General features: G+C 37.4%; 38 protein-coding genes, 1 pseudogene, 3 riboswitches and 1 other annotated feature. Of the genes and pseudogenes, 33 read left to right on the top strand and 6 right to left on the bottom strand.

Going from position 1 to position 42,175, the window contains the following annotated elements; translation table 11 throughout:
• Positions 1 to 140: 140 nt before the first annotated feature.
• Positions 141 to 250, top strand: a riboswitch (TPP riboswitch).
• A gap of 70 nt (positions 251 to 320) precedes the next feature.
• The 13 genes and pseudogenes from thiM to V7024_RS07780 all read left to right on the top strand — a co-directional run bounded on the left by thiM (position 321) and on the right by V7024_RS07780 (position 11,582).
• Positions 321 to 1,130: a hydroxyethylthiazole kinase gene (thiM, locus tag V7024_RS07840; RefSeq protein WP_335517958.1), complete on the top strand. Its 810-nt coding sequence runs from the start codon at positions 321 to 323 to the stop codon at positions 1,128 to 1,130.
• Positions 1,131 to 1,145: 15 nt separating this feature from the next.
• A complete protein-coding gene (gene thiE, locus V7024_RS07835; protein WP_335517955.1) occupies positions 1,146 to 1,799 on the top strand; it encodes a thiamine phosphate synthase in 654 nt (217 codons plus the stop codon).
• Between the two features lie 117 nt (positions 1,800 to 1,916).
• Complete coding sequence (gene ilvA, locus V7024_RS07830; RefSeq protein ID WP_335517952.1) at positions 1,917 to 3,125, top strand: threonine ammonia-lyase; 1,209 nt, start codon at positions 1,917 to 1,919, stop codon at positions 3,123 to 3,125.
• Between the two features lie 235 nt (positions 3,126 to 3,360).
• Positions 3,361 to 3,447, top strand: a riboswitch (cyclic di-GMP riboswitch).
• A 146-nt stretch (positions 3,448 to 3,593) separates the two neighbouring features.
• A riboswitch (TPP riboswitch) is annotated at positions 3,594 to 3,696 on the top strand.
• Between the two features lie 97 nt (positions 3,697 to 3,793).
• Complete coding sequence (locus V7024_RS07825) at positions 3,794 to 4,114, top strand: MTH1187 family thiamine-binding protein (protein ID WP_335517949.1); 321 nt, start codon at positions 3,794 to 3,796, stop codon at positions 4,112 to 4,114.
• Positions 4,062 to 4,862: an ABC transporter permease gene (locus V7024_RS07820; RefSeq protein ID WP_335517946.1), complete on the top strand. Its 801-nt coding sequence runs from the start codon at positions 4,062 to 4,064 to the stop codon at positions 4,860 to 4,862. Before V7024_RS07825 ends, V7024_RS07820 begins: the two co-directional genes overlap by 53 nt.
• Positions 4,859 to 5,851, top strand: a complete 993-nt coding sequence (locus tag V7024_RS07815) for an ABC transporter substrate-binding protein (RefSeq protein ID WP_335517943.1) — start codon at positions 4,859 to 4,861, stop codon at positions 5,849 to 5,851. The genes V7024_RS07820 and V7024_RS07815 overlap by 4 nt, the downstream gene beginning before the upstream one ends.
• On the top strand, positions 5,848 to 6,597 hold the full coding sequence (locus tag V7024_RS07810) for an ABC transporter ATP-binding protein (protein ID WP_335517940.1): 750 nt from the start codon (positions 5,848 to 5,850) through the stop codon (positions 6,595 to 6,597). The genes V7024_RS07815 and V7024_RS07810 overlap by 4 nt, the downstream gene beginning before the upstream one ends.
• A 582-nt stretch (positions 6,598 to 7,179) precedes the next feature.
• Complete coding sequence (locus V7024_RS07805; RefSeq protein WP_335517938.1) at positions 7,180 to 8,718, top strand: ABC-F family ATP-binding cassette domain-containing protein; 1,539 nt, start codon at positions 7,180 to 7,182, stop codon at positions 8,716 to 8,718.
• A gap of 42 nt (positions 8,719 to 8,760) precedes the next feature.
• Positions 8,761 to 8,892, top strand: a pseudogene (locus V7024_RS07800) (DUF1992 domain-containing protein); the annotation flags it as partial.
• A gap of 200 nt (positions 8,893 to 9,092) precedes the next feature.
• Positions 9,093 to 9,314, top strand: a complete 222-nt coding sequence (locus tag V7024_RS07795) for a hypothetical protein (RefSeq protein WP_335517934.1) — start codon at positions 9,093 to 9,095, stop codon at positions 9,312 to 9,314.
• A gap of 183 nt (positions 9,315 to 9,497) precedes the next feature.
• The gene (locus tag V7024_RS07790) at positions 9,498 to 9,641 is read left to right on the top strand and encodes a histidine kinase (protein ID WP_335517931.1); all 144 of its coding nucleotides are present in this window, start codon (positions 9,498 to 9,500) and stop codon (positions 9,639 to 9,641) included.
• Positions 9,642 to 9,720: 79 nt separating this feature from the next.
• The gene (locus tag V7024_RS07785; protein WP_335517928.1) at positions 9,721 to 10,305 is read left to right on the top strand and encodes a TetR family transcriptional regulator C-terminal domain-containing protein; all 585 of its coding nucleotides are present in this window, start codon (positions 9,721 to 9,723) and stop codon (positions 10,303 to 10,305) included.
• Between the two features lie 65 nt (positions 10,306 to 10,370).
• Positions 10,371 to 11,582 carry an MFS transporter gene (locus V7024_RS07780; protein ID WP_335517925.1) on the top strand — a complete coding sequence of 404 codons (1,212 nt, stop codon included), beginning with the start codon at positions 10,371 to 10,373 and terminating at the stop codon, positions 11,580 to 11,582.
• Between the two features lie 38 nt (positions 11,583 to 11,620).
• On the opposite strand, the gene V7024_RS07775 is transcribed toward V7024_RS07780, so the two are convergent.
• Together V7024_RS07775 and V7024_RS07770 are read right to left on the bottom strand one after the other, a co-directional pair.
• Positions 11,621 to 12,907 (bottom strand): MFS transporter, encoded by a 1,287-nt coding sequence (locus V7024_RS07775; protein ID WP_335517922.1) that lies wholly within the window; start codon positions 12,905 to 12,907, stop codon positions 11,621 to 11,623.
• Between the two features lie 96 nt (positions 12,908 to 13,003).
• Entirely contained in the window at positions 13,004 to 14,317 is a 1,314-nt protein-coding gene (locus V7024_RS07770) for an alkaline phosphatase family protein (protein WP_335517919.1), read from the bottom strand.
• Between the two features lie 141 nt (positions 14,318 to 14,458).
• Between V7024_RS07770 and V7024_RS07765 the strand changes: the two genes are divergently transcribed.
• The 9 genes from V7024_RS07765 to V7024_RS07725 all read left to right on the top strand — a co-directional run bounded on the left by V7024_RS07765 (position 14,459) and on the right by V7024_RS07725 (position 24,980).
• A complete protein-coding gene (locus V7024_RS07765) occupies positions 14,459 to 14,734 on the top strand; it encodes a YesK-like family protein (RefSeq protein ID WP_335517916.1) in 276 nt (91 codons plus the stop codon).
• Positions 14,735 to 14,838: 104 nt separating this feature from the next.
• Positions 14,839 to 15,043: a binding site (T-box leader), on the top strand.
• A 44-nt stretch (positions 15,044 to 15,087) separates the two neighbouring features.
• Positions 15,088 to 16,515 (top strand): proline--tRNA ligase, encoded by a 1,428-nt coding sequence (gene proS / locus V7024_RS07760; RefSeq protein WP_335517913.1) that lies wholly within the window; start codon positions 15,088 to 15,090, stop codon positions 16,513 to 16,515.
• 360 nt (positions 16,516 to 16,875) lie between these two features.
• Positions 16,876 to 19,086, top strand: a complete 2,211-nt coding sequence (locus V7024_RS07755; RefSeq protein WP_335517912.1) for an SH3 domain-containing protein — start codon at positions 16,876 to 16,878, stop codon at positions 19,084 to 19,086.
• A gap of 266 nt (positions 19,087 to 19,352) precedes the next feature.
• A complete protein-coding gene (locus V7024_RS07750) occupies positions 19,353 to 19,949 on the top strand; it encodes a TerD family protein (protein ID WP_335517909.1) in 597 nt (198 codons plus the stop codon).
• 20 nt (positions 19,950 to 19,969) lie between these two features.
• The gene (locus tag V7024_RS07745; RefSeq protein ID WP_098917670.1) at positions 19,970 to 20,554 is read left to right on the top strand and encodes a TerD family protein; all 585 of its coding nucleotides are present in this window, start codon (positions 19,970 to 19,972) and stop codon (positions 20,552 to 20,554) included.
• A 181-nt stretch (positions 20,555 to 20,735) separates the two neighbouring features.
• Positions 20,736 to 21,314 (top strand): TerD family protein, encoded by a 579-nt coding sequence (locus V7024_RS07740; protein ID WP_335517905.1) that lies wholly within the window; start codon positions 20,736 to 20,738, stop codon positions 21,312 to 21,314.
• A gap of 73 nt (positions 21,315 to 21,387) precedes the next feature.
• Positions 21,388 to 22,176, top strand: coding sequence for a TerC family protein (locus V7024_RS07735; protein WP_335517902.1), 789 nt, complete (start codon positions 21,388 to 21,390; stop codon positions 22,174 to 22,176).
• A 71-nt stretch (positions 22,177 to 22,247) separates the two neighbouring features.
• Positions 22,248 to 23,879 (top strand): YceG family protein, encoded by a 1,632-nt coding sequence (locus V7024_RS07730; RefSeq protein ID WP_335517899.1) that lies wholly within the window; start codon positions 22,248 to 22,250, stop codon positions 23,877 to 23,879.
• 18 nt (positions 23,880 to 23,897) lie between these two features.
• Entirely contained in the window at positions 23,898 to 24,980 is a 1,083-nt protein-coding gene (locus V7024_RS07725) for a toxic anion resistance protein (protein WP_335517897.1), read from the top strand.
• Between the two features lie 27 nt (positions 24,981 to 25,007).
• Here the strand turns inward: V7024_RS07725 and V7024_RS07720 are convergent, their stop codons facing one another.
• Positions 25,008 to 27,674, bottom strand: coding sequence for a cation-translocating P-type ATPase (locus V7024_RS07720; RefSeq protein ID WP_335517894.1), 2,667 nt, complete (start codon positions 27,672 to 27,674; stop codon positions 25,008 to 25,010).
• A gap of 560 nt (positions 27,675 to 28,234) precedes the next feature.
• Here V7024_RS07720 and hutP point away from each other — a divergent pair.
• The 6 genes from hutP (at position 28,235) to V7024_RS07690 (ending at position 34,925) form a co-directional block, all read left to right on the top strand.
• On the top strand, positions 28,235 to 28,675 hold the full coding sequence (hutP, locus tag V7024_RS07715; RefSeq protein ID WP_098918137.1) for a hut operon transcriptional regulator HutP: 441 nt from the start codon (positions 28,235 to 28,237) through the stop codon (positions 28,673 to 28,675).
• A gap of 108 nt (positions 28,676 to 28,783) precedes the next feature.
• Positions 28,784 to 30,301 carry a histidine ammonia-lyase gene (gene hutH / locus V7024_RS07710; protein ID WP_335517888.1) on the top strand — a complete coding sequence of 506 codons (1,518 nt, stop codon included), beginning with the start codon at positions 28,784 to 28,786 and terminating at the stop codon, positions 30,299 to 30,301.
• Positions 30,302 to 30,317: 16 nt separating this feature from the next.
• On the top strand, positions 30,318 to 31,976 hold the full coding sequence (gene hutU, locus V7024_RS07705) for a urocanate hydratase (protein ID WP_335517885.1): 1,659 nt from the start codon (positions 30,318 to 30,320) through the stop codon (positions 31,974 to 31,976).
• 12 nt (positions 31,977 to 31,988) lie between these two features.
• Complete coding sequence (gene hutI / locus V7024_RS07700) at positions 31,989 to 33,260, top strand: imidazolonepropionase (RefSeq protein WP_335517882.1); 1,272 nt, start codon at positions 31,989 to 31,991, stop codon at positions 33,258 to 33,260.
• Positions 33,239 to 34,210 carry a formimidoylglutamase gene (hutG, locus tag V7024_RS07695; RefSeq protein ID WP_335517879.1) on the top strand — a complete coding sequence of 324 codons (972 nt, stop codon included), beginning with the start codon at positions 33,239 to 33,241 and terminating at the stop codon, positions 34,208 to 34,210. The genes hutI and hutG overlap by 22 nt, the downstream gene beginning before the upstream one ends.
• Positions 34,211 to 34,364: 154 nt before the next feature.
• On the top strand, positions 34,365 to 34,925 hold the full coding sequence (locus tag V7024_RS07690) for a phosphatase PAP2 family protein (RefSeq protein ID WP_335517876.1): 561 nt from the start codon (positions 34,365 to 34,367) through the stop codon (positions 34,923 to 34,925).
• A 116-nt stretch (positions 34,926 to 35,041) separates the two neighbouring features.
• On the opposite strand, the gene V7024_RS07685 is transcribed toward V7024_RS07690, so the two are convergent.
• The gene (locus tag V7024_RS07685; protein WP_335517874.1) at positions 35,042 to 36,601 is read right to left on the bottom strand and encodes a PAS domain-containing sensor histidine kinase; all 1,560 of its coding nucleotides are present in this window, start codon (positions 36,599 to 36,601) and stop codon (positions 35,042 to 35,044) included.
• Positions 36,602 to 36,904: 303 nt separating this feature from the next.
• Between V7024_RS07685 and V7024_RS07680 the strand changes: the two genes are divergently transcribed.
• On the top strand, positions 36,905 to 37,279 hold the full coding sequence (locus V7024_RS07680; RefSeq protein WP_335517871.1) for a VOC family protein: 375 nt from the start codon (positions 36,905 to 36,907) through the stop codon (positions 37,277 to 37,279).
• 35 nt (positions 37,280 to 37,314) lie between these two features.
• On the opposite strand, the gene V7024_RS07675 is transcribed toward V7024_RS07680, so the two are convergent.
• A complete protein-coding gene (locus V7024_RS07675; protein ID WP_438824449.1) occupies positions 37,315 to 38,124 on the bottom strand; it encodes a YitT family protein in 810 nt (269 codons plus the stop codon).
• Positions 38,125 to 38,276: 152 nt separating this feature from the next.
• On the opposite strand from V7024_RS07675, the gene V7024_RS07670 reads away from it, so the two are divergent.
• The 4 genes from V7024_RS07670 (at position 38,277) to V7024_RS07655 (ending at position 41,466) form a co-directional block, all read left to right on the top strand.
• Complete coding sequence (locus V7024_RS07670; protein WP_335517868.1) at positions 38,277 to 39,080, top strand: protein phosphatase 2C domain-containing protein; 804 nt, start codon at positions 38,277 to 38,279, stop codon at positions 39,078 to 39,080.
• Between the two features lie 11 nt (positions 39,081 to 39,091).
• Positions 39,092 to 39,565, top strand: coding sequence for a peptidoglycan recognition protein family protein (locus V7024_RS07665; RefSeq protein WP_335517865.1), 474 nt, complete (start codon positions 39,092 to 39,094; stop codon positions 39,563 to 39,565).
• Position 39,566: 1 nt separating this feature from the next.
• Positions 39,567 to 39,812, top strand: a complete 246-nt coding sequence (locus tag V7024_RS07660) for a DUF2164 domain-containing protein (RefSeq protein WP_335517862.1) — start codon at positions 39,567 to 39,569, stop codon at positions 39,810 to 39,812.
• A gap of 612 nt (positions 39,813 to 40,424) precedes the next feature.
• Positions 40,425 to 41,466, top strand: a protein-coding gene (locus tag V7024_RS07655; RefSeq protein ID WP_335517858.1) for an IS630 family transposase whose coding sequence is annotated in 2 segments (ribosomal slippage) — positions 40,425 to 40,925 and positions 40,927 to 41,466 — 1,041 coding nt in all. Because the reading frame shifts where the segments join, the coding sequence is not laid out codon by codon here.
• A 214-nt stretch (positions 41,467 to 41,680) separates the two neighbouring features.
• Here V7024_RS07655 and V7024_RS07650 read toward each other — a convergent pair.
• The gene (locus V7024_RS07650; RefSeq protein WP_242221436.1) at positions 41,681 to 41,887 is read right to left on the bottom strand and encodes a hypothetical protein; all 207 of its coding nucleotides are present in this window, start codon (positions 41,885 to 41,887) and stop codon (positions 41,681 to 41,683) included.
• Between the last annotated feature and the right edge of the window lie 288 nt (positions 41,888 to 42,175).

Genomic DNA, 42,175 nt, shown 5'->3' with positions numbered 1-42,175 from the left:
CCTGACCGCTACTATGCATGGTCAGTTGCTCTCGTCCACCTAAAAAAAGAGCTTTTTTTATTTTTTTTCAGTTTGTATTTACATCTTTTTTTCAACTTGTTATTTCAATAGAATCAGAGTAGACTCTGAAGTAAATGAATAAGAAAATACATGGGAGTTTGCGGATGCAAACTGAGAGTACGGCTAATCCGTCGTTGACCATTTGAACCTGTTGGGTAATGCCAGCGTAGGGAGAGTGTAAGAGCACATTATGAAGACACTTTGCATGCGCAAAAGTGTCTTTTTTGCTATATCTCCCATGAAAAAAAGGAGAGATACATATGAAAATGAAAGAAATTGCACAAGTAGTTGAGACAGTACGAGAAAGAAATCCGCTCGTTCATAATATTACAAATGTCGTTGTGACAAATTTTACTGCCAATGGATTACTGGCATTAGGTGCTTCGCCAGTGATGGCATATGCGAAAGAAGAAGTAGCTGAAATGGCAAGTATTGCGGGAGCGCTCGTGTTAAATATGGGAACACTTCGCCAAGAAGAAGTAGAGGCGATGCTTATTGCTGGAAAGTCAGCAAATATGCACAATGTACCAGTTGTATTTGATCCTGTCGGTGCTGGGGCCACTTCGTATCGAACAGAAGTGGCAAGTTATATTCCAAGTGAAGTAAAGCTAGCAATTATCCGTGGCAATGCAGCAGAAATAGCAAATGTGATTGATGAGAAATGGGAGATTAAAGGCGTTGATGCAGGGGAAGGAAATGGTGATGTTGTGTCAGTTGCGAAACACGCATCTAAGCAGCTCAATACTGTTATTGTTATTACAGGAAAAGAAGACGTGATAACAGACGGAGAAAGAACGTTCATTCTTCGTAACGGTCATCCGATTTTAACGAAAGTAACAGGAACGGGTTGTTTGTTAACATCTGTTATCGGAGCATTTACAGCAGTTGAAAAAGATTATGTAAAAGCAGCTGTTGCGGCGGTAACATTTTACGGTGTAGCGGCAGAAATTGCGGCAAGTAAAACAGTTGAACAAGGACCCGGAAGTTTCCAAATTGAATTTCTAAATCAGTTAGCAAATGTTACTGCAGAAGACGTTGAACAATATGGAAATGTTGAAGAAGTTCGTTAAGAAGAGGTGAGAGAAATGGCACGTATCGATAAGCAACACATGTCTGAGTTATTAAAAGTGTATTTTATTATGGGCAGCAACAATTGCCATAAAGATCCATTACAAGTTATGAAAGAAGCGCTTGATGGCGGAGTTACACTTTTTCAGTATCGTGAAAAAGGTGACGGAGCGTTAACAGGGGGAAACCGATATGCATTTGCAAGACAGTTGCAATCTTTGTGCAAAGAATACAATGTTCCGTTTATCGTAAATGATGATGTGGAATTCGCACTAGCGTTAGATGCAGATGGTATTCATGTTGGGCAAGATGATGAAAACATTCAGATCGTACGTGAAAAAATGGGTGATAAAATCATTGGTGTATCCGCTCATACAATAGAAGAAGCTCGTTTTGCGATTGAAAATGGTGCGGATTATTTAGGAGTAGGACCGATTTTTCAAACAAACACGAAAAAAGATGCAAAAGCAGTACAAGGAACGGCAGGATTACGTGTTTTTCGTGAAAGTGGTATTGAAATTCCGATTGTCGGTATTGGTGGTATTACAATTGAAAATGCTGCTTCTGTCGTGGAAGCAGGGGCAGATGGTGTTTCCGTGATTTCAGCGATAAGTTTAGCGGATTCTCCTTATGAGAGTACGAAAAAATTAGCGGAGTTAGTAAAAAAATAATGAGTTGATAGATGAAAAGAACGATTTCTTATGTGTAGAAATTGTTCTTTTTTGTATAAAACAAATTGCGCCGTTTGAAACTAAAGTGTATGAATATACTGTTTCGGAGGCGACAACATGATTACGTTACAAACGATTATAGCCGCTCATGAAAAAATGAAAGGCATTGTCCATACGACACCGTTAGATTATTCTAGTACATTTAGTGAGCTCGCTCATAATGAAATCTATTTAAAGCTTGAGAATTTGCAAAAGACGGGTTCCTTTAAGGTGCGTGGTTCTTATAATAAAATGACTTCACTTAGTAAAGAAGAATTGCAAAAAGGAGTTGTGGCAGCATCGGCTGGTAATCATGCGCAAGGTGTTGCTTATTCTAGTAATATGCTCGGGATTCCATGTACCATTGTTATGCCAAAAGGAGCGCCGCTTAGTAAGGTGCTTGCAACAAAGCGTTACGGAGCGAATATCGAATTGCAAGGAAATGTATTTGATGAAGCACTGGCTTATGCGCTTGATTTAAGAGAGCGAACTGGAGCGACATTTGTCCATCCATTTGATGATGAGCATGTGATTGCTGGACAAGGAACAGTTGGATTAGAAATTTTGCATCAGCTTGATGATGTTGACGCGGTCATTTGTCCGATTGGAGGCGGTGGCTTAATTGCGGGCGTTGCGATGGCGATTAAAGAACAAAAGCCATCAGTGAAAATATATGGTGTCCAGGCGCTAGCATGTCCGAGTATGAAACAATCTTTACAGGAAAAACAAAGGGTGACAGTACAATCAACGCCTACAATGGCCGATGGAATTGCGGTGAAAAGACCAGGTGATCTCACCTTTCAGCTTGTGCAGCGTTATGTAGATGATATTTTCTGTGTGGATGAGATGGAGATTGCGCGGACAATGCTTATGTTATTAGAACGTAATAAATTACTTGTAGAAGGATCGGGTGCTACTTCATTAGCAGCGCTGTTATATGGAAAAGTGCCTGAGCAAGGGAAAAAGATTGTCTCTGTAATAAGTGGCGGTAATGTTGATGTTAATTTTATTTCTCGTATTATTGAACACGGGATGGTGGAAGCAGGACGATTTGTCCATATTTCAACTATGATTAAAGATAAGCCAGGACAATTGCAGCAAGTATTGCAAATTATCACCGATTTAGAAGCAAATGTTCTTCACATTCACTTAGAGAGAATTGGATCGAAAGTATTCCCAGGTTATGCACAGCTTCATCTTTCTCTTGAGACGAAAGATAATGAGCATATTGAGCAAGTGCTAATGGGAATGCGGAAGAAAGGATATAGTATTGAAATCATTGAATAAATATTTAAACAAACGTTTGATTAAAAAGAGCTAGCCCTTATAAAGGCTAGCTCTTTTGTAATTATAACACATTAAAAACGTGATTTACTCTGTTTGTTAACATTATGTTACAAGAGGGTTATTTTGAAATTTTATATTTATATGTACAAATAAGTGGACAAACTAATCTAGATGGTGTAATCTGTGGACAGAGAATTGTTTAATTCTCATAAAACTCCCATATCGTTCAACTCGTTCTCGAGAAAGGCAAACTTGTGGAAACACAAGGTCGCAAAGCTATAGGAGCTAAGGTCAAATAAGACTATGCTAGCCAGTTACCGGACTGATAGGGTTGGTTTAGGCCAATGTTTTTATAACATTGGTCCCTTTTTTTGTGTAAAAATATGAAGAGTAACTTGAGACAGTATTTTTGAGAAGAAAAAAATAAATTTGTTTGTTCATAAAAATAATACGTGCTACAATGAAGACGAATTGAAACAGGGGAGCCGGTATGGCTGAGAGGATGTAACAATACATCGACCCTTAACCTGATCTGGATAATGCCAGCGTAGGGAGTTGTATCAAGAATCGTAGCGACTGTTATTCTATGATAACTTGTATATAAGGCTTTCCTGCTTTTGGGCAGGAAAGCCTTTTCTTTTTATATGAAATTAAAGGAGGAACTTAGTATGTCACAGCAAGTTACAGTTTCATTTTCTGTTGTACCACAAGCAAAACATAAAGATGTATATGCGGTTGTAGATAAAGCGATTGAGGTTGTTCAGCAATCAGGCGTGCGCTATGAAGTTGGCGCGATGGAAACGACGATGGAGGGGGAATTAGACGAGCTTCTTAATATTATTAAACGTGCGCAGCAAGCTTGCATAGATGATGGGGCAGAAGAAGTCATTACTTCTATTAAAATTCACTATCGTCCAAGCACAGGCGTAACGATTGATGAAAAAGTGTGGAAGTATCGTGAAGAGCATGAAAAAACAGAAGAGATCTAACATAGCGATTACGACAATTTGGCTTTTCCTTCTCATCGCAATATGGGAAGGCGCTGTTTCCATATTCCATATTGAACCGTGGATTTTGCCGAAGCCTTCTGCAATTGTACATGAACTGATAGAAATGAAAGATTTATTACTTCCCAATATGGTGCAGACCTTACAAGAAGTTTTCATAGGATTATTTTTTGCAATTATACTTGGAACGAGCATTGCAATAATTATGGATGTAATTCCATTATTCCGTGTGTTAATTAATCCATTATTAGTGATTTCACAAACCGTTCCGATTGTTGTACTCGCACCGTTATTTATTATTTGGTTTGGCTACGGAATGCTGCCAAAAGTAATGGTTGTGATTCTCGTATGCTTCTTTCCGATTACACTTAGTATTTTAGAAGGTTTTCAAACGGTAGATAAAGCGATGCTAAAGTTGCTGCAAACAATGCGGGCAAGCAAGTGGCAAGTCTATCAAAAAGTGAAATTTCCAGCAGTACTGCCATACTTTTTTTCAGGATTAAAAATTGCCGTTACATATAGCGTAATGGGAGCCATTATTGGGGAATGGCTTGGGGCAAGTGAAGGATTAGGCGTTATGCTGACAAGAGCGACGAAATCTTTTTTAACAGCTCGTGTGTTTGGAATCGCTGCTGTTATTGCCTGTGTGACGCTACTCTTGTATTTTATTGTTGAATTTATGGCAAGACTAACAGCACCATGGGTTTACAGAAAGGACGGAGAAAAATGAAAAAAGGGTTAAAAGCGTTATTAGCAGCTTCTTTATTATTTACATTTGCAGGCTGCTCAGCAGGGAAGAAAGAAGAGAGTAAAGAGGAGAAAGTAAAAGTAGTATTGGATTGGTTTCCGAATACAAACCATACTGGTTTATATGTAGCAAAGACGAAAGACTATTATAAAAAACAAGGGCTAGATGTAGAAATTATTCAGCCAGGTGAAAATACGTCTGCTGAACAAATGGTTGCATCAGGAAAAGCTGATTTTGGTGTAAGTTATCAAGAGAACGTAACAACAGCGCGAGTGGAAGACATTCCAGTCGTATCTATCGGTGCTGTTATTCAACATAATACATCGGCATTTGCATCTTTAAAAAAGGATAACATCACATCTCCAAAAGCATTTGAAGGAAAACGATATGGCGGTTGGGGAGCACCAGCTGAAGAAGCTACTTTAAAAACAATTATGGATAAGCATCAAGCAGACTATAATAAAGTGCAAAAGGTTGTACTTGGACAAACGGATTTCTTTAAATCTATTGGCCGTGACGCTGATTTTGAGTGGATCTATTATGGCTGGGATGGTATTGAAGCAAAAAGAAAAGGCATTGAGCTGAATACGATTATGTTAAAAGATTTAGATCCAGCGCTAGATTATTATAGTCCTGTTATTATTACTAGTGAAAAACATGCAAAACAAGATAAAGATTTTGTGAAGAAGTTTATGAAAGCAACAACAGATGGCTATAACTTTGCAATTAAAGAACCGCAAGCATCAGCGGATATTTTAATTAAAAATGTACCAGACATTAATAAAGAGTTAGTACAAGAAAGCCAAAAATGGTTAAGTACGAAATACCAAGATGATGCGAAAGCGTGGGGAGTACAGAAGGAAGAAGTATGGACGAATTATATGAATTTCTTATATGACAATAAAGTCATTAAAAAGAAAATTGATGTGAAAGCGGCCTTTACGAACGAATTCCTTCCAAGTGAAAAATGAACGGACTACAAGTAAAAGACGTTACGAAAACATTTGATGGGAAAACCGTGCTAGAGCATATGAATGTCTCAGTTCAAGAAGGTGAATTTGTTTCGTTTGTTGGACCAAGTGGTTGCGGAAAAAGTACGTTATTGAACATTATTGCTGGCATTGAACAAGCAAATGATGGAGATGTACTTTATGAAGACCAATCCGTTATGAAGCGGGATCTTGTTAGCTACATGCCGCAGCAAGATCTTCTGCTTCCATGGCGTTCTGCTCTTCATAATATTGTATTGCCTTTAGAAATTGAAGGACAATCCAAAAGAAAACGATTAGAAATTGGTATGGAAGCATTAAGGCAATTTGGACTTGATGAATATGCAGACCATTATCCAGATGCGTTATCAGGTGGAATGCGGCAGCGTGTTAGCTTCTTACGTACGTATTTATGTGATAAACCAATTATGTTGCTTGATGAGCCCTTTGGAAAATTAGATGCATTTACAAAAATGGAAGTGCATAGCTGGTTATTAGAATCATGGCAAAAAGGGAAACAAACGATCATTATGGTTACGCATGACTTAGATGAAGCCATTTTGTTATCAGATCGTGTCTTCATTTTGTCGCAGCAACCATCAACAATTGTTGGAGAAGTGAAAGTGAACTTGCCGCGTCCTAGAACGATGGATATGTTAACGTCAGAAGAGTTAAAAGAAGATAAAACAGCGATCTTAAAAATATTAGCTCCTTATATGAGGAAATAAAATATTGCTCCTTAACGGTTTTTGATACAATTACTGTTAAGGATTTTTTTGTTAAGCAAATGTTGACTCAGGAAGAAAATGAAATTGCCGCCAGGTAGACAAAAAGGAGCCTGCTACTTACTTTCTCCTTTTGTTTAAGCTTCGCGTGTGGCAGAAAAAGGCCCTGACCGCTTCTATGCATGGCCAGATGCTCTCGCCCCCCTAAAAAGAAAGGGGTTTTTACAGATTCTAAGCAGGAATTTTAACAAATTTGCAGAATGTAGCATATGATAGAATAAATGTATGATTTTTGTTTATTCTATATACAAATAATAATTTATAAAGAGGTGAAAGGATAAGATGACTTTATCAACTGTTCTTCAAATGGTTTTGGCTTGATAAGGGGGAAGTCTGCCCAATTTTTGAGTAAAAGCCAACCGAAAGACAGTAGATAAAGAACCTTATTCCTTTTTTACGATAATAATTTGTAATGGATAAGGTGTGTTTGCCTTATCCATTTTTGCGTTCAGCGAATTGAATATTGTTTTTATTGTACTGTTCTCTCGTTTGGCTTTAGATGTAAAGCGAAAAGGAGAGAGTAAAATGAGTATGTTATCAGTTGAAAATCTTACCCATATGTATGGTGATAAAATAATCTTTCAAAATATTGGCTTTCGATTACTGCGAGGTGAGCATGTTGGTCTTGTAGGGAGCAACGGAGCAGGGAAATCGACATTACTGCGTATATTAGCTGGAGAATTGCTTCCTGATGGGGGGACGATTGAATGGTTTTCGCAGGTGAAAATCGGCTTTTTACAGCAACATATAGATTTACAGTCCGGAACAACGATTATGCAGTATTTACAAAGCGCCTTTGCCCACTTGTATGATACCGAGAATAAGATGCTGCAAATCGCAGAGAAAATGGCAGCAGGCGATAATCTTGAACAATTGTTAGTGCAATATGGAGAGCTGCAAAGTGTACTAGAGCATTCTGATTTTTATCATATTGAAGAAAAAATCGAAATGGTCGCTGCGGGATTAGGAATTTTAGAACTTGGTATGGATCGTGATGTGGAGCAACTAAGCGGTGGCCAACGAACAAAACTGTTATTAGGAAAATTATTATTAGAAGAGCCGCATGTTTTATTACTTGATGAACCAACAAACTATCTTGATAGCGTGCATATTGAATGGCTTATGGGGTATTTGAAAAATTACGAACATGCTTATATTATCGTTTCGCATGATGAAAGGTTTTTAAATGAAATTACGAATGTCATTTATCATTTAGAACATAAAGGAATGAAACGCTATATAGGTAATTATCAAACATTCCTAACAAACTATGAGCAAAATAAACAGCAATTACAAGTAGCGTATGATAGGCAGCAAAAAGAAATGGAAAGACTAAAGAATTTTATTCAAAAGAATAAAGTTCGTAAAGCAAAACAGGCAAAAAGTCGTGAAAAAGTGTTAGCAAAAATTAATCAAATCGGAAAACCATCTTCTGCGCTGCAACTGCGTTTTACGTTTCAGGTGCATTTTGATCCTGTTAGCCGAATTTTAGAGACGAAAAATATGCAGATTGGTTATAAAGAGCCTTTATTCAGTCCAATTGATTTACAAATAAAGCGCGGTGAAAAAATTGCAATCGTCGGCTATAACGGGATTGGGAAAACAACAATGTTAAAAACATTGCTTGGGTATTTGCAGCCTTTAAGCGGCACCGTGCAAATAGGAGAGCGAGTAAATCCAGCTTATTTTGCACAAGAGGAATTTGCCACGGAGCAAACACCGCTTGAGGAAGTATGGTCACTGCGGCCGGATATGACGCAAAAACAAATTCGGCAAGCATTAGCAAGGTGCGGTTTAACAGAAGAGCATATTTTGCAACCGCTTTGCTCATTAAGCGGCGGGGAACAAACGAAAGTACGTTTATGTGAATTAATGTTAACAGAAAGTAATGTACTTGTTTTAGATGAACCGACGAATCATTTAGATGTTCGGGCAAAAGAAGCGCTGAAGCAAGCTCTTATGGAATATGAAGGCACGATTCTGCTCGTTTCCCATGAACCAGATTTTTATGAAGAATGGGTGACACAAGTATGGGCAGTGCAGGACTGGTGTAAACGCGTTTAATCGTGAGGGAAGTGTTTCTGGTTAAGAGCATAAGCTATGGCAGAGAGACGGGGATTACAAGAGGAATTAACGGCAAAATCACTTCGTTTTCAGCAATTGATCGAAAGACGTAAATTAAAAGAAACAGCTTCATTTGGTATATATCGCGATAAGATATTTCGAAAATTCCTGTAAGGGAGTTCGTATAATTTTGAAGTAAATAAGAGCTAACAATTGCTATCTGTACTATTAGTTTGAAATTCATCCTAATATAGGTGAAAATGTAATTTTATTAGAGGATATGGAGGGAGTTTTGGCGAAATATATAGTTGTGATTGCTTTCCCTGAAAAATATAAATCGCACTCTAGTTGAAGAGTGAAAGGGGGATTTTAGAATGGAAATGTTAGTAGGGGCTGTGTTTTTTATTATACTGTTTGCCATTATTGTAAAAGTAACTGCGTCTAGTGAAAGAAAGCGAGGACGAAAACGATATAATTCCGATTCAACGGATAGTACAGGATATAGTGCACCAATATTTTTTGCAGGATCTAGTGACAGCTCGGGGGATTGCGGAAGTTCTTTTGGCGGAGATGGTGGCAGCTGCGGCGGAGATTAACATAGAAATGCGCCTGAAAAGGCGCATTTTTTATTGCTTTGAAATTTAAACAAACGTTTGATTAGTTGGGGGAAAGTCTTGTGAAATGTATTAAACAAACGTTTGATTAATAAAGAGAAAAAGAGAAAAAGAGAAAAAGAGAAAAAGAGAAAAAGAGAAAAAGAGAAAAAGAGGGAACATAGAATGGAGAAAAAGCTGAAAGTAAAAAACAAAGGGAAAATGATTGCATTTGCTGTAGTAGCAGGTGGCGTTGTTTTATTTAAGGTTGCGTTAAAAATAGGGAAATTGTATGCGATTCATAATTGGATTGACAAGATGTTTTCTTAAATGAGAAAAATGCCTCTTGTAAGGAAGAGGCATTTTTTGTTAAAATTAGACTGAACGGTCGGTTTAATGAGGTGCAATGATGAGAAAAAGTGCTGAAGAAATTAAAAGAGAAATTGCTTATAAAGCAGAACAATTATTTTCAAAAACAGGGTATGCAGCAACATCTATGGAAGACATTTGTGAAATTACTGAGCGGAGTAAAGGTAGTATTTATTACCACTTTAAAAGTAAAGAAGAATTGTTTTTATTTGTAGTGAAGCAGCATACGTACGATTGGCTGGAAAAATGGGCAGAAAAAGAAAAGCAGTACCAGACAAGTACAGAAAAGCTATATGGTCTTGCGGAATATTATGTGGAAGATGTACAAAATCCAATTTCTAGTACAATTGAAGAATTTCTAACGAGTCAAGTTGTAAGGAAAGATATCATGGATGAAATGATCGCCTTAACTCGTGAATCGTATAGCATTTTTAAGAAGCTAGCCGAAGAAGGGATGGCATCCGGTGAATTTCGTCAAGATGATGTAAATGATCTCATGTACGTTGTGAACGGTTTGTTAGCTGGGCTTGGACCGTTATATTATGAAATGAATGCAGAAGAAATGAAACGTATTTATAAAAAGGCAATTGATGTTTTATTACAGGGAATGGCAGCTGGATCGTAACGTCAGCAGCTTTTCTTTTGAAATAAATTAGACTGAACGGTCGGTTTAGAAAAGGGGGAGATACGATGAATGCTTTGTTAAAAAATCGAGTGTTTCTGCTTGTAATTGCTTCTGATATTTTACAACAATTTGCAATTTGGATCCGAAATATGGCGCTTTTGTTTTTTGTTATGGAACAGACAAATAATGATCCCGTTGCTGTTTCTATATTGTCCGTTATGGAATACGCACCTATATTTATCTTTTCGTTTGTTGGAGGTGCCTTGGCTGACCGGTGGAATCCAAATCGCACGATGATTACAGGGGATATATTAAGTGCACTATCTATCGTTATGATCGTTTTCTTGTTGAATATTGGGTATTGGCAAGCGTTATTTGCTGCAACATTTGTATCAGCGGTCGTCAGCCAATTTTCACAGCCAGCAACTTCACGCGTTTTTAAACATCATGTCGAAGAGGAACATGTGAGTGCAGCCATTGCTATATCTCAAAGTTTACAAGCGTTGTTCCTTATCTTTGGTCCAGTTGTAGGAACATTCGTATATACACAGCTCGGTTTATTTGCATCACTCTACAGCTTAATCATTATTTTTGCTTTATCAGCTCTTTGTCTTTCATTTCTGCCAGGGTGGATGAAAGAAGTAGAGGCGCGGCAATCTTCATTATGGAATGATATAAAAGAAGGTTGGTTGTATGTGTTACGTTTGAATCCCCTGCGAATGTTGGCTATTGCTTTTTCGATCATTGGCTTAGCAGCAGGTTTAGTACAACCGCTTGAAGTCTTTCTCGTTGTGGAGCGATTAGGAATGGAGAAAGAAGCTGTCCAATATTTAACTGCAGCCGATGGCATTGGGATGTTAATTGGGGGCGTTGTGGCAGCTGTTGTTTCTAAAAAAGTAAAGCAGAAACATTTACTCGTTTTTGGAATGATTATTTTAGCTGTTTCATTTGTTGTAGAAGGATTTTCGACTTCGTTTTGGATCACAGTATGCATGCGTTTTATAACAGGAATTTGTTTAGCTTGTGTAAATATCGTAATCGGAACGTTTATGATTCAACTTGTAGATGACAACATGATTGGCCGGGTAAATGGAACGATACTACCATTATTTATGAGTACGATATTAATAGGTGTTTCTTTAGGGGGAGTATTGAAGGAAGCGACCTCACTTATTATGGTATTTAGTGTAGCGGCTATACTTGGCTTAGCTGCTGTCTTGCCGATATTTAAAATGAAGATGACACCAAAGCAAGAGATGCAGAAAGTAAATCCATAATAAAAACGCTCTCTCGTATAAGTTGGGAGAGCGTTTTATTATAATGTTTCTGGTTTTTGAGAAGGTTCTGTTACAGAAGCCGAAGAACCCTCTGGTACACGTGTTAACAGAAATCCTCCTATGATAAATAGAATGATAATACTTAACACACCAGCGTTTGTTTTACCGGTTAACTGCGTTGTGACACCGACGAGAACCGGGCCCATAATGGCTGCGAATTTACCAAATATGTTATAAAATCCAAAGAATTCGTTTGCGGATTCTTTCGGAATAAGCTTTGCAAAATAGGAGCGGCTTAACGCTTGAATACCACCTTGTGAAGTAGCAACGAGCATTGCCAAAATCCAGAAATCTAACGTTGTTTTTAGGAAATAAGCGTATGTACAAATAATAATATACATAATAATTCCAACATATAGCATTTTCTTGCCGGTAAATGTTTCAGATAACTTGCCATATAACAAGGCAAACGGACCGGCGACGATCTGCGTGACGAATAAAATAATTATTAAATTTGTTGCACTAATTCCAAGGTCTGTTCCGTATGCTGTTGACATTGTAATGATTGTGTCGACTCCATCAATATAAAAGAAATAGGCAAGGAGGAAGAAGAACACTGTTCGGTATTGACGGATATTTTTAAATGTATGAACAAGACGTTTAAAGCTTGTTACAACAGGATTTGGATCACGTTCGATATAGTAGCGTTGTTCCACATTTTTTAACATAGGGATTGTAAAGAGTCCCCACCAAAGCGCTGTAATTGCGAATGAAATTTGGCTTGTCACGCCGACTGATAATGGAATAATACTTTTTTGTGAAAGAATAATAAGAGCCATGCAGCCGATAAATGGAATCGTGCTCCCAATATAGCCAAGGGCAAAGCCGCGTGTTGAAATACGGTTCATTCGTTCCTCTGTCGTCACATCTATTAAAAACGCATCGTAAAAAATATTGGCTCCTGCAAATCCAACTAAAGCGAGCATATAACAGCAAAGTAAGAGAATCCACTGTGAAGTTGGTACGACTGCCAACATACTTGTAAAAATAATGCCTAATAGGAAAAAGAATGTGAAAAATCGTTTCTTAAATCCTTTATAATCAGCAATTGTGCCAAGAATTGGAGCGAGTATAGACACCATAAGTGTCGCAAGGGAATTGGCATATCCCCAATATGCAGTTGATGTTGTGCCTGCAAGTCCAGCTTCTTTAGCAGCTGCTTTAAAGTAGATTGGAAATATAGCAGTTGTAATAACGAGTGAATATACTGAGTTTGCCCAGTCATATAATATCCAGCTTTTTTCTTGCCTGGACATTTTTTTCATATATGTTCCTCCTCTAACTAATGTAATGTTATTGTACAGAAATGCGTACGTAAAAAAGAGAAACTGACTGAATATTTACATAGTTTTTACATAACTTTACAATTCTAATAAATCCTCTATAACCTTTCCGTCTGTTTCACCAAGATGCAATCCAAGCAATCTTGCAATTGTAGGACCTTCATCAATTAGTCGCATGTGCGGAATAATCGCGCCTTGACGAATTCCTTTACCGGCTGCCATAAAAATCGTTTCGTAATTTGGTTTTGACGGGGAATAGCCATGGGTACCAAACGTATACTTTTTACTAGAGGTCACATCTTCTCTTGTAATCTCTCTTATAAGATCTCCAGTATGATTTTCTAAAAAGTAATAGCCTTCTCGCGCCTCCAGCATAAAGAGGCAATTTCCATCGGCACCTAAATCTTTTGCTTCCTCATCGGTTAATAGAAATTCTATGCCGTTTCGTTTATCTTGTATGAGTTCTTGTAGTAAACGGTGTAAACTGCCAATTGTTTCTGTATCATTTTTATCTTTTACGTATATATATGCTGAGCCGTCACAGCTTTGACAATAAGCTTTCCAATTTGTTACCTCTCCTTTTTGATTTACAGTAAGGAGCCCTTTTTCACGCAATAAGACATTTAATTGGATGGCCTTATTTTCATCTAATGCGCTATGATCTCCAAGTGCAATGATAGTTGTCTCGTCATACATACCGTTTTCACGGAGTGCATCAACAATTGCACCGAGGCGCTTGTCATGGCGATGAATCGCTGCGACTGTTTCCTCAGAAGAAAATCCATGATAATGGCGCTGTGTATCTAAGTCAGTGAAATGAACAAACATAAGATTTGGTTTTTTCGTTTGAATCGTGTGCACTGCAGAAGCAAGTACAAAATCATCTAGTTCCGGTTGTGACAAACCATTTCGAATGTGACCAAAACGCTGATTTAACTCTAGTTGATACAATGGACTCCCACTGAATAAGGAGACGAGTATTTGATTTTGCCATGGACGATTTGGAAAAATTTCTGGCATGTTGTAGTCAATTTTTGCTCTTCCTGTTACAGGCCATAGAAGTGCAGCTGTTTTTAAGTTTTCTTTTCGCGCTTCATCATAAAGGGTTGTTCCTTGAACCGAACGGCGGTACCAGTGCCAGTCCGGTGATTCCTTCCCGGGTTGCAGCAGAGTATTGTTTACAACCCCATGCTTCGCAGGATAATTTCCTGTCACAATTGTTGTATGACTCGGATATGTAACAGATGGATAAACACCTTCAACTTTTTCAGCGTATGCACCGCGTCTTAGTAAAGAACGGAAGTGCGGAAGGTTTTGTAATATAGGAAAATCTAAAGCTGATAAACAATCAAAAGATAAAACAATAACATGTTTTGTTGCAGGTTTGTTCATAGAATAATACCTCCAAAAGTTCTACAACCTATTTTTATATATTACTATTAATACTTGGTGATAAAAACTACTGCTAAAAAGAAAGTTTTTTTAGAATTTTGAGACTTATAAACGTATAATACAATTAAAGGAGTGAAAAGAATGGAATTTTTTCTAATGAGTAGCATAATCACAATGGTTCTTGTTTTTTTGATTTCGTTCACATTACGCAAAAGTTTCCCAAATCGTTCGTTTGATATTACGTTCGGACTTATTATGATTATTATTTGCTTGGTTAGTTTTTTCTTTACGCTATTTTTTCTTGATGGATGGGAAGGAATGGGATATGGCTTCCTCTGTTTTTTTGTATTAATTGGAACAATTATTGGGATGTTACTTCATCAAATCGTGAAATTTTTCCGAAAGAAATATATGTAATACGAGTATAAAACAAAATAAACTGAAAAGAATATATAAAAGTCAAAAAATTCCCTATTGCGTTATAATGTGGGGTGTATTATGATAATCAACAAATTTATATTGTTATGACGATGAAAGAGGACTAGTACATATTCAATCTTTTTGCAGAGAGAGAATCCAGTGGCTGAGAGATTCTTAAAAGACAGTATGGAACCTACCTTTGAGTTCTGCATTTGCAGCGGGATATTCCCGTTATCAAACAAGAGAGCATATACATGTTGTATATGAATCAGGGTGGTAACGCCGGCAAAAAGCTCGGTCCCTATTTTAGGGATGCGGGCTTTTTTTATTTTGAAAAGGAGGAAAAGAACATGAAAAAAGAACAAGTACAAGCCATTACAACAATGGAAGAAGATTTCGCGCAGTGGTATACGGATATCGTAAAAAAAGCTGAGCTTGTTGACTATTCAAGTGTAAAAGGATGTATGATTTTACGCCCGTATGGGTACGCCCTTTGGGAAAACATTCAAAAAGTAATGGATGAAAAGTTAAAAGAAACAGGTCATGAAAATGTATATATGCCAATGTTTATTCCAGAAAGTTTACTTCAAAAAGAGAAAGACCATGTAGAAGGTTTTGCGCCAGAAGTAGCGTGGGTAACGCACGGCGGGGATGAGGAATTAGCTGAGCGTCTTTGTATTCGTCCGACATCAGAAACGTTATTCTGTGAGCATTTCTCGAAAATTGTACAATCGTACAATGATTTACCAAAGCTATATAATCAGTGGTGCTCTGTTGTCCGTTGGGAAAAAACAACACGTCCATTCTTACGCACAACTGAATTTTTATGGCAAGAAGGTCATACAATTCATGAAACAGCAGAAGAGTCACAGCAAGAAACGCTTAACATTTTAAATATATATGCGTCGTTTTGTGAGGAGTATTTAGCGATTCCGGTTATAAAAGGGCAGAAGACGGAAAAAGAGAAATTTGCAGGTGCGAAAGCGACTTATACAATTGAAAGCTTAATGCATGATGGTAAAGCATTGCAAACGGGCACGTCGCATAATTTTGGCACGAACTTCACAGAAGCATTTGATATTAAGTTTCTAGATCGAAATGGGAAGTGGCAATATGCCCACCAAACATCTTGGGGCGTATCAACGAGAATGATCGGCGGACTTATTATGGTGCATAGTGATAATAATGGTCTTGTATTACCACCAAAGATTGCGCCAACGCAAGTGATGATTGTACCAATTGCCCAGCACAAAGAAGGCGTGTTAGAAAAAGCAGCCGAGCTTCAAGCACGTATTCAAAAAGTTGCGCGCGTGAAAATGGATGCAAGCAACAAAACACCAGGCTGGAAGTTTAATGAATATGAGATGAAGGGAGTACCAATTCGCTTAGAAGTAGGGCCGAAAGATATTGAAAAAAATCAAGTTGTCCTTGTACGTCGTGACACGAAAGAAAAAGAATTTGTATCTATAAACGAATTAGAAGAACGTATTGCAACATTACTTGAGGATATTCATCAGTCTTTATTTGAAAAGGCAAAAGCGCTGCGTGAAGAAAAAACATATACAGCTATTACTTTTGAAGAGATGAAGCAAGCAGCAGAAAAGCAAGGGTTCATTAAAGCGATGTGGTGTGGAAGTCTTGATTGCGAAGAAAAGTTAAAAGAAGAAGTAGGCGTTACATCACGTTGTATGCCATTTGAACAAGAGGAATTAGCTAAGCATTGTGTGTGCTGTGAGAAAGAGGCAAAACATATGGTGTATTGGGGTAAGGCGTATTAAAGAATTAACGAAAAGGAGCTGACTAATGTCAGCTCCTTTTCGTACATTTAGAGTGTCGAACATCGTCGAAGTATCTTTATCCCGCATTAACGGGCAGTAAAAGCGGGGGAATCACGAGGAAGAAAACTGCCCGTAAAAGCCCGATTGGACGGGCTTTCCATCAGTGAGAAAAGCATCACTGATGGAAGTTTCACTTTAAATTGTGTCGAAGCGCCGATATATCAGTGGACATATATAATTTTATGGATTTTTAACAATTTTCAAACATAAGGCACGCTGATAGTTATGTTATAATATGAGATAAGAAATAAGGAAAGGAAGTGACTTCAGAATATAAATATCATTATATTCTAATTAATAATGAAACAAACAACAAAACAAATCATAGCAGGTACGTTTTTAGCGGCAGCTGCATCTCTTATTTCTACAAATGCTTTTGCACAAGAAGAAAGCACAGCGACAGTAAACGCGACAAATTTAAATATACGTCAACAACCAACAACACAAAGTCCAATTGTCGGACAAGTAAAGCAAGGAGCAACGGTAAAGGTATTAGAAGTACAAAAAGATTGGGCAAAAATCTCTTGCAATGGTAAAGAGGGCTATGTGTCACTGCAGTTTTTAAAGATAGCAGGAACAAAACCTGTAACAGAATCGAAGCAACAAACAAGTATTAATAATGGACAACGTGAAACAGGTGTTGTAACAGCAACACGTTTAAATGTTCGTAATAGTCCTGGTGCAGGTAGCACTCTTATTGGAAGTGTTCAAAAAGGAGAGACTGTTACCGTTATAGGAAAAGCAAATGGCTGGGCCAAAATCGAATATAAAGGAAAAGAAGGTTATGTTTCACTAGAATTTATAAAGATAGGAGAGAAAGCGGGAGTAGCGCCGCAACCAGCACCGACGCAGCAATCAAGTATTAATAATGGCCCGCAAGAGGCAGGAACAATAACAGCGACAAGTCTGCGAGTAAGAAGCGCTGCAAACACAAATAGTAGTATTCTCGGAAACTTAAAACAAGGCGAGAAGATAACAGTACTCGGAAAAGCAAACGGCTGGGCGAAGATTGCGTACAACGGAAAAGAAGGTTATGTATCGTTAGAGTTTGTACAAATTAGTACAAGTTCGAATGCTAACAACGGAAACAATGTAAATAATGGAAATAATGGAAATAACGGACAAGTGACGGAAGGACGAGGCGTTGTAAATGCATCTTTATTAAATGTGCGCCAAGGTCCTGCAACGAGCGCTTCAATTGTAGCCCGCTTAAAAAATGGTGAATCTGTTTCAGTAATAGGCAAGGAAAATGGTTGGGCGAAAGTGCGCGTAAATGGAAAAGAAGGTTATGTTTCTTTACAGTTCTTAAAATTAAAACAAGCATCTTCCTATGAAGTGGTCACAGAGGCAGGAAAAGTTCAAAAATCAAATGGGACGGAAGCAGAAAAAGAACTGCAAACTAAACAAGAAGATGGTTATATTGTTAGCGATGGTAAAGTTGTGAATATGAAACAAGGCTTTGTACGAGCGAATAAGCTCATTAATATTTATGATATTGCGAATGGTAAAAAGTTAACATATGTACGAGAAGGAGCTGACTTAAAGTTCATAAAAGCGGATGGAGACCGTGTGCATGTGAAAATTGACGGTACGACAGGATATGTCAATATAGACGATGTTACTTTATATCCAAATATGGTTCGTGAATCAACGTCGTATTATACAGTGAAAAAAGGAAAGCTTTATCACTATGTATATAATGATTCTACGAGTAAGTATGCGGCGTATCAAATTGGTAATGCACCGAAGCATTTACAAGAAGGTCAGCGTTATGAGGCATTTGATAAAACGCAAATTGGTGGACAAGATAGTTATCAATATTTTGAATATGTACCAATTCGCGCTACATCTACTTATACAGCGAAAGACATTGATGATTTCTTAAGAAAAAATAGTGCAGACAGTCCGCTGATTGGAACTGGAAAATATTTTGTTAATGCAGCACAAAAATATAATTTAAATGCAGGTTATTTACTATCTCATGCTATTTTGGAATCCGGTTGGGGAAAAAGTCGGATTGCACAAGATAAGAAAAATTTATTTGGTTTTAGAGCGGTAGATTCTGATCCATATAACGGTGCAACGGCATTTAAAACATGGGATGAGGGTATTAACTTCTGCGCTTCATATATTGATCAAAACTATTTAAATCCAAATGGCTGGACATATAATGGCGGGAATTTGGGAGATAAATCACAAGGTATGAACGTCATGTATGCAAGTGATGAGAATTGGGGCCAACAAATCGCTTCTCTTATGAATAGACTCGATACCATGAACGGTGGAAAAGATTTGAATAGATATCAGCTAGGTATGCTGCAAGCAGGGTCTGGGGTATTAAAAAATATAGGCGGCGCACAAGCGAGTGTAGCACCTCGTAATATGACAGTTGCAATTAAGAACACGATTCAAACTTCAAGTGGAACATACTATGAGCTAGTTTCTGACAACACAGCGTATAATAGTGTGTATGTGAAAGCAAGTTCTGTAAAACTTATATCTTCATATTAAAAAATAGCTAGATTCATAATGTTGATGATAAGTAAAGAAGTTAGTTATATGTCGAATATCGTCGAAGGGTCTTTAAATTGTGTCGAAGCGCCGATATAATATTTTGGAGCTGTTCACTTCTGACATCGATGCAGAGAAATTAAATAGATGTTTTCATATAATCAAAAAAATATTCTTTTTTTCAATCTATGAAAAATGCTACAATATAAAGAAAGAATACAATATTTTCCTAGCTGGAAAAGCATTCGTAGAAAGGAAGAGACTTCATGCCTATCATTTTAGAAAAAGGACAGAAGATCGACTTAACGAAAGGACAACCAGGGTTAACAAAGTTACAAGTTGGCCTAGGGTGGGATCCAATTGAAAAAGCAGGTGGATTTTTATCTTCATTGTTTGGAAGTAAGCCAAATATTGACTGCGATGCATCTGTGATCATGCTTGAGAATGATCGATTTTTAAATAAACATGATCTCATTTATTTTGGAAATAAATTATCTTCTTGTGGAAGTGTTACTCATTCGGGTGATAATTTAACGGGTGAAGGTGCAGGGGACGATGAGACTATTTTTGTTGAATTACCAAAGGTTCCATCTAGAATAAACCGCCTCATCTTTGTTGTAAATATTTATGATTGTGTGAACCGTCGTCAAGACTTTGGGATGATTCGCAATGCGTATATTCGTATTCAAAATCCGCAAACAGGTGAAGAGTTAGCACGTTATAACTTAACAGATAACTACGGCGGAAAGACAACTTTAATTGCTGGCGAAATGTACCGTCATGATAATGATTGGAAGTTCTCGGCAATCGGAGAAGGAACGCAAGATAAAAATTTAAGTGAAATCGTCACGCGTTATCAATAACTTTTTAGGAGGCGCTACATATGGCAGTTATTTCATTACAAAAAGGACAAAAAGTAGATTTAACGAAAACAAATCCAGGTCTTTCAAAAGTAATTGTTGGTCTTGGTTGGGATACAAATAAGTATGATGGACAGAATGATTTTGATTTAGATGTAAGTATTTTCTTAGTTGGAGCAAATGGTAAAGTTGGCGGAGGAGAAGACTTCGTTTTCTACAATAATCCGACCGGGGCAAATGGTTCTGTACAGCATTTAGGTGATAATCGTACAGGAGAAGGCGAAGGGGACGATGAAACAATCAAAGTTGATTTAAAAAATGTTCCTGCGCATATCGAACGCATTTGCTTTACGATTACAATTTATGATGGAGAAGGTCGTCATCAAAACTTTGGACAAGTATCTAACTCCTTTGTACGCATTTTAGATGAAGAGAAGAACACAGAGTTAATTCGCTATGACTTAGGTGAAGACTTCTCGATTGAAACAGCAGTTGTAGTCGGTGAATTATATCGTCATAACAGTGATTGGAAGTTTAATGCGATCGGAAGCGGCTTCCAAGGTGGATTAGCAGCTTTATGTAAAAACTTTGGTTTAGATGTAGAGTAAAGTGAAACTTCCATAAGTGGGGAGGGTTCATCCCCCACTTATGGAAAGCCAGCCCAATCGGGCTTTTACGGGCAGTTATTCCCCACTTATCTTCCTCGCTTTTCTCTGTATTTTGAGGTGGGGGATCTTACTACCCGTTAAAGCGGGGTAAAGAATCTATTGTAAATAGAGGTGAAGCGCTATGGTTATTCAGTTGCAAAAAGGACAAAAAATTGATTTAGGTAAGACAAGCCCAGGCCTTACGAAAGCAGTTATTGGTCTTGGTTGGGATATTAAACAATATGACGGCGGATCTGATTATGATTTAGACGCATCTGCTTTCTTATTAAATCAAGAAGGTAAATGTACGAAAGAAACAGACTTTATCTTTTATAACAATTTACAATCTCCTTGCGGTTCTGTTACACATACAGGTGATAACCGAACTGGAGAAGGTGAAGGTGACGATGAACAAGTAGTTGTTGATCTAAGCAAAATCCCAGCTGATGTACACCGTATTGCGATTACAGTTACCATTTATGATGCAGAGGGTCGTCGTCAAAACTTTGGACAAGTTGCTAACGCATTTGTTCGTTTAGCGAATGAAGAAACAAATGAAGAAGTGCTTCGCTATGATTTAGGGGAAGATTTCTCCATTGAAACAGCGGTTGTCTTTTGTGAATTATACCGTCATAATGGACAGTGGAAGTTTAATGCTGTCGGAAGTGGCTTCCAAGGTGGACTAGGTGCGCTTGTAAGAGCGTACGGCTTGGATGCATAAGAAGGAAGCGACTTTCGTTTCCTTCTTTTCCGCTTTCTAGAAATTTAAAAACAGAATAGGAGTCAAGAGCTGTATGGAGATTTTACACGGAATTCTTGATACGTATGCCCAATTCTTTGATTTAGATATGTGGGTAAAAGTATTACAAGATCCAGTATCTTGGGGATTAATTGGTACGCTTGTTATTTTGGAAGGATTGTTATCTGCTGATAACGCGCTTGTATTAGCTGTTATGGTAAAACATCTTCCTGAAGAAAAGCGTAAAAAAGCTTTATTTTATGGACTTATTGGTGCGTATGTATTTCGTTTTATTGCCATCGGAATTGGTATGTACTTAATTAAATTATGGTGGGTAAAAGTACTTGGTGCTCTTTATCTTGCATGGCTTTCTGCGAAGTACTTCATTGATAAATCTAAAGGAAATGAAGAAGACGAAGAAGAACATGGCATGAAGCAAGATAGCATTTTATTTAGAATGTTTGGTATGTTCTGGGGAACAGTAGTAATGGTTGAGTTAATGGACATTGCGTTCTCTGTGGATAGCGTTCTTGCGGCATTTGGTGTTTCAAATGAAGTATGGATTTTACTTCTTGGCGGAATGCTTGGTATTTTAATGATGCGTGGTATTGCCGGCGTATTTTTAAGATTATTAGAACGTATTCCAGAACTAGAAACGACAGCATATATATTAATTGCAATTATTGCTGTGAAAATGTTGCTTTCTGTCATTCATATTGAAATGCCGCACTGGTTATTCTTTATAATTTTAGTTATTGCATTTGGTGCGACATTTATTTTACATTATATGAAAACATCTCGCCAAACTCGTGAAGAGGTGGCAGCTACTAAGAAAGAAGATTAATAGACTAAATGGGTTTGCTCGTCATACGGGCGCCCATTTTTTATAAACATTTCGTTTGGAGGTGAACAAATGTGTTTTCACGTTTTACATTTCACCCACAGCTATTAGGCGGGGAAGAAGGATTAAAACAGTTTGAAATGGGTTTAGCAAAGCGGCCGCATTATGAAGTGACAGAGAATGATCTGCATTTTAGCTATATAGGATGTCGTATTCTTGGGGTGCCCAATGATACGGATGAGTACTATAATCAATTATTTGAGTATAGTCAAAATGAGAAGATCACTGTACTTCATGAGCAAAATTTAAATAAAGTCATTCCTTCAGAGAAGCTTCGTGAGATTCAAGAAGTTTTTTCACAGCACCAACAAGCAGCAAACGGTTTAACTGTAAATCGTCTCGTTGCTCATTTATCGGGAAAACGTTTGTTGCCCGAAGTAGATCATCCCGATATACAACACTACATACATACAACTTTCATTTCAATTTTAAAGCTATACGAAAAACAGCATAATCAATCATTAAAAACAGAAGGTTTTCGCCGTTTTTTAATTGATATGATTAAGTTAAGTGAAAATTACGTTTCAAAATGGTTTTCACAAAAAGATTATAAAGTACAAATGCCGCAAATTATTTGGTACGGTGATACGTCGGAAAGTCGAATTTACTTTTTATACTTCCTTATTATGCTCGGATGTGACGTATTGTATTATCATCCAGAAGGAAAAGATGGTTTTGAAACAATCGATGAAGAAAATCGAACATTTGTGATTTCGCATCCAGGTCGAATTGCATTAGAACCATTTCCAGATAAAAAGAGAGAGCGCGTTGCAACGGTTGCTTATCAAGCCTCAAAAGAGATTGAGCAGGTGCTTCATCATGATAATTCACTCTTGTATAAACCGTGGCAATTTAGGGCGTATACGCCAGTTGCCCGTACGTTAAAGACAACGTATGATGAACTGTTTATCATTACGAAAGAAAAAGCATTTATAAGACCAACATTCTTTGTAGAAAATCAACATATTTATATTCCGTCGTTATTTGCAAAAGTGTCCGGTGTCTCTAAAAATGAGAAAGAATATTTTCAAAGATTAAAAACGTTAACATCATATGAAAATAGTCTATTAATCAATCAATTTCCATTTACAAAGGAACAGAAAGCGAATTTTCAATTTCATTATCGTGATGCGTTAAACCGTTCGGGAAAACTTGATGCCCAGAACATCATTCAAAGCCATTGGTGGCCGCATAAGCGCTTACCAGAAGGTTTGCAATATGGCATTGCAGAGGCAATGATTCATACATGTGAAAGCGGGCTTTGCAAAAGAATAGGGAACGAAAAAGAGCAAGACGTTGCTTTATATGTGTTTGCACAGCTTTCGCAAATCCCACCGAACATACTTGAGCAGCTTGAGAAATTTGATTATTCGCAAGAAGTACCGAAAATAGTCATATTTAACAATGAGAAAAGTGGAGAACTAACGCGCTCTGATGCGGTAATAATGCTCTTTTTAAATCAAATTGGTGTCGATGTTTTACATTTTAATCCGACAGGGCGTAATGATATCGAGCAGTATATTGAAGCGGGCGCATTTGATTCCCATTGGTTAGAAGAAGTGAGCTTTGATGTAGAATTTCACGGTTCATCGTCTTATAAAAATTTATCAAACACTTTAAAAGGGTTATTTAGGCCATTTTTATAAAGAAAGGAAGCTACATATATGAATCCGATTGTATTAGATCCAACAACAACAGAATTGACTGAACAAACGTCACAAAATATTCGTCTGCAGTTAAGACAAGATCCTGAAGTGCAGCGCATTTATAATGGGGTAGATATAAAAGATCAATTGGAATTAATCGAACTAGGTAAAGAGCCATCTGTAGAGATTTCAAGATTTGCTGATCAAATTTTACATACGATGACATTATCTAAAGTAGAAGATTCCGGTGAGCTATTAAAGCAGCTTGGGAAAATTATGGACAAGTTTGACAGTAAAGATTTCGTTGAAGAAAAAAGCGGTTTTTTCTCTCGTTTATTTAAAAAAGGAAATCAAATGATTGAACAAATTTTTAATAAGTATCAAACGATGGGACGCGAAATGGATAAAGTATACGTGGAAATCACGAAATATCAAGATGAAATGAAGCGTTCAATCGGTACGTTAGATGGATTGTATGAGCAGAACTTAAAATACTATTTAGATCTAGAGAAATACGTTGTTGCGGGTGAAATGTTACTTGAGCGTCTGCAAACAGAATTAGTTCCAATGTATGAAGAGCGCGTTCAGAGCAATGATCAGCTTGCGGGAATCGAGTTAGAATCATTAAAGAACTCTGTAGAGATTTTAGAGCAACGCATTGATGATTTAGAAAAAGCGCGTATGGTTGCGCTATTAACAGCACCGCAAATTCGTATGATTCAACGTGGTAACAACAAGTTAATTGGGAAAATTAATACAGCGTTTATTACGACAATTCCTATTTTTAAAAATGGTATTATTCAAGCTGTAAATGCAAAACGTCAAAAGCTTGTTGCGGATTCCATGGCAGAACTTGACCGCCGTACAAACGAACTGTTGAAGAGAAATGCACAAAATATCGCAACGCAAAGTGTCGAAGTAGCAAAATTAGCGGGTTCTTCAAGTATTAAGATGGAAACGCTTGAAGAGACTTGGAATATTATTTCGAAAGGTGTTCAAGAAACACAACAAATTGAAGAACAAAACAAACGTGAGCGTGAAGAAAGCCGTAAGCGTATGGCAGACTTAACGGATCGAATTAAGAAAGAAATGCAAGGATAAGGTTAGAAAAGGCAGTGAGGAGATTCCTCACTGCCTTTTAAATATTTTTATTACTTCATTTATTAGTAGCGGAATGATACTAAGTAATAAAACAAAGCCCCAATCGTTTACTGTTAAAGCATGTACACCAAATATGCTTGCAAGAGGTGGAATCGAAATAATACATATTTGTATACATACTCCGATAAGAAGAGAGAAAACTAAGTATTTATTCGTAAATATCCCAATAGAGAAGATTGATTTTGTACGTGATCGTAAATTAAAAGAGTGAACGAGCTGTGAAAAACTTAGTGTGACAAAGGCCATTGTTTGGGCGTGTAATAAAGCATCTGCTTCAATTTGCGATGGAAAGATAGGAAAAAGATTCGTATCCCCTGTATATAATTTTGCGCCAACAATAAAGGCGATTAACGTGATGAGTCCAATGACAATTCCGTTTAAAATGAGAAATGGTATACTGCCGCTAAATAAGCTTTCTGCCACACGACGCGGCTTCTCCTTCATAACGTCCGGATCTTCTGGATCAACCCCGAGTGATAATGCTGGAAGTGTATCTGTAATTAAATTCACCCACAAAATATGAATGGGACGAAGGGGTGTAGCCCAGCCGAGTACAATAGCTAAAAAAAGTGTAATGATTTCTCCGAAGTTACAAGAAAGCAAAAATAGAATAGACTTTTTAATGTTATGGTAAATGTCTCTTCCTTCTTCGACTGCTTTGACAATTGAAGAGAAATTATCGTCAGTTAATACCATATCAGCTGCACCTTTCGCTACATCTGTTCCGGTAATCCCCATTGCGACACCAACATCTGCTTGTTTTAAAGACGGGGCATCATTTACCCCATCTCCAGTCATGGAAACGATATTTCCTTTTGCACGTAATGCTTTTACAATTTTTACTTTATGTTCAGGAGAAACGCGAGCAAAGACGTTTAAGTGATCAATTTCGTTTGCGAGCTGTTCATCTGAAAGATTATCTAATTGTGTTCCAATTATTACTTCGGATTCTTTTTTAGCAATTCCAAGTTCTTTTGCAATGGCAAAGGCTGTATCTTTATGATCTCCTGTAATCATAACGGTGCGAATGCCAGCTTTCTTGCATTCTTTGATAGCTGCCTTCACTTCTAGGCGAGGCGGATCAATCATCCCTACAAGACCGATGAATATAAGGTTTTCTTCTGCCTCATACATGTTAATATGCTCGGCACTATATTGTTTGAAAGCGAATGAAAGTACTCGTAATGCCTTTTGTGACATCATTTGTGCCGCTGCTACTATTTCATTTTTATCACTTTCGGTTAACGGCTGCACAGTGCCATTTTTAAAAATATGTTTGCACTTCGGTAAGAGTTTGTCGATTGCCCCTTTTGTCATACTAAAGTACTTGTCTTCGTATTCATGCAGCGTTGACATCATTTTACGATTGGAATCAAAAGGGAATTCATTTAGGCGTTTATGTTTCTTCTCTAGTGCATCTTTTTGAATGTCAAAGGCAGTTCCCGCAACAAGAAGTGCAATTTCTGTTGGATCCCCAGTTTGTGATTCAGCATTGTACGATGCATCGTTACATAAAATCATATTTTCTAATAATAGACACTGAGCATCATTATGTACGTTTACATTTTCTAATGCATCATATGTACAGTCACTATAAAAGTGGGTAACTGTCATTTTATTTTGCGTTAATGTACCTGTCTTATCTGAACAAATAATCGTAACAGAGCCAAGTGCTTCGACAGCTGGCAGTTTACGGATGATGACATTTTGTTTAATCATACGTTGTACACCGATTGCGAGAACGATAGAGACGATAGCTGGTAAGCCTTCTGGAATCGCGGCAACTGCTAAACTAATAGCTGTCATAAACATTTCTAACGTATCACGGCCTTGGAAAAAACCGATTAAGAACATGATGATACATATTCCTACAGAGACAAAGCCTAAATATTTTCCAACTTGCGCTAAGCTCTTTTGAAGAGGCGTTGTATCATCATCAGCTTGATGCAAGAGAGTGGCGATTTTTCCTATTTGTGAATGCATTCCTGTTTGAGTAGCTACCCCAACACCGCGACCATATGTAACAAGTGTGGACATAAAGGCCATATTCTTTTGATCACCTAGTGGTACTTTTTCGTGATTTCGCTTGGAAGGTTCATACGCTGCATCTTTATCTACAGGAACGGATTCGCCCGTTAAAGCAGATTCTTCAATTTTTAAATTGGCTGTTTCAATGAGCCGTAAATCGCATGGAATATAGCGACCTGCATCAAGCAGAACAATGTCTCCGGGAACGACATTTTCGGATGGAATTTCTTTTAATTCACTACCTCGTTTTACAATTGCTTTTGGAGTCGCCATCTTTTGCAGGGCTTCTAGAGCTTGCTCTGCTTTTGATTCTTGAATGATACCAATTACAGCATTTAAAACGACAACAACAGCAATAATACTAGCATCAGCCCATTCGCCGACAAAGGCAGAAATAAGGGCTGCAATTAAAAGAACATAGACGAGAATATCATTGATTTGGGCAAAAATACGTTGACCCAAAGTTCTTTTTTTCTTTATTACGAGTTCATTTTTTCCGTATTTTTTTAATCGGGCTTCAGCTATTTCTTCGGTTAAACCTTGCTGTTCATTTGTTTCTAGTTCACGCAATGTCTGAGTTTTTGTCTTACTGTACCAATTGCTCATATAAAAGCACCTCCAGTAGAAAAACAGTTAGCAATCGTAGTGTGGAAATTTTGGATTTGATGTGAAGTCTCTGATGATGGGGCTAATATTATTTTACAATATTTTGAAGGTGCGTGAATAAAAGTGGGAAGTTGTCATAAAATTGTTGGAAATGAAAGGAAATGATCGTGGAAGAGGGATATGTTTCATCGAATGATAAAAATTATTGTAACTACTCAGCTATACCTTTTAGAAATTTAGAAAAGGGTATGATTCTAGTGAAGATGTGTCTCTCTATTACTTATAAATTCATTTTTTGGCATATAGACTGCTGTCATGCAAACACAACAGGGGCCTGCACTTATTGTCTACTTTTGTTTTCAAACCTTGCACGTGGAAGAAAAAGGTCCTAACCGCTTCTATGCATGGCCAGATACTCTCGCCCATCTAAAAGAATGGTTTTATGTAGGTTTTAAAAATTTTGATTTATATAAAACATTTAACCATTGACGATTTAAGCGTTTTCATATATTCTTAAATTAAGAAATATTTAAACTATTCAAAAGAAAAGAGAGAGTCACATGCTTCTTCATGGAACACAACGAATTGGTCGCATGGCGATGCTGCTTGCACTTGCGGAGGAACACGAGAGTCCAATTTTATCTATTCCAAAGGGATGGAAATATTGTACGGGCAAAGTCGGTTCAATGAATTCGCAAAAAGTTGTTGCTGCAATGGAAACAGCTGCACGTAGTAACCATGTTATTGAAACAGATGTTTACAGAGAAACACATGCGCTTTACCATGCAATTATGGAAGCGTTGTACGGAGTAACGAGAGGTCAAATTCAGTTAGCAGACGTTCTTCGTACAGTAGGGCTTCGATTTGCGATTGTGCGCGGTACACCATACGACGGTGAGAAAGAAGGCGAATGGGTTGCTGTTGCGCTATATGGTACGATAGGTGCGCCTGTGAAAGGATCAGAGCATGAGGCGATTGGATTAGGTATTAATCACATATAAAAAAACTGCCCATAGTTTATTAGTTAAAAGGGGGCCTTACAACTTTTTAGGACATTCGTCTGTCTTAAAAAGGTAAGGCCCCCTTGTGCTGTTTAAAGGAGGAAAATCATGATTACATTAACTGGACATTCATTAACACTGCAAGAAATGAAACGAATACTGTTTGAAGGAGAGCAAGTAACTGCTTGTTCAAATAGTATGCAAAAAGTTACAGAATGCAGGCAAGCAGTAGAACAGATTGTTGAAGAAGGTAAAGTCGTTTACGGCATTACAACAGGTTTTGGAAAATTTAGCGATGTATTTATTCAAAAAGAAGATGTGAAAGCACTTCAACATAACTTAATTCAATCTCATGCATGTGGTGTTGGTGAACCTTTCTCTGAAGAAGTGTCACGCGCTATGCTTGTTTTACGTGCGAACACAATGCTAAAGGGGGTTTCTGGTGTTAGACCACTTGTTATAAATATGCTTTTAGAACTTGTAAATCGTCAAATTCATCCTGTTGTTCCGCAGCAAGGTTCACTTGGAGCGAGCGGAGATTTAGCACCGCTTTCGCATCTTGCGCTTGCTTTATTAGGAGAAGGAGAAGTGTTTTATAAAGGTGAGCGTGTTCATACGATGATCGCTCTAACAAAAGAAGGATTAGAACCAATTACGTTAGAAGCAAAAGAAGGTTTAGCACTTATTAATGGAACACAAGCAATGACAGCACAAGGTATTGTAGCGTACTTGGAAGCAGAGGCAATCGCATATCAAGCAGAGTTAATTGCTTCGATGACGATAGAGGGGTTACAAGGCATTATTGATGCATTTGATGAAGATGTTCATCTTGCACGTGGATATAAAGAGCAAGTAGAAGTTGCCAATCGTATTCGTAATGTGCTTCATGATAGCAAACTTGTTACGAAACAAGGGGAACTACGTGTGCAGGATGCGTATTCACTTCGCTGCATCCCGCAAGTGCACGGAGCATCTTGGCAAGTGCTGAATTATGTGAAAGAAAAATTAGAAATTGAAATGAATGCTGCAACAGACAATCCGCTTATTTTTGACGGCGGTCAAAAAGTAATTTCTGGCGGTAATTTCCATGGGCAGCCAATTGCATTTGCGATGGACTTCCTAAAGGTAGGAATGGCAGAACTTGCGAATATTTCTGAACGTCGCATTGAAAGACTTGTCAATCCGCAGTTAAACGACTTACCGCCGTTTTTAAGTCCAGAACCAGGTCTTCAATCTGGTGCGATGATTATGCAATATGCAGCGGCAGCGCTTGTTTCAGAAAATAAAACGTTAGCCCATCCGGCGAGCGTAGATTCTATTCCATCATCAGCAAATCAAGAGGATCACGTAAGTATGGGAACAATTGCGTCGCGTCATGCACATCAGATTATTCAAAATGTACGCCGCGTATTAGCAATTGAAACGATTTGTGCGATGCAAGCAGCTGAGTACCGCGGTGTTGAAGAAATGAGTACGCAAACGAGAGCGTTTTATCATCAAGTTCGCCAAATCGTACCATCTATTACAAACGATCGTATTTTTTCAACAGATATTGAAAACACGGCTCATTGGTTAAAAACAACAAATTGGACAATGGACCGTTTAAATGCAAATACAACACTATAATAAGGGAGAGATTACAATGGAAAACGTAAAACAAACAATTCGCGCGCCAAGAGGTACTGAATTACATGCGAAAGGTTGGGTACAAGAAGCAGCACTTCGTATGCTTATGAATAACCTTGATCCTGAAGTAGCAGAAAAACCAGAAGAGCTTGTTGTATACGGTGGTATCGGCCGTGCTGCTCGTAATTGGGATAGCTATCATGCAATTGTAGAGTCTCTTAAAAATTTAGAGAGCGATGAAACGTTATTAGTTCAATCTGGGAAACCAGTGGCAATTTTCAAATCCCATGAGGATGCACCGCGCGTTCTTCTAGCAAACTCAAACTTAGTGCCAAAATGGGCAAATTGGGAGCATTTCCGTGAGCTTGAGAAAAAAGGTTTAATGATGTACGGACAAATGACTGCAGGTAGCTGGATTTATATTGGTACGCAAGGGATTTTACAAGGAACTTACGAAACATTTGGCGAGGCAGCACGTCAACATTTTGGCGGTTCATTAAAAGGAACGTTAACAATTACTGCTGGTCTTGGCGGAATGGGCGGAGCGCAGCCACTTGCTGTTACAATGAATGGTGGTGTTGTCATTGCAATTGACGTTGATAAGCGCAGCATCGATCGCCGCATTGAAAAAAGATACTGTGATATGTATACAGAATCTCTCGAAGAAGCATTAGCGGTTGCGAAGGAGTATAAAGAAAAGAAAGAGCCGATCTCAATTGGATTATTAGGGAATGCAGCTGAAATTTTACCGCATATTGTAAAACGCGGCATTACACCAGACTTAGTAACAGACCAAACGTCTGCACATGATCCGTTAAATGGTTATATTCCAGTTGGATATTCATTAGAAGAAGCAGCAGTACTTCGTGAGGAAGATCCAGAGCGTTATGTTCAATTATCAAAAGAAAGTATGAAAAAGCATGTGGAAGCAATGCTTGATATGCAAAAGAACGGTGCGATTACATTTGATTATGGAAACAATATTCGCCAAGTTGCATACGACGAAGGCTTAAAAAATGCATTCGATTTCCCAGGATTCGTTCCGGCATTTATTCGTCCGTTATTCTGTGAAGGAAAAGGACCATTCCGTTGGGTAGCACTTTCTGGTGATCCAGAAGATATTTATAAAACAGATGAAGTGATTTTACGTGAATTTGCTGATAATGAGCATTTATGTAATTGGATTCGTATGGCACGTGACCAAGTTGAATTCCAAGGACTTCCATCTCGTATTTGTTGGTTAGGATATGGAGAGCGTGCGAAATTTGGCCGTATTATTAACGAAATGGTAGCAAAAGGTGAATTATCTGCACCAATCGTTATCGGTCGTGATCATTTAGACTGTGGATCTGTTGCTTCGCCAAACCGTGAAACAGAAGCAATGAAAGATGGCAGTGATGCGGTAGCTGACTGGCCGATTTTAAATGCGTTAATTAACAGTGTAAACGGCGCGAGCTGGGTGTCAGTTCACCACGGCGGCGGTGTTGGTATGGGGTATTCTCTTCATGCTGGAATGGTTATTGTTGCAGATGGAACTGAAGCAGCGGCAAAACGAATTGAGCGCGTCTTAACTTCTGACCCTGGAATGGGTGTTGTTCGTCACGTTGATGCTGGATATGATCTTGCGGTGCAAACAGCAAAAGAAAAAGGCGTTAACATTCCGATGATGAAGTAAGGAGGGAAAACGATGCTAGACATTTTACTAACCAATATTGGACAATTATTAACGATGGATCAAGAAGATGGATTACTACGACGGGAAGCAATGAATACGCTTCCTGTCATTGAAAATGGTGCAGTAGGTATTGAAAATGGTGTGATCACATTTGTAGGGACAATGGAAAACACGAAGGAATTACATGCAAAAGAAGTTGTGGATTGCAAAGGAAAAATGGTTTCACCAGGTCTCGTTGATCCGCATACCCATCTTGTATTTGGTGGTTCTCGTGAAAATGAAATTGCTCTCAAATTACAAGGCGTTCCGTATTTAGAAATTTTAGAACAAGGCGGCGGCATTCTTTCCACTGTAAATGCGACAAAGCAAGCGACGAAAGAAGAACTTGTTGAAAAGGCAAAATTCCACTTAGATCGCATGTTATCTTTTGGTGTAACAACAATGGAAGCGAAGAGCGGATATGGATTAGACGATGTAACCGAGTGGAAACAATTAGAGGCGGCAGCAGAAGTTCAGAAGGAGCATCCAATTGATGTTGTGTCAACATTTTTAGGCGCTCATGCAGTGCCAAAAGAGTATAAGGGGAAATCGAAAGAGTTTTTACAGTGGATGCTCGATTTATTACCAGAAATTAAGGAAAAACAATTGGCAGAGTTTGTTGATATTTTCTGTGAAACAGGCGTATTCTCTGTTGAAGAATCAAAAGAATTTTTACGTAAAGCGAAAGAACTTGGTTTTGATGTGAAGATTCATGCAGATGAAATTGACCCGCTTGGCGGTGCAGAAGCAGCTGCTGAAATTGGTGCAGCATCAGCTGACCATTTAGTCGGGGCATCTGATAAAGGGATTGAAATGTTAGCGAATTCAGATACAGTTGCTGTATTACTTCCAGGGACAACGTTCTATTTAAATAAAGAAAGTTTTGCTAGAGGGCGTAAAATGATTGATGATGGTGTAGCGGTAGCTTTAGCGACTGATTTTAATCCAGGTAGCTGCCCGACGGAAAATATTCAACTGATTATGAGCATTGCAATGCTAAAACTAAAAATGACACCAGAAGAAGTGTGGAACGCTGTAACAGTAAACTCAGCATATGCGATTAATCGCGGTGATGTTGCTGGAAAAATCCGTGTTGGGCGTAAGGCAGATATCGTATTATGGGATGCATACAATTATGCGTATGTACCGTACCATTACGGTGTTAGCCATGTAAATACAGTATGGAAACAAGGGAATATTGCATATACACGAGGTGAAAAAGCGTGGAGAAAGGCCACTATTTAAAGAAAAATGCAAAGTTTATTGATCGTGAAGTAACGAAATGGAGCGATATCATTAAGAACTGGGATGAGAGTGAAGAAATCTTCGGCGGGGCATTAATTGGTGCTCCGCTTTCAAAACCATCAATAAGTCACTCAGGCGCATGCTTTGCACCAAAAACAATTCGAGCAATGCTAGACGCGTATAGTACGTATGCAATTACAGAAGAGCATGATATGAAAGAAAGTGTCCTATATGATTGCGGTGATATTACAATGCATGTTACGGATATAAAAGAAAGTCATGTTCGCATTGCGAGAACGCTAGAAAGTCTGACAAAATCGAATCCGCAGATGGTACCGATTGTTCTTGGCGGAGATCACTCGATTAGTTTTCCGAGCATAAGTGGGTTTGCAAGCAGTAAAGGAAAAGTTGGGATTATTCAATTTGATGCGCATCATGATTTGCGTAACCTAGAAGACGGAGGACCGTCAAACGGGACACCGTTTCGTAGTTTACTAGAGAATGATATCATTACCGGAAAGCAATTAGTGCAAATAGGGATTCGAAACTTTTCTAATGCTCATACGTATCATCAATATGCAAAAGAGCATGGCGTAACGGTATATACGATGCAACATGTTAGAGAGCGTCATATAAAAGATATTATTATTGAAAGTATTAAGTTATTGCGTCGCCAAGGGGTTACATCTATATACGTTTCTGTTGATATGGATGTATTAGATCAAGCATTTGCGCCGGGATGTCCAGCGATCGGACCAGGTGGTATGGATAGTACGACATTACTCGATGCGATGACAGTGCTTGGGCAAGAACCACTTGTAGCAGGTATGGATATTGTGGAAATCGATCCAACTCTTGATTTTCGTGATATGACAAGCCGCGTTGCAGCACAGGTCATTATGAGTTTTTTACTGGCACGCGAAACGGTGCGTAAGCAAGTAAATATATGAGAAAAGGAGCTAATTCAAAGTTTCGTTTTAACGAAATGGCGAGTTAGCTCTTTTTCTTTCTAGTTCTTTCATATCTCTTATTTGACTACATAGTTCTTTTTTATATGGAAATACTAAGGAACACATTTAAAGTGAATTTGAAGGAGATATTCTTATGGACTACAAAATATTTAGAGCTATTAACCAGTTTGTTGGTCGCTATCCATCTGTAGATGCCATTATGATAATGATTTCGCAAAAAGCGCGCTATGTATATGCTCTTTTATTCATCTTAATGTGGCTTCGTAGTAGTTTTTACAAAAAAATTACGATGCAAGCAACAATCTCTGCATGTATAACGTTACTTATTCATTTTTTTATAAAACGAAATTATTTTAGACCGCGCCCTTTTTTAAATCATAATGCGAATATATTACCTCCAATTCCATCAGGAATGAATTCTTCATTTCCAAGCAAACATACGATGCTTTCGTTTGCTCTGGCAACTTCTATTTTGTTTTATCATCGTTTGTTGGGTGGGGGTATGTGGTTATTAGCATTTTTAACAGGATTCTCTCGTATTTGGAGCGGGCAGCATTATCCATCTGATATCGTAGGAAGCGCATTAATTGGAAGTATAACTAGTATTGCGGTGAACGCTATTTTCTGGTTATGGAGTTGTTTTGTTTCATTTCATGTGTTATGCATAGTTACAATCGTGTTTGTGCTTTCGTAAAGGTACGCTAATCATTATGATCTAGTAGAGCAGATTCCAAATATAGAAAGTTAGTGGATTATTGTTTATATAAAGAAGAGCAAACAGGAAAGTAAATTTCTGTTTGCTCTTCTTTTTTATTTCGTTTCCGTGAATATAGGTAACCGAATATCTACAGTTGTTCCTTTGTTTACGTCACTTGTAATTTGTAATTTCCCATTATGCTCTTCAATGATTTTATAGCACATCATTAAACCTAATCCAGTTCCTTTTTCCTTCAAACTATAGAAAGGTTCACCTAAACGTGAAATACGATCTTGTGGAATTCCACAACCTTCATCGGTGATACTGATTACTATAGACTGATTTTCTATCTTCATTGTTTGAATGGAAATAGTCCCTCCGTGAGGCATGGCTTCTATTGCGTTTTTTAATATGTTAATGAATACTTGTTTGAGCTGATTTCCATCACATTGAATTGCTGGTAAAGAGGATGTGTGGTTCATGGTGATATGTGTATTATGCATCATGGCTGTTGGTGAAATGAATGTTACCACTTCCTCAATTAATGTTTGAATTTGATAGGATTTTATAGACATGGCTTGTGGTTTAGACATTGCCATAAATTGATTCGTAATCGATTCCATTTGAGCGATTTCGCTTAACATGATATCAATATACCATTTGTTATTTTCATTCATATCAGGTTCTAGTAATTTTAAAAATCCTTTTAAAGAAGTTAAGGGGTTTCGTATTTCATGGGCAATACCAGCAGTTAGCTGTCCAACAACTGCGAGCTTTTCGGATTTTTTTAATAATTCTTCGGTTTCCTTTAAATTTGTAATATCTTGTCCCATAATGACAATCCCTTTTCGCGATCCATCAGGATGAAAAAGAGGAACTTTTATAATGTTAAGTATGATAGGTGTAGAGTCAGCGTGAATAATAATTTCCTCACGACACATGCTTTCTTTGTTTTGCCATGCATATTGATCAGACTTTTCACAGTATAAGAAAGAGTTACGATAAGACTTATTATATTGGATGAGTTCACTATCTTTTTTACCGCGATACGGTACATTTTCAAAATTTAAACTAGAAATTGCATAATCGTTAGCTTCAAGCCATCTTCCTTCTTCATCTTTCAAAAGAATAAACGCTGGCATCGCATTTATAAGAGTTCGTAAGCGTTTTTCACTTTCTTTTAATGCAAGTTCCATTTTTTTTCGTTCGGTAATATCTCTTAAGCTACTTACAAACGCTACTACTTCTCCATATGTGTTTACAATAGGGGAGATAAAATTAGTGACATGTATTAAACTTCCATATTTTTGTTGTCTAATTGTTTCTTTTGACGTAAATAGTTTATTGTGTGCAAGATTTTGATATAGTTTGTTGTATTTATCTTTTGAGAAATCTGGGATAGTAGGTATTATTTTTCCAAGTATTTCTTGTTCGGTCCAGCCGAAAAGAGTTTCAAAGGCCTTGTTTACTTTCATTACACGAAGCTCTAAATCAAGAACAACAATCGCGTCTACTGTGTCTTTAAGAAGCGACTCTAATTGTTGTTTTGTTAGTGTGGAATTTTCATTGCAGTGTGTTGTGTTTACTGTCTTTTTCATTCTATTTTTTGTAAAAGCAGTGCGTCTTTTTGGATATATGCTTTTTTTTACAGACGTAATTCTTTTCCATCGCATTCATAATTCCCCCGGATATATATTCATATATGTATAACGATTTTAAAATAGATTATATAGTGTATACTTTATATTTTGTTTTAATTATATAACACTACTAATGTTATATCCTTTAAGAGTATAGACATGATAAGGATAAATAGTCAATTTCTCGTTGGATATTTTTGAATTGTAAGTTTTAATTTGTGAGTGAAAATATGAGAGGTTCTTTCGTTTTTCTTATCTACCTTCATAATAAGTATGAAAGTTATTACTAAAACCATCTTTGATATAATAATGATAGTAAAGGGGGAGGAGAACGTTATGATGTTTAAGATTCAAGGAATTGATCATGTACAACTAGCAGCACCAGAGGGATGTGAAGAAAAAGCGCGCGCATTTTATGGGGATATACTCGGATTAGAAGAAATTCCAAAGCCTGCAGAACTAAGAAAACGGGGAGGATGTTGGTTTCTCTGTGGGAGTCAAGAATTACATATTGGAGTAGAGCAGAATTTTTCTCCTGCAAAAAAAGCTCATCCAGCGTTTTATGTTCAGCATATTGGAAATTTGCAAGAAAATGTAACACAAAAAGGAGTTTCTGTTACAGTCGATACAGCGCGACCTGATGTTACGAGATTTTATATAGTAGATCCGTTTGGGAATCGAATTGAATTTATGGAACGTAAAAATGGGTAAAAAAAACGAGGTGGATGCGATGCCACCTCGTTTTTTTACCCTCTTCTAAATAATCCTAATACTTCCACTGTTTCTGTGATGTTTACAAACGCTTGCGGGTCAACTTCAGAAATGATAGCTTTCATTCCAGCGAGCTCTTCTCGAGAAATTACGGTCATTAATACATGTTTTTTTTCATTTGAGTATGCACCTTCTCCGTCGAGTAAGGTAATTCCGCGCACAAGACTTGAAAGGAGCTTTTCTTTCATTTTTTCTGCTTGGTTTGTCACAATCATTAGAGTAATTTTTCGATGTTTTGTGTGAATCGCATCGATTACTTTTCCTGTAACGAAAATAGATAATAAGCTGTTTAAGGCAGTATCCCAATCGAAGAAAAATCCAGAAATAATGATTACAATAGTATTAAGTGCGATTAAGAATCCACCAAGTTGAATATCTTTTTTACGTGAAAGTAACATGCCGATAACATCAAATCCACCTGTCGAACCATAGCAGTTGAAAACAAGTCCAATACCTGCCCCAGCAATTACACCGCCAAATAAAGAAGAAAGTAGTGCATCTGTTGCCACCGCATGTACAGGAATTGCATATAATGCTGCCGAAAGTGTAATAACGGATACGATTGTATAACCAATAAATCGTTTTCCAAGTCCAATATACCCTAAAATAAGAATAGGTAAGTTTAGTAAAAAGTTTACTAATCCAGTATTAAATGGAGTTAAGATTCCAATGATCATTGCGATTCCACTAATCCCACTGCTTAAAATCTTGTGGGGGATAAGGAAAAGATTAAAAGAAAGTGCTACAACTAAAGACCCTAAAATCACTCCGAGTAATCGATACATATCTTTCCCGTCCTTCACTAAAGATGCTATATACAAATTGACAATAATTCAAAATTATATATGAGATTGTAAGATTTGCGGAAAAACAGTTTATTTCGGTAAATTAGATTAGTTTGAAAAATGAAAGCGGTTTTTAAAAAGGAGAGAGGGATATGAAGATTCAGGTTTTTCAACAAAAAAGTCCATTCAAACAAGAATGCGAAGATGCACTAATTTGTAATGAAACTTTACAACTATATGGTGTGTGTGACGGAGCGACGCCGCTAATTGATTTTCAAAATGAGAATGGGCATAACGGAGCATACTTGGCTTCCCACCTGTTTCAGCGACACTTTGAATCGATTTCCAATGTGGATTCATTACAAACTGAAGTTGCTACAGCTAATCAGTTACTGCAAGAAAAAATGCAATTCTATCATATTGATACGACAAAAAAAGATCAACTATGGTGTACTTGCATTGCTGCTATTCATATTACAGATAAAACAATAGAATATGCGCAGCTTGGAGATTGTATGATTGTTGCTAAATTTGTTGACGGATCCGTAAAAGTACTTACGGAAGACACAGTAAAAGGCATTAGTAAACGGGCAAAACAACAACGGGAGGAAGACCGAAAAAAGGGACTTTCTGTTCCAAACGAAGCAATATTCAATGATAAAAAAGAACAATTACGCTACAATCGTTACATGGCAAATACTTTAAACGGATATTCTGTTGCAAACGGGATGAATGAAGCAATATCTTTTATTCAGCAAGGAAAACTGTTACGACAAGAAATTACCAATCTATTTATTTGTTCAGATGGCTTGTTTCATCTGGATTGGACACTAGAAACAAGTGCGCAATTTGTGTGGGAACATGGTATAAAGAAATACATAAAAATAATAGAAGAATTAGAAGCGAAACAGCTTATTTATCCAGATGATAAAACGGCAATTATCATTCATTTGTAAAGGGTGAGACTATGCGCATTCAGAAAGCACTTGTATCTTTTCGTGATCCGCTGCAGCCATTACAAGATGTTACACATATTATCATTCATCACACAGCGGAAGATGGATGGGACGTATATAAAACACATGAATTTCATCAAAATAATCGAGGATGGAGCGGAATAGGATATAATTATTTTATTGAAGAAAATGGAACCATTTACGAAGGAAGAGGGTTGCATATAGGAGCTCATGTGAAAAGTTATAATACTAAGAGTATAGGGATTTGCATATCTGGTAATTTTGATGTCTATGATCCAACACCATTACAAATGACTTCTTTGCATTGGCTATGTAAACAGTTCATGTATCAATTTTCTTTAGATAGTGAGCAAGTTCTCGGTCATCGTGAAATAGATGGGGTAACAAAAACGTGCCCCGGAACTCGTTTTTCAATGGAAAAACTACGCCATATTCTATCAAATAACGAAAAAGGAGCTGTATAATATGATTTCTATGAAATTACCAAATGAGAAAAAAGAACTACTTGTTGAACATATTCAAGAATTTTTTGAAGCAGAAGATTTAGGGGAGATCGGCCGTTTTCAAGCGGAGCGCTTAATTGAAGAAATGATAAAAGAACTAGGGCCGCATATATATAATCAAGCAATAGGCGATGCGAGAAAACTTGTTGCAGATAAACTTACAAATTTAGAAGAAGATTTATATGTGTTGGAAAAGCCAATTAAATAGTACAAATAGAAGAATAGTACCTTGTTATAAAGTTCCAATTTATCATTGGTACAACTCCTGAAAATTTGAATCAATATCTAGAATCAAAAGAATATGTATATTAGTGTAACAAATGGGCGGCAGGTGAAACAGGACTTGGAGTTATTGCTGGATGGATTGCTTCTTTTAGAATACCACAAGCGGGAGCAGTAGCATTAGCTTCAGGTTTGATTGCAGAGAGCTTTATGTGGATGGCAAATGAAGTTAGCTATAAAATGACTAACAAAGGTACTAGAATCTACGTAAGTAACAGGAATCCTGTTAATGTGATACAGGTATATGGTAGATAAATTTAATATTTCAAAAGAAAACAATGATTATTCATTGTTTTCTTTATTTAGGAGGTTGTTATTTTCGTGGTTATATTCATGTTAATAGTATCTTTATTAGGATATATGTTTTTGAAATATTTTAATATACTTTCATCTACTTATATTATGTATTATTCAATCTCACTAATTGTCATGGGTATATCTATATTGATTCTTAATATATATAAGTTGAATTAAAGGTTTTCGTGCACTCTCTGTCGAAATACTAGTGAATCATATCAAATGGACGGAGAGATATACGATGAGTAACAAAACGGAAGAACTTACAATCTTGTTCCAAGCGATGAAACAAGAAAAAGAAAGACGAATGTATGAACGCTATCAAGCAGTTTATCTGTACTTGCAAGGGCACTCCTACAAGCAAGTCGCCGACGTCATCGGTCGTTCTGATAAAACGGTTTACAATTACGTAAAAGCATATCAACAAGGCGGTCTCGACGGACTCATCATGGGTATTTCTCCGGGAGCGCCTCGAAAATTGACCCTTGAGCAGGAGCAGGAACTTGTTCACACGATTATTCATTCTCTGCCTGTCGATGTGGGATTTCCTGCCCGTCATAATTGGACACTCGCTCTCATTGCTTCCTTCATAGAAAGCAAATGGGGAAAAACATATACGTTACGGGGTGTGTCCCGCCTGTTACATGACTTAGGGTTGAGTTATTCCAAAGCGACCTATACACTTGCCAATGCCGATAAAGGAAAACAAGCCGTATTTAAGGAAGTAACATTTCCTACCTTAAAAAAAACTGCTGAATGAGGAAATAGACCACATTTTATTCCAAGATGAGTCCATGATTCGGGATTATCAGGCAATCCAATACACATGGTTTCTACGCGGAAAACAGCGCCTCATTCCTACGTATGGCAAACATCACGGAGTCAAATTGATTGGCATCCTGAATTATGAAACTAGCAAGGTATTTTGTGTCGAAGAGGAACGATACGATGCCGAGGCGTTTTTACGTTTTCTTCACAAGGTGCTGGAACAGTATCCAATCGGAAAAATCGTGATGGTGTTGGACAATGCTCGTATTCACCACGCTGTTTTGATTCGCCCTTTTTTAGAAGTGCACCAAGACCGATTAGAATTGATTTTTTTGCCGCCTTACAGTCCGGACATGAATCTAATTGAAGGACTTTGGAAATGGCTGAAGAGCGCGATTATTAACAATGTGTTCTATTCCTCCATTCAAGAGATTCGGACCAATGTACAGGCATTTATTCGCTCCATCAATGAGACACCTGAAACAGTGATTGAGCGGTTATGTTTGAAGATGTAAAAGTTAAATTCAACTTATATAGATGTTAAACCTGAAATTAAATTTACTCTTTTCTGTGCATCTATATTTGTTATTTTACACAATATCGTTATAGGTACAAAAATGTTGTTTAGATGCAGTATCTTCAAATTAAAGACACTCGAATACAAAAGATAGTATATGGGTGGAATGACAGAGTTATTCCTATATATGAATTGAATGTTTTTTATGCGCTTTATTTTTTAAATATCGATGGATTTTCGACTCTAAAGGATTTTACCTCTCCGCAATCTAAACAAAATGTAGTTAGTAGTTTGGAACGAGAGTCACCTTTAAATATTGTACTAGGTGCATCTTCACAAACATATGCATGAAATGCGTACCCAACTTTCCCCTCTTTGAAGTTAGTAGAGCCGCATTTCTTACATTTCATATTTTCCATACTTAGCACTCCTTTTTTACATATATTAACACGTTTTGATTTTGATAATAATATAGTTTACTTAATAAAGTGTTTTCTCAACTCCATAAGCGTTAAGGGGTTCGAATAAATAACTCGAATAATCCAGTTGAAGTATACTTATATGGACATATTGAGAGTTCTCCTTATTACTAAATACATAAAAATTATAATTACACTCCAAAGTGTAATTATAGAAATAGAATTTATTGAGAAAATAGAATTTTCATAAAAATAGGTTGTTTTACCAATATTTTCCCCTTATAATTT

The sequence above is a fragment of the Bacillus sp. JJ864 genome (assembly GCF_036963045.1).
Lineage (GTDB): Bacteria > Bacillota > Bacilli > Bacillales > Bacillaceae_G > Bacillus_A > Bacillus_A pseudomycoides_C.
Note: the sequence above shows the minus strand (reverse complement) of the source record. Positions and strands in the feature narration are given on the sequence as shown.

Coding starts and splice junctions, on each gene's coding strand:
- V7024_RS07825 (WP_335517949.1), top strand. CDS start 3,794: ATGTCACAGCAAGTTACAGTTTCATTTTCTGTTGTACCACAAGCAAAA.
- V7024_RS07675 (WP_438824449.1), bottom strand. CDS start 38,124: ATGTATCGATTACTCGGAGTGATTTTAGGGTCTTTAGTTGTAGCACTT.
- V7024_RS07650 (WP_242221436.1), bottom strand. CDS start 41,887: ATGGAAAATATGAAATGTAAGAAATGCGGCTCTACTAACTTCAAAGAG.
- V7024_RS07815 (WP_335517943.1), top strand. CDS start 4,859: ATGAAAAAAGGGTTAAAAGCGTTATTAGCAGCTTCTTTATTATTTACA.
- V7024_RS07735 (WP_335517902.1), top strand. CDS start 21,388: ATGGAGATTTTACACGGAATTCTTGATACGTATGCCCAATTCTTTGAT.
- V7024_RS07770 (WP_335517919.1), bottom strand. CDS start 14,317: ATGAACAAACCTGCAACAAAACATGTTATTGTTTTATCTTTTGATTGT.
- V7024_RS07755 (WP_335517912.1), top strand. CDS start 16,876: ATGAAACAAACAACAAAACAAATCATAGCAGGTACGTTTTTAGCGGCA.
- V7024_RS07665 (WP_335517865.1), top strand. CDS start 39,092: ATGCGCATTCAGAAAGCACTTGTATCTTTTCGTGATCCGCTGCAGCCA.
- V7024_RS07820 (WP_335517946.1), top strand. CDS start 4,062: ATGAAAAAGTGTGGAAGTATCGTGAAGAGCATGAAAAAACAGAAGAGA.
- V7024_RS07660 (WP_335517862.1), top strand. CDS start 39,567: ATGATTTCTATGAAATTACCAAATGAGAAAAAAGAACTACTTGTTGAA.
- hutH (WP_335517888.1), top strand. CDS start 28,784: ATGATTACATTAACTGGACATTCATTAACACTGCAAGAAATGAAACGA.
- V7024_RS07680 (WP_335517871.1), top strand. CDS start 36,905: ATGATGTTTAAGATTCAAGGAATTGATCATGTACAACTAGCAGCACCA.
- V7024_RS07740 (WP_335517905.1), top strand. CDS start 20,736: ATGGTTATTCAGTTGCAAAAAGGACAAAAAATTGATTTAGGTAAGACA.
- V7024_RS07790 (WP_335517931.1), top strand. CDS start 9,498: ATGGAGAAAAAGCTGAAAGTAAAAAACAAAGGGAAAATGATTGCATTT.
- V7024_RS07725 (WP_335517897.1), top strand. CDS start 23,898: ATGAATCCGATTGTATTAGATCCAACAACAACAGAATTGACTGAACAA.
- V7024_RS07750 (WP_335517909.1), top strand. CDS start 19,353: ATGCCTATCATTTTAGAAAAAGGACAGAAGATCGACTTAACGAAAGGA.
- V7024_RS07670 (WP_335517868.1), top strand. CDS start 38,277: ATGAAGATTCAGGTTTTTCAACAAAAAAGTCCATTCAAACAAGAATGC.
- thiM (WP_335517958.1), top strand. CDS start 321: ATGAAAATGAAAGAAATTGCACAAGTAGTTGAGACAGTACGAGAAAGA.
- V7024_RS07780 (WP_335517925.1), top strand. CDS start 10,371: ATGAATGCTTTGTTAAAAAATCGAGTGTTTCTGCTTGTAATTGCTTCT.
- V7024_RS07685 (WP_335517874.1), bottom strand. CDS start 36,601: ATGCGATGGAAAAGAATTACGTCTGTAAAAAAAAGCATATATCCAAAA.
- V7024_RS07810 (WP_335517940.1), top strand. CDS start 5,848: ATGAACGGACTACAAGTAAAAGACGTTACGAAAACATTTGATGGGAAA.
- V7024_RS07785 (WP_335517928.1), top strand. CDS start 9,721: ATGAGAAAAAGTGCTGAAGAAATTAAAAGAGAAATTGCTTATAAAGCA.
- hutU (WP_335517885.1), top strand. CDS start 30,318: ATGGAAAACGTAAAACAAACAATTCGCGCGCCAAGAGGTACTGAATTA.
- V7024_RS07795 (WP_335517934.1), top strand. CDS start 9,093: ATGGAAATGTTAGTAGGGGCTGTGTTTTTTATTATACTGTTTGCCATT.
- ilvA (WP_335517952.1), top strand. CDS start 1,917: ATGATTACGTTACAAACGATTATAGCCGCTCATGAAAAAATGAAAGGC.
- V7024_RS07775 (WP_335517922.1), bottom strand. CDS start 12,907: ATGAAAAAAATGTCCAGGCAAGAAAAAAGCTGGATATTATATGACTGG.
- thiE (WP_335517955.1), top strand. CDS start 1,146: ATGGCACGTATCGATAAGCAACACATGTCTGAGTTATTAAAAGTGTAT.
- V7024_RS07690 (WP_335517876.1), top strand. CDS start 34,365: ATGGACTACAAAATATTTAGAGCTATTAACCAGTTTGTTGGTCGCTAT.
- V7024_RS07745 (WP_098917670.1), top strand. CDS start 19,970: ATGGCAGTTATTTCATTACAAAAAGGACAAAAAGTAGATTTAACGAAA.
- V7024_RS07720 (WP_335517894.1), bottom strand. CDS start 27,674: ATGAGCAATTGGTACAGTAAGACAAAAACTCAGACATTGCGTGAACTA.
- V7024_RS07765 (WP_335517916.1), top strand. CDS start 14,459: ATGGAATTTTTTCTAATGAGTAGCATAATCACAATGGTTCTTGTTTTT.
- proS (WP_335517913.1), top strand. CDS start 15,088: ATGAAAAAAGAACAAGTACAAGCCATTACAACAATGGAAGAAGATTTC.
- hutI (WP_335517882.1), top strand. CDS start 31,989: ATGCTAGACATTTTACTAACCAATATTGGACAATTATTAACGATGGAT.
- hutP (WP_098918137.1), top strand. CDS start 28,235: ATGCTTCTTCATGGAACACAACGAATTGGTCGCATGGCGATGCTGCTT.
- V7024_RS07805 (WP_335517938.1), top strand. CDS start 7,180: ATGAGTATGTTATCAGTTGAAAATCTTACCCATATGTATGGTGATAAA.